At 71.1% G+C, this 55,236-nt stretch carries 56 protein-coding genes and 4 tRNA genes; 21 read left to right on the top strand and 39 right to left on the bottom strand.

Going from position 1 to position 55,236, the window contains the following annotated elements; genetic code table 11:
* Positions 1-77 precede the first annotated feature (77 nt).
* From KY5_RS24315 to KY5_RS24285, 7 genes are all read right to left on the bottom strand, one after another.
* Positions 78-932, bottom strand: coding sequence for an LppX_LprAFG lipoprotein (locus KY5_RS24315; RefSeq protein ID WP_098244235.1), 855 nt, complete (start codon positions 930-932; stop codon positions 78-80).
* Positions 933-1,047: 115 nt separating this feature from the next.
* Positions 1,048-1,950 carry a hypothetical protein gene (locus KY5_RS24310; protein ID WP_098244234.1) on the bottom strand — a complete coding sequence of 301 codons (903 nt, stop codon included), beginning with the start codon at positions 1,948-1,950 and terminating at the stop codon, positions 1,048-1,050.
* Between the two features lie 160 nt (positions 1,951-2,110).
* Positions 2,111-2,833: a 50S ribosomal protein L1 gene (gene rplA, locus KY5_RS24305; protein WP_098244233.1), complete on the bottom strand. Its 723-nt coding sequence runs from the start codon at positions 2,831-2,833 to the stop codon at positions 2,111-2,113.
* 87 nt (positions 2,834-2,920) lie between these two features.
* On the bottom strand, positions 2,921-3,355 hold the full coding sequence (gene rplK, locus KY5_RS24300) for a 50S ribosomal protein L11 (protein WP_055547825.1): 435 nt from the start codon (positions 3,353-3,355) through the stop codon (positions 2,921-2,923).
* A gap of 176 nt (positions 3,356-3,531) precedes the next feature.
* A complete protein-coding gene (nusG, locus tag KY5_RS24295; protein ID WP_098244232.1) occupies positions 3,532-4,413 on the bottom strand; it encodes a transcription termination/antitermination protein NusG in 882 nt (293 codons plus the stop codon).
* Positions 4,414-4,490: 77 nt separating this feature from the next.
* Positions 4,491-4,778 (bottom strand): preprotein translocase subunit SecE, encoded by a 288-nt coding sequence (gene secE, locus KY5_RS24290; protein WP_098244231.1) that lies wholly within the window; start codon positions 4,776-4,778, stop codon positions 4,491-4,493.
* A gap of 108 nt (positions 4,779-4,886) precedes the next feature.
* Positions 4,887-4,959 (bottom strand) — tRNA-Trp (locus tag KY5_RS24285).
* A gap of 181 nt (positions 4,960-5,140) precedes the next feature.
* Between KY5_RS24285 and KY5_RS24280 the strand changes: the two genes are divergently transcribed.
* Together KY5_RS24280 and KY5_RS24275 are read left to right on the top strand one after the other, a co-directional pair.
* A complete protein-coding gene (locus KY5_RS24280; protein ID WP_098244230.1) occupies positions 5,141-6,367 on the top strand; it encodes a pyridoxal phosphate-dependent aminotransferase in 1,227 nt (408 codons plus the stop codon).
* Positions 6,368-6,491: 124 nt separating this feature from the next.
* The gene (locus KY5_RS24275) at positions 6,492-7,511 is read left to right on the top strand and encodes an adenosine deaminase (RefSeq protein WP_098244229.1); all 1,020 of its coding nucleotides are present in this window, start codon (positions 6,492-6,494) and stop codon (positions 7,509-7,511) included.
* Positions 7,512-7,517: 6 nt separating this feature from the next.
* Here the strand turns inward: KY5_RS24275 and KY5_RS24270 are convergent, their stop codons facing one another.
* The gene (locus tag KY5_RS24270; RefSeq protein ID WP_098244228.1) at positions 7,518-8,117 is read right to left on the bottom strand and encodes a TetR/AcrR family transcriptional regulator; all 600 of its coding nucleotides are present in this window, start codon (positions 8,115-8,117) and stop codon (positions 7,518-7,520) included.
* Between the two features lie 87 nt (positions 8,118-8,204).
* Here KY5_RS24270 and KY5_RS24265 point away from each other — a divergent pair, with 87 nt between their 5' ends.
* A complete protein-coding gene (locus KY5_RS24265; protein WP_098244227.1) occupies positions 8,205-8,837 on the top strand; it encodes an NAD(P)-dependent oxidoreductase in 633 nt (210 codons plus the stop codon).
* A 35-nt stretch (positions 8,838-8,872) separates the two neighbouring features.
* Here the strand turns inward: KY5_RS24265 and KY5_RS24260 are convergent, their stop codons facing one another.
* The 8 genes from KY5_RS24260 to KY5_RS24225 form a co-directional block, all read right to left on the bottom strand.
* Positions 8,873-10,000 (bottom strand): UDP-N-acetylmuramate dehydrogenase, encoded by a 1,128-nt coding sequence (locus tag KY5_RS24260; protein ID WP_098244226.1) that lies wholly within the window; start codon positions 9,998-10,000, stop codon positions 8,873-8,875.
* Positions 10,001-10,065: 65 nt separating this feature from the next.
* Positions 10,066-11,493: a DHA2 family efflux MFS transporter permease subunit gene (locus tag KY5_RS24255; RefSeq protein ID WP_098244225.1), complete on the bottom strand. Its 1,428-nt coding sequence runs from the start codon at positions 11,491-11,493 to the stop codon at positions 10,066-10,068.
* A gap of 121 nt (positions 11,494-11,614) precedes the next feature.
* Complete coding sequence (locus KY5_RS24250) at positions 11,615-12,187, bottom strand: TetR/AcrR family transcriptional regulator (RefSeq protein ID WP_098244224.1); 573 nt, start codon at positions 12,185-12,187, stop codon at positions 11,615-11,617.
* Between the two features lie 91 nt (positions 12,188-12,278).
* The gene (locus tag KY5_RS24245) at positions 12,279-12,707 is read right to left on the bottom strand and encodes a MaoC family dehydratase (protein ID WP_098244223.1); all 429 of its coding nucleotides are present in this window, start codon (positions 12,705-12,707) and stop codon (positions 12,279-12,281) included.
* Between the two features lie 4 nt (positions 12,708-12,711).
* Positions 12,712-13,164: a MaoC family dehydratase N-terminal domain-containing protein gene (locus KY5_RS24240; RefSeq protein WP_098244222.1), complete on the bottom strand. Its 453-nt coding sequence runs from the start codon at positions 13,162-13,164 to the stop codon at positions 12,712-12,714.
* 86 nt (positions 13,165-13,250) lie between these two features.
* On the bottom strand, positions 13,251-13,415 hold the full coding sequence (gene rpmG, locus KY5_RS24235) for a 50S ribosomal protein L33 (protein WP_004571794.1): 165 nt from the start codon (positions 13,413-13,415) through the stop codon (positions 13,251-13,253).
* Between the two features lie 88 nt (positions 13,416-13,503).
* Positions 13,504-13,576: transfer RNA gene (locus tag KY5_RS24230), tRNA-Met, on the bottom strand.
* Between the two features lie 47 nt (positions 13,577-13,623).
* Positions 13,624-13,696: transfer RNA gene (locus KY5_RS24225), tRNA-Thr, on the bottom strand.
* A 243-nt stretch (positions 13,697-13,939) separates the two neighbouring features.
* On the opposite strand from KY5_RS24225, the gene KY5_RS24220 reads away from it, so the two are divergent.
* Together KY5_RS24220 and KY5_RS24215 are read left to right on the top strand one after the other, a co-directional pair.
* Positions 13,940-15,226 carry an amidohydrolase family protein gene (locus tag KY5_RS24220; RefSeq protein WP_098244221.1) on the top strand — a complete coding sequence of 429 codons (1,287 nt, stop codon included), beginning with the start codon at positions 13,940-13,942 and terminating at the stop codon, positions 15,224-15,226.
* A gap of 153 nt (positions 15,227-15,379) precedes the next feature.
* The gene (locus KY5_RS24215; RefSeq protein ID WP_098244220.1) at positions 15,380-16,036 is read left to right on the top strand and encodes an SDR family oxidoreductase; all 657 of its coding nucleotides are present in this window, start codon (positions 15,380-15,382) and stop codon (positions 16,034-16,036) included.
* Positions 16,037-16,115: 79 nt separating this feature from the next.
* On the opposite strand, the gene KY5_RS24210 is transcribed toward KY5_RS24215, so the two are convergent.
* The gene (locus KY5_RS24210; RefSeq protein ID WP_055547851.1) at positions 16,116-16,328 is read right to left on the bottom strand and encodes a hypothetical protein; all 213 of its coding nucleotides are present in this window, start codon (positions 16,326-16,328) and stop codon (positions 16,116-16,118) included.
* Between the two features lie 291 nt (positions 16,329-16,619).
* Positions 16,620-16,701 (bottom strand) — tRNA-Tyr (locus KY5_RS24205).
* 196 nt (positions 16,702-16,897) lie between these two features.
* Here KY5_RS24205 and KY5_RS24200 point away from each other — a divergent pair.
* Positions 16,898-17,386, top strand: coding sequence for a YajQ family cyclic di-GMP-binding protein (locus KY5_RS24200; protein WP_055547853.1), 489 nt, complete (start codon positions 16,898-16,900; stop codon positions 17,384-17,386).
* A 116-nt stretch (positions 17,387-17,502) separates the two neighbouring features.
* On the opposite strand, the gene KY5_RS24195 is transcribed toward KY5_RS24200, so the two are convergent.
* Positions 17,503-17,769 carry a GlsB/YeaQ/YmgE family stress response membrane protein gene (locus KY5_RS24195; RefSeq protein ID WP_098244219.1) on the bottom strand — a complete coding sequence of 89 codons (267 nt, stop codon included), beginning with the start codon at positions 17,767-17,769 and terminating at the stop codon, positions 17,503-17,505.
* Positions 17,770-17,900: 131 nt separating this feature from the next.
* Between KY5_RS24195 and KY5_RS24190 the strand changes: the two genes are divergently transcribed.
* Positions 17,901-19,142: an APC family permease gene (locus tag KY5_RS24190; RefSeq protein WP_098244218.1), complete on the top strand. Its 1,242-nt coding sequence runs from the start codon at positions 17,901-17,903 to the stop codon at positions 19,140-19,142.
* 396 nt (positions 19,143-19,538) lie between these two features.
* Here KY5_RS24190 and KY5_RS24180 read toward each other — a convergent pair whose 3' ends face one another.
* From KY5_RS24180 to KY5_RS24120, 13 genes are all read right to left on the bottom strand, one after another.
* A complete protein-coding gene (locus KY5_RS24180) occupies positions 19,539-20,342 on the bottom strand; it encodes a barstar family protein (RefSeq protein ID WP_098244217.1) in 804 nt (267 codons plus the stop codon).
* A gap of 15 nt (positions 20,343-20,357) precedes the next feature.
* On the bottom strand, positions 20,358-20,753 hold the full coding sequence (locus KY5_RS24175; protein WP_098244216.1) for a YccF domain-containing protein: 396 nt from the start codon (positions 20,751-20,753) through the stop codon (positions 20,358-20,360).
* Positions 20,750-21,613 carry a zinc metalloprotease HtpX gene (htpX, locus tag KY5_RS24170; RefSeq protein ID WP_098244215.1) on the bottom strand — a complete coding sequence of 288 codons (864 nt, stop codon included), beginning with the start codon at positions 21,611-21,613 and terminating at the stop codon, positions 20,750-20,752. Before htpX ends, KY5_RS24175 begins: the two co-directional genes overlap by 4 nt.
* Positions 21,614-21,786: 173 nt before the next feature.
* Positions 21,787-23,319 carry an NADH-quinone oxidoreductase subunit N gene (locus KY5_RS24165; protein WP_234362843.1) on the bottom strand — a complete coding sequence of 511 codons (1,533 nt, stop codon included), beginning with the start codon at positions 23,317-23,319 and terminating at the stop codon, positions 21,787-21,789.
* Positions 23,316-24,941, bottom strand: coding sequence for an NADH-quinone oxidoreductase subunit M (locus KY5_RS24160; RefSeq protein ID WP_098244214.1), 1,626 nt, complete (start codon positions 24,939-24,941; stop codon positions 23,316-23,318). The genes KY5_RS24165 and KY5_RS24160 overlap by 4 nt, the downstream gene beginning before the upstream one ends.
* Before the next feature lie 6 nt (positions 24,942-24,947).
* Entirely contained in the window at positions 24,948-26,957 is a 2,010-nt protein-coding gene (locus KY5_RS24155) for an NADH-quinone oxidoreductase subunit L (RefSeq protein ID WP_098244213.1), read from the bottom strand.
* Positions 26,954-27,373, bottom strand: a complete 420-nt coding sequence (gene nuoK / locus KY5_RS24150) for an NADH-quinone oxidoreductase subunit NuoK (protein WP_098244212.1) — start codon at positions 27,371-27,373, stop codon at positions 26,954-26,956. Before nuoK ends, KY5_RS24155 begins: the two co-directional genes overlap by 4 nt.
* On the bottom strand, positions 27,373-27,978 hold the full coding sequence (locus KY5_RS24145; protein WP_098247449.1) for an NADH-quinone oxidoreductase subunit J: 606 nt from the start codon (positions 27,976-27,978) through the stop codon (positions 27,373-27,375). Before KY5_RS24145 ends, nuoK begins: the two co-directional genes overlap by 1 nt.
* Before the next feature lie 2 nt (positions 27,979-27,980).
* Positions 27,981-28,550 carry a NuoI/complex I 23 kDa subunit family protein gene (locus tag KY5_RS24140; RefSeq protein ID WP_098244211.1) on the bottom strand — a complete coding sequence of 190 codons (570 nt, stop codon included), beginning with the start codon at positions 28,548-28,550 and terminating at the stop codon, positions 27,981-27,983.
* On the bottom strand, positions 28,550-29,518 hold the full coding sequence (locus tag KY5_RS24135; protein WP_098244210.1) for a complex I subunit 1/NuoH family protein: 969 nt from the start codon (positions 29,516-29,518) through the stop codon (positions 28,550-28,552). Before KY5_RS24135 ends, KY5_RS24140 begins: the two co-directional genes overlap by 1 nt.
* Entirely contained in the window at positions 29,515-30,552 is a 1,038-nt protein-coding gene (locus KY5_RS24130; protein ID WP_098244209.1) for an NADH-quinone oxidoreductase subunit C, read from the bottom strand. The genes KY5_RS24135 and KY5_RS24130 overlap by 4 nt, the downstream gene beginning before the upstream one ends.
* Entirely contained in the window at positions 30,549-31,151 is a 603-nt protein-coding gene (locus KY5_RS24125) for an NADH-quinone oxidoreductase subunit B (RefSeq protein WP_098244208.1), read from the bottom strand. Before KY5_RS24125 ends, KY5_RS24130 begins: the two co-directional genes overlap by 4 nt.
* The gene (locus KY5_RS24120) at positions 31,142-31,531 is read right to left on the bottom strand and encodes an NADH-quinone oxidoreductase subunit A (RefSeq protein ID WP_055547887.1); all 390 of its coding nucleotides are present in this window, start codon (positions 31,529-31,531) and stop codon (positions 31,142-31,144) included. Before KY5_RS24120 ends, KY5_RS24125 begins: the two co-directional genes overlap by 10 nt.
* Before the next feature lie 195 nt (positions 31,532-31,726).
* Here KY5_RS24120 and KY5_RS24115 point away from each other — a divergent pair, with 195 nt between their 5' ends.
* The 6 genes from KY5_RS24115 (at position 31,727) to KY5_RS24090 (ending at position 40,038) form a co-directional block, all read left to right on the top strand.
* Positions 31,727-32,929, top strand: a complete 1,203-nt coding sequence (locus tag KY5_RS24115; protein WP_098244207.1) for a sensor histidine kinase — start codon at positions 31,727-31,729, stop codon at positions 32,927-32,929.
* A gap of 100 nt (positions 32,930-33,029) precedes the next feature.
* Positions 33,030-34,388, top strand: coding sequence for a sensor histidine kinase (locus KY5_RS24110; protein WP_098244206.1), 1,359 nt, complete (start codon positions 33,030-33,032; stop codon positions 34,386-34,388).
* 103 nt (positions 34,389-34,491) lie between these two features.
* On the top strand, positions 34,492-35,958 hold the full coding sequence (locus KY5_RS24105) for a hypothetical protein (RefSeq protein WP_098244205.1): 1,467 nt from the start codon (positions 34,492-34,494) through the stop codon (positions 35,956-35,958).
* 79 nt (positions 35,959-36,037) lie between these two features.
* On the top strand, positions 36,038-36,697 hold the full coding sequence (locus tag KY5_RS24100) for a response regulator transcription factor (protein ID WP_276204652.1): 660 nt from the start codon (positions 36,038-36,040) through the stop codon (positions 36,695-36,697).
* Between the two features lie 328 nt (positions 36,698-37,025).
* On the top strand, positions 37,026-38,954 hold the full coding sequence (locus KY5_RS24095; RefSeq protein WP_098244204.1) for a 2-oxoacid:acceptor oxidoreductase subunit alpha: 1,929 nt from the start codon (positions 37,026-37,028) through the stop codon (positions 38,952-38,954).
* Positions 38,947-40,038: a 2-oxoacid:ferredoxin oxidoreductase subunit beta gene (locus tag KY5_RS24090; RefSeq protein ID WP_098244203.1), complete on the top strand. Its 1,092-nt coding sequence runs from the start codon at positions 38,947-38,949 to the stop codon at positions 40,036-40,038. Before KY5_RS24095 ends, KY5_RS24090 begins: the two co-directional genes overlap by 8 nt.
* Before the next feature lie 37 nt (positions 40,039-40,075).
* Here KY5_RS24090 and KY5_RS24085 read toward each other — a convergent pair whose 3' ends face one another.
* On the bottom strand, positions 40,076-40,456 hold the full coding sequence (locus tag KY5_RS24085; protein WP_098244202.1) for a winged helix-turn-helix transcriptional regulator: 381 nt from the start codon (positions 40,454-40,456) through the stop codon (positions 40,076-40,078).
* A gap of 122 nt (positions 40,457-40,578) precedes the next feature.
* Between KY5_RS24085 and KY5_RS24080 the strand changes: the two genes are divergently transcribed.
* Positions 40,579-41,439, top strand: a complete 861-nt coding sequence (locus KY5_RS24080; RefSeq protein WP_098244201.1) for an NAD(P)H-binding protein — start codon at positions 40,579-40,581, stop codon at positions 41,437-41,439.
* Positions 41,440-41,575: 136 nt separating this feature from the next.
* Positions 41,576-42,565 (top strand): EamA family transporter RarD, encoded by a 990-nt coding sequence (rarD, locus tag KY5_RS24075; protein ID WP_234362842.1) that lies wholly within the window; start codon positions 41,576-41,578, stop codon positions 42,563-42,565.
* Positions 42,566-42,635: 70 nt separating this feature from the next.
* On the opposite strand, the gene KY5_RS24070 is transcribed toward rarD, so the two are convergent.
* Positions 42,636-43,517: an NAD(P)H-binding protein gene (locus tag KY5_RS24070; protein ID WP_098244200.1), complete on the bottom strand. Its 882-nt coding sequence runs from the start codon at positions 43,515-43,517 to the stop codon at positions 42,636-42,638.
* A gap of 80 nt (positions 43,518-43,597) precedes the next feature.
* Here KY5_RS24070 and KY5_RS24065 point away from each other — a divergent pair, with 80 nt between their 5' ends.
* Positions 43,598-44,512: an AraC family transcriptional regulator gene (locus tag KY5_RS24065; protein WP_098244199.1), complete on the top strand. Its 915-nt coding sequence runs from the start codon at positions 43,598-43,600 to the stop codon at positions 44,510-44,512.
* Here the strand turns inward: KY5_RS24065 and KY5_RS24060 are convergent.
* On the bottom strand, positions 44,452-45,948 hold the full coding sequence (locus KY5_RS24060; RefSeq protein WP_098244198.1) for an MFS transporter: 1,497 nt from the start codon (positions 45,946-45,948) through the stop codon (positions 44,452-44,454). The two genes, KY5_RS24065 and KY5_RS24060, sit on opposite strands and share 61 nt — an antisense overlap.
* A 91-nt stretch (positions 45,949-46,039) precedes the next feature.
* Between KY5_RS24060 and KY5_RS24055 the strand changes: the two genes are divergently transcribed.
* The 5 genes from KY5_RS24055 to KY5_RS24035 all read left to right on the top strand — a co-directional run bounded on the left by KY5_RS24055 (position 46,040) and on the right by KY5_RS24035 (position 50,496).
* On the top strand, positions 46,040-46,516 hold the full coding sequence (locus KY5_RS24055) for a winged helix-turn-helix transcriptional regulator (RefSeq protein ID WP_098244197.1): 477 nt from the start codon (positions 46,040-46,042) through the stop codon (positions 46,514-46,516).
* A gap of 70 nt (positions 46,517-46,586) precedes the next feature.
* A complete protein-coding gene (locus KY5_RS24050) occupies positions 46,587-47,039 on the top strand; it encodes a VOC family protein (RefSeq protein ID WP_098244196.1) in 453 nt (150 codons plus the stop codon).
* Between the two features lie 124 nt (positions 47,040-47,163).
* Entirely contained in the window at positions 47,164-48,624 is a 1,461-nt protein-coding gene (locus KY5_RS24045) for a hypothetical protein (protein ID WP_234362841.1), read from the top strand.
* A gap of 181 nt (positions 48,625-48,805) precedes the next feature.
* The gene (locus tag KY5_RS24040; RefSeq protein WP_098244195.1) at positions 48,806-49,771 is read left to right on the top strand and encodes a M28 family metallopeptidase; all 966 of its coding nucleotides are present in this window, start codon (positions 48,806-48,808) and stop codon (positions 49,769-49,771) included.
* Between the two features lie 128 nt (positions 49,772-49,899).
* Positions 49,900-50,496 (top strand): flavodoxin family protein, encoded by a 597-nt coding sequence (locus KY5_RS24035; RefSeq protein WP_098244194.1) that lies wholly within the window; start codon positions 49,900-49,902, stop codon positions 50,494-50,496.
* An 18-nt stretch (positions 50,497-50,514) separates the two neighbouring features.
* On the opposite strand, the gene KY5_RS24030 is transcribed toward KY5_RS24035, so the two are convergent.
* From KY5_RS24030 to KY5_RS24015, 4 genes are all read right to left on the bottom strand, one after another.
* Entirely contained in the window at positions 50,515-51,402 is an 888-nt protein-coding gene (locus tag KY5_RS24030) for an ABC transporter permease (protein WP_098244193.1), read from the bottom strand.
* The gene (locus KY5_RS24025; protein WP_098244192.1) at positions 51,389-52,333 is read right to left on the bottom strand and encodes an ABC transporter ATP-binding protein; all 945 of its coding nucleotides are present in this window, start codon (positions 52,331-52,333) and stop codon (positions 51,389-51,391) included. Before KY5_RS24025 ends, KY5_RS24030 begins: the two co-directional genes overlap by 14 nt.
* Before the next feature lie 153 nt (positions 52,334-52,486).
* Entirely contained in the window at positions 52,487-53,743 is a 1,257-nt protein-coding gene (locus KY5_RS24020) for a LolA family protein (RefSeq protein WP_098244191.1), read from the bottom strand.
* 239 nt (positions 53,744-53,982) lie between these two features.
* A complete protein-coding gene (locus tag KY5_RS24015; RefSeq protein WP_098244190.1) occupies positions 53,983-54,993 on the bottom strand; it encodes a polyprenyl synthetase family protein in 1,011 nt (336 codons plus the stop codon).
* Positions 54,994-55,236: the final 243 nt, after the last annotated feature.

The following is a 55,236-nucleotide window of genomic DNA, read 5'->3' as shown; positions in this document are numbered from 1 at the left end:
CGAGCACACGGCAACGACCAGCGGTCTTTGGCTTCTGTGGAAGCGTACGCGAACGGGTCCGCGTCAGGCAAATCGGGTCAGCCCTGGAGGCCCTTCATCTCCGCGCCGAGGTCCATGACCAGCTTCTTCGGCGGGGCCTCGACGTGCACCGGCTTGTTGTAGTCGAGGAAGGTGAAGGTCATGTCGAGCGCGCCCTTGTCGGCCTTGCCGCGGGCGCGGAACTGCTTGGTGTGGTCCTCGCCGTCGACCCACATGTCCATCGTGAGCTTCTTGATGCCCATGTCCTCGTACTGCTTGATGCTCTTCTCGCGGCGCTTCTTGGTGCCCGCGTCCTCGTCCTTGAGGAGCTTGTGCAGCTGGTCCATCGTGACCGTGCCGGAGTAGTGCGTGGTCTCGACGCCGCCGACGGACTCGCTGCCGACCTTCTTGAGGTCCTTGGAGCCGGTCAGGAACGCGGACTGGTCGGCCGGGTTGTTGTCGGCCTGCCCGGAGAGCGAGCTGGCGGCGGGCTTGCCGCCCTGCTCGGCCAGGGTCTTGGCGTCGAACTTGATCCAGCTCTTGCCGTCCATCTCCTTGGCGGCCGCCGCGCCACCGCCGAGGTAGAGCGCGCCACCGACGTACCGCAGCTCGACCTTGTCCGGGCCCTGGTCGGGCGCGGACATCTTCATCTGCATGGCGAGCGGCTCGGTGCTCATCGAGGCGTCGGCCTGGACCCGGCCGTCCCCCGGGACGCTGCCCTTCATCCGGAACGTGAACGAGGTGAGGTCCTCGGTCTTGGCCGCGGCCTTCTTCACGGCCGCCACGGGCGCCATGTCCGCCCCCGCCTTGTCGGACTTCTCCGACCCGCAGCTGACCGCGCCGCCACCCAGCAGCACGGCCGCCAGCGCGACGCCCGCGGTTCTCTTGCGTCCCCCGCGTACAGAAATACTCATGACCCCACCCCTAGGAACATTTGATCCAATTGCTGCGGTGGAGATTACCTGAAGGAAAGCCGTGATTCCTCCCGGTTGTCCCGTGGTGGGGTCCGAGACCGGCGGCAGCCGCGTACTACGCCGCGGGCTGCTGCTTGTTCATGAGGTCCTTGAAGCTCACGGTGTCCGAGGACGCGGGCTTCTCCACCGACAGCGGCGTGCCGTAGTCGGTGTAGTAGGCGGTCTGCCGGAAGGGGCCGTTCTTCGTCTCGGCCTTCTCGATCTTCTTGACCAGCAGATCGTCGCCGTCGACCCAGATGTCGATCTGCTCGGTGCTCATCCCGGCCTGCTCGAACTGCTTCTTCAGCTCCGCCGTCTTCGCGTCGTCGAGGTTCGCGCTCTTCTTCGTGAGGTCCGTGACGTCGACCGTCCCCGAGTAGTGGGTGGCCTTCGTCCCGCGGACCGTCTCCTCGCCCACGCGCTTCACGTCGCCCGAGGCAAGGAGCATCTTCACCGACTGGTTGGGCGTCGCGTTCTGCATCTGGTCCTTGAAGACCTCACCGGCCGCGCCGCTCATCTGGGCCAGGGTGTCGTAGTCGTACTCCACCCAGTGCTTGCCGCCGCCCGCCTGGGCCGCGAACTTGGGCCCCATGTTCGCGTAGAAGCCGTTCTTCAGATAGCGGTAGTTGATCTTCGACTGGCCGAGCTGCTCCATCTGCTGGGCCTGCGTACCGCCGGTGAAGGTCACCGTGACGTCACCCGTGATGCCGTCGGACCAGCCCATGACGCCGTCCATGTCCATGGTCGACTGGGTGCCCATGGTGGTCGTGCCGTCGACCTTGGCGGTGTCGGCCTTGTCCGTGGAGGTCTCGACGCTCTTCAGGGCGGCTATCGGGCTGACCTTGATGCCGCCCTCCTTGGCGCCGCCCTCCGCCTTGTCGGAGCCCTTGGAATCACCCGAACCGCAGGCCGCGAGCCCGGTCAGGGCGGCGGCCACCGCTATCGAGAGACCGGCGCGTCGCATGGTCGTGCTGTTCATCTAGTCCCACCCCTTGGCATTCGTGGCGAGCCTGCACGCTAGCGCAGGCCCCTGACAGGCGTTACTACGAGGACTCACGGGAACGAGGACGGGCCCCGCACCTCGAAAGGTTGCGGGGCCCGTCCAACAGAACGCGTGCGCGACGCGGCTGCCGTCAATGTCAGACGGCGGCCGGGTCCTCCTCGACGAGGAGGTTGCGCGTGCGGTTCGAGTCCAGCGGAACGCCGGGGCCCATCGTCGTGGCGATGGCGGCCTTCTTGATGTAGCGACCCTTGGCGGCCGACGGCTTCAGACGGAGGATCTCCTCCAGGGCCGCCGCGTAGTTCTCCACCAGCTTGGTGTCGTCGAAGGACACCTTGCCGATGATGAAGTGCAGGTTCGAGTGCTTGTCGACGCGGAACTCGATCTTGCCGCCCTTGATGTCGTTGACAGCCTTGGCGACATCGGGGGTCACGGTGCCGGTCTTCGGGTTCGGCATCAGACCACGCGGACCGAGCACGCGGCCGAGGCGGCCGACCTTGCCCATGAGGTCCGGGGTGGCGACGACGGCGTCGAAGTCCAGGCGACCCTTGGCGACCTCGTCGATGAGCTCGTCGGCGCCGACGATGTCGGCCCCAGCGGCTTCCGCGGCCGCAGCACGGTCACCGGTCGCGAAGACCAGGACCCGGGCGGTCTTGCCGGTGCCGTGCGGGAGGTTCACGGTGCCGCGGACCATCTGGTCGGCCTTGCGCGGGTCGACACCCAGACGCATGGCGACCTCGACGGTGCCGTCGAACTTGGTCGAGGAGGTCTCCTTGGCGAGACGGACGGCCTCGAGCGGGGCGTACAGCTTCTCCCGGTCGATCTTGGCGTCCGCAGCGCGGAGAGTCTTGCTGCGCTTCACTTCTGCTCCTGTGGGTTCAGGTATGGAGTCGTGGTGCGGGCCAGCGCGTGGCCCTGCCACTGAGAAAGGTCAGACGGAGGGGAGTTCTCAGCCCTCGACCGTGATGCCCATGGAACGGGCGGTGCCGGCGATGATCTTCGACGCGGCGTCCAGGTCGTTGGCGTTGAGGTCTTCCATCTTGGTCGTCGCGATCTCGCGGATCTGCGCCTCGGTGACCTTGGCGACCTTGGTCTTGTGGGGCTCGCCGGAGCCCTTCTCGACACCAGCGGCCTTCAGGATCATCTTGGCGGCCGGCGGCGTCTTGGTGATGAAGGTGAAGGAGCGGTCTTCGTAGACCGTGATCTCCACCGGGATCACCCAGCCACGCTGCGACTCGGTCGCGGCGTTGTAGGCCTTGCAGAACTCCATGATGTTGACGCCGTGCTGGCCCAGCGCGGGGCCGACCGGCGGGGCCGGGTTGGCGGCACCAGCCTGGATCTGGAGCTTGATAAGCCCCGTGACCTTCTTCTTCTTGGGAGGCATTGCTCTCTCCGGGTCCTAGTGAGAGTTTTCAGCCGACCATCCGGTCATCCGGATGGAGGCATACCGCACAACGATAACGGGTATAGTCGTGCAGCTAAAAACCGAGCAGGTCAGACCGGCTTTGGCAGCCCGTCTGACCTGGTCGGAAGTAGGTGTTCCAGAGGTAGCCGCGGAGGCTAGTTCTTCTGGATCTGGTCGAAGCTGAGCTCGACCGGGGTCTCGCGGCCGAAGATCTCGACGAGGCCCTTGACCTTCTTCGAGTCGGCGTTGATCTCGTTGATCGTCGCCTGCAGCGTCGCGAACGGGCCGTCGGTGACGGTGACCGAGTCGCCGACCTCGAAGTCCAGGACCTGGACCTCGACCTTGCGCTGCGGAGCGGGCTTGCCCTCGGCCTCGGCGGCCTCGCGGGCGGCCTTCTCCTCGGCCTCGGGGGCGAGCATCTTGACGATCTCGTCCAGGGTCAGCGGGTACGGGTCGTAGGCGTTGCCCACGAAGCCGGTGACGCCGGGGGTGTTGCGGACGACGCCCCAGGACTCGTTCGTCAGGTCCATGCGCACCAGGACGTATCCGGGGAGCTTGTTCTGACGGATCGTCTTGCGCTCGCCGTTCTTGATCTGGGCGACCTCTTCCTGCGGCACCTCGGCCTGGAAGATGAAGTCCTCGACGTTGAGCGAGACGGCGCGCTGCTCGAGGTTGGTCTTCACGCGGTTCTCGTAACCCGCGTACGTGTGGATGACGTACCACTCACCGGGGAGGGTGCGGAGCTCTTCGCGCAGGGCGACGATCGGGTCGACCGGCTCGGCCTCCTCGACGGGCTCGTCCTCGACGGACTCCTCGTCGGCGACCTCGGCGACAGCGGCCTCGTCCTCTTCGGACTCGGCGACCGCCTCGGCGTCGCCCTCCAGGTGCATGGCAGCCTCTTCGGCGGGCTCGCCCGCGGCAGCGTCGGCGGCCTCGGCCTGATCCGGCGCCTCGGCGTCCGCCGCCTCGACGATGTCGAGCTGGTCCTCCACGGACTCCGCCGACTCGATGGCGTCGTTCAGGTTCGGGTCAGACACGGTGGCTGCTTCTTCCTGGATACAGAGGGGTGGAACGCGCGAAATGGGCGCCGGGAACGGCGCCCTTCGCTCTCGGCTCAGCCGAAGATGTACTTGACAGCGTGGCTGAAGCCATAGTCAATCACGGTCACAAGACCGATCATGATGACGACGAAGACGATCACCACTGTGGTGTAGGTCGTCAGCTGACTGCGCGTCGGCCAGACAACCTTACGGAGCTCCGCGATGATCTGGCGGTAGAAGAGCGCGAGACGGCCGAAGGGGCCCTTCTTGCCGCGCTTGCCGCCCTTGCGGGCTTTCCTCTTCGACTCCTGCGCCTCGTCCTGGGCATCAGGCATGTCGATGGAGCCCACGGCGTCCGTCACTCGTCCTCACCTGATTCCGGGTCGTGGCCGTGCCGCGCCCGGTATGAGCCGCACGGCGGTGCAATGCAGTACGTACATGCGCACACATCCTGGCGAAGGAGTGTGTAGCAGGGCCGGAGGGACTTGAACCCCCAACCGCTGGTTTTGGAGACCAGTGCTCTACCAATTGAGCTACGACCCTTTGATTTCCCCCAACCTACCGCATCCGCTCAGGTGCACGGAGTGCTGTTGAGAGGAGCGGCCGGTGAGGGCCAACGAGCAGTGAGTGTACGTGGTCCGCGGCCCCCCGTCGAACAGCTTCGGATCAAAGGCTCCGGGAAACCCGTGTGCCGGGGGTCTTCGGGGTCTGGAACGATGGGGTGATGAGCGCTGCAACTTCTCCGACCGAGCGCCGGGTTTCCGCCCGCATCGGTGCGATCTCCGAGTCCGCGACCCTCGCCGTCGACGCCAAGGCCAAGGCACTCAAGGCCGCCGGCCGTCCGGTGATCGGGTTCGGCGCGGGTGAGCCCGACTTCCCGACCCCGGACTACATCGTCGAAGCGGCCGTCGAGGCCTGCAAGAACCCGAAGTTCCACCGCTACACCCCGGCCGGGGGGCTCCCCGAGCTCAAGGCCGCGATCGCCGCGAAGACGCTGCGCGACTCGGGCTACGAGGTCGACGCCTCGCAGGTCCTGGTGACCAACGGCGGCAAGCAGGCCATCTACGAGGCGTTCGCCGCGATCCTCGACCCGGGCGACGAGGTCATCGTCCCCGCTCCGTACTGGACGACCTACCCGGAGTCGATCCGTCTCGCCGGCGGTGTCCCGGTCGAGGTCGTCGCCGACGAGACCACCGGCTACCGCGTCTCCGTGGAGCAGCTGGAGGCCGCGCGCACGGAGCGTACGAAGGTCGTGCTCTTCGTCTCCCCGTCCAACCCCACGGGCGCCGTCTACAGCGAGGCCGACGCGGAGGCCATCGGCCGCTGGGCCCTGGAGCACGGTCTGTGGGTCCTCACCGACGAGATCTACGAGCACCTCGTCTACGGAGACGCGAAGTTCACCTCGCTCCCCGCGATCCTGCCCGAGCTGCGCGACAAGTGCATCGTGGTCAACGGCGTCGCCAAGACGTACGCGATGACCGGCTGGCGGGTCGGCTGGATCGTCGGCCCGAAGGACGTCGTGAAGGCCGCGACGAACCTCCAGTCGCACGCCACGTCCAACGTCTCCAACGTCGCGCAGGCCGCCGCGCTCGCGGCCGTCTCCGGTGACCTGGTCGCCGTCGCGAAGATGCGCGAGGCCTTCGACCGGCGCCGCAGGACCATCGTGCGGATGCTCAACGAGATCGAGGGCGTGCTCTGCCCCGAGCCCGAGGGCGCGTTCTACGTGTACCCCTCGGTGAAGGCCCTCATCGGCAAGGAGATCCGCGGCAAGCGTCCGCAGAACAGCGTCGAGCTCGCCGCGCTGATCCTGGAGGAGGCCGAGGTCGCGGTGGTGCCCGGCGAGGCCTTCGGCACGTCCGGCTACCTGCGCCTGTCCTACGCGCTCGGTGACGAGGATCTCGTCGAGGGCATCTCGCGGCTCCAGAAGCTGCTCGCCGAGGCTCGCGACTGACGTTCCACGCGTGCGTGCGGGCCGTCCTCCCCTCCGGGAGGGCGGCCCGTTTCTTCGTTCGGAGGAGACCACGAAGGGGGAAAGCCGCTACCGGGACGCCGGGTGCGTACGGCAAGATCCTGGAATGGAGCGCGTACGAGACATAAGAGAGCTGCCCAAGGCCCATCTGCACCTGCACTTCACCGGGTCCATGCGGCCCGCCACGCTGCTCGACCTCGCCGACAAGTACGGGGTGCGGCTCCCCGACGCGCTGACCGGCGCCGAGCCGCCGAAGCTGCGCGCGACCGACGAGCGCGGCTGGTTCCGCTTCCAGCGGCTCTACGACGCGGCGCGCTCCTGTCTGCGCGAGCCCGAGGACATCCAGCGCCTGGTGCGCGAGGCCGCGGAGGAGGATCTGCGGGACGGGTCGGGGTGGCTGGAGATCCAGGTCGACCCGACGTCGTACGCGCCGCGCCTGGGTGGGCTCATCCCGGCCCTGGAAATCATCCTGGACGCCGTCGAGAGCGCCTCGCGGGAGACCGGCCTCGGCATGCGCGTGCTCGTCGCCGCGAACCGCATGAAGCACCCTCTGGACGCCCGCACGCTGGCCAGGCTCGCGGTGCGGTACGCGGACCGGGGCATCGTCGGCTTCGGGCTCTCCAACGACGAACGGCGCGGCATGGCGCGGGACTTCGACCGCGCCTTCGCGATCGCCCGTGACGGCGGGCTGCTCGCGGCGCCGCACGGCGGCGAGCTGACCGGGCCCGCCTCGGTGCGGGACTGCCTGGACGACCTGGACGCCTCGCGGATCGGGCACGGCGTGCGCGCGGCCGAGGATCCCCGGCTCCTGAAGCGGCTCGCGGACCGCGGCGTGACGTGCGAGGTGTGTCCGGCGTCCAACGTCGCCCTCGGCGTCTACGAGAAGCCGGAGGACGTGCCGCTGCGCACGCTCTTCGACGCCGGGGTGCCGATGGCGCTCGGCGCCGACGACCCGCTGCTCTTCGGCTCCCGCCTTGCCGCGCAGTACGACATCGCGCGCGTGCACCACGGTTTCACCGATGCCGAACTGGCCGAGCTGGCACGGCAGTCGGTGCGCGGCTCGGCCGCCCCCCTCGACGTACAGGACAAGCTGCTGGCCGGAGTGGACCGGTGGCTGGTCAGCTGACGCCCTTCAGGAACCTATGCCCTTGAGGAGGGTGCGGGCCAGGGCCGCGGCGAACTCCTCGACGGGCTGAGGGGGCTGCTTGCCGACCGTGGCGTCGTAGGCGAAGGCACGCTGCGCGCAGGCGCCCATGAGCAGCGAGGCGGCGGCGAAGGTGTCGGCGTCGGGGGCGATGCGTCCCGCGTCGCGCTCGGTGCGCAGATAGGCGTCCAGGGCCTCGATGGGCATGTGGGGGCCGGTTCCCAGCGCCCGCATGGAGTCCTCGTGGCGGCGCTTGAGCTTGGTCTCCGCGTACAAGGAGGCGGCGATCGGGAAGCTCTCCGCGTAGAAGTCGCTGGCCAGCCGGGCGATCTCGACGAGGTTCTCCTCCACGGAACGCTCCCCCGGCTCCTCGATGAGCTGGCGCAGCCTCGGGTTGAGCCTGGGCAGCCGCTCCTGGAGGACGCTCACGAACAGCTCCTCCTTGCTCTCGAAGTGCTTGTAGAGCGCGGCCTCGGAGCAGCCCGCCGTCTTGGCGATCTCCTTGGTGGTGGCGCGGGCGAGGCCGAGGGTGAACATGAGCTCATGGGCCGCGTCGAGGATGCGGGCCCGGGTGGGCTTCTGCTGCATGTGTCGTCCAACCAGGCTTGACGGGTGGGTGAGTGCTTACTCATCCTAGAGGTGAGTGAATACTTACCCACCTTGGGAGGGTGCGCGATGAAGCTCACGGTGTTCGGTGCGACAGGCGGCATCGGCAAGGAGATCGTCCGACAGGCGCTGACGGCGGGACACGAGGTGACGGCCGTCGTACGCGATCCCGCGCGCCTGGAGGTGACCGGCGAGCGCCTGGAGGTCTTCCGGGCCGACGTGCGCGACGCGGAGGCGCTGCGGCCCGCGGTCGCGGGCCGGGACGCGGTCCTCTCCGGACTCGGCGCCCGCAAGCGCGCCGACGCGGGCATCGCCACGGAGCTGACGCGTTCGGTGCTGCGGGCGATGGACGCGGAGGGGGTGCGGCGCCTGCTGGTGGTGAGCGCGGCCCCGGTGGGCCCCGAGCCCGCGGAGAACCCGCTCGTCGACCGGGTAGTGCTGGCCGTGATCGGCCGGGTCCTGAAGGACGTGTACACCGACCTGACCGCGCTGGAGGCCGACCTCGCCGCCAGCGCGACGGACTGGACGTCGGTGCGGCCGCCGCGGCTCCTGAACAAGCCCCTCACGGGCTCCTACCGCACGGTCGTGGGCGGCTTCCCGCGCGCGGGGCGCACGATCGCGCGCGCCGACGTGGCGCACGCGATGCTGGCCATGGTCGACGACCGCGCCACCGTGAAGCAGGGCGTGGGCGTGGCCTACTGACCGGGCCCTACAGGCCGGGCCCGACCGGCCGGGCCCTACAGGCTGACGCCCACCGTCACCGGCTCGTTGACGAGGGTGATCCCGAAGGCTTCACGCACGCCCGCGACGACCTCGCGGGCGAGGTCCAGAAGGTCCTCCGTGGTCGCGCCGCCGCGGTTGGTGAGCGCGAGGGTGTGCTTGGTGGAGATGCGGGCCCTGCCCTCTCCGTAGCCCTTGGTGAAGCCCGCCTTGTCGATGAGCCAGGCCGCGGAGGTCTTCACGTGTCCTTCGCCCGAGGGGAAGCCGGGCGGGGTGACGTCCGGGCCGAGCCGGTCCACCACGCGCGCGTGGAAGGCCGCGAACTCCTCGTCCGTGAGGATCGGGTTGGTGAAGAAGGACCCCGCCGACCAGCTGTCGTGGTCCTCGGGGTCGAGCACCATGCCCTTGCCCGCGCGGAGCTTCAGGACGGTCTCCCTGGCGATCGCCGCGGGGACCCTCTCCCCCGCCTCCACGCCGAGCGTGCGCGCCGTCTCCGGGTACTTGAGCGGGGCGCTCATCCCCTGCGCGTCCTCCAGCGCGAACCGCACGCGCAGGACCACGAAGCGATCGGGATCGGCCTTGAAGCGGCTGTGCCGGTACGAGAAGTCGCACTCGGCGTTCGCAAGGGTGACCGTCTCGTGGGTCTTCCTGTCGTACGCGACCACTTCGGTGATCGTCGACGAGACCTCCTGGCCGTACGCCCCCACGTTCTGGATCGGCGTCGCGCCCGCGGAGCCGGGGATCCCGGCGAGGCACTCGATGCCCGCGAGACCGGCCTCGACGGTGCGGGCGACCGCGTCGGTCCAGACCTCTCCGGCCGCGAGCTCCAGCTCGGTGCCGTCGAGCGCGAAGCCCTTCGTGGCGATGCGCAGGGCGGTGCCGTCGAAGCCCTTGTCGCCGATGACCAGGTTCGATCCACCGCCGATGAGCAGCAGCGGAGTCCCGGTGTCATCGGCCTCCCGGACGGCGGCGATCACCTCGGCATCGGTCACCGCGGTGATCAGACGGGTCGCGGGACCCCCGAGGCGGAAGGTGGTCAGCGGGGCGAGCGGGGCATCGTGGAGTTCCTGCACGTGCTCAAGAGTACGAGAACGGCCCCGCCGGTCAGGGCGGGGCCGTTCTCGTCGGGACTTGTCCCTCGTCACATCCGGTGCGGCAGGGGCGCGCGGGCGGTGCGGCAAGGACACGCGCCCGGTGCGATCGTCGCGGCTCAGGCCGCGATCAGCTCCTTGTCCGGCTCCGGAGCGACCGGCTCGGGCGTCGCGCGGCGCGAGGGGATGAACAGCGCCGCCACGGCCCCGAGCGCCACCACCGCGGCGCCCACCCACAGCGCGGGCTCCAGTCCGTCCACGAAGGTCTCGGCACTCCCGTAGCCGCCCCGCGCGGAGAAGATCGAGGACATCACGGCGATGCCGAGCGCGCCGCCGACCTCGCGCAGCGCGTTGTTGGCGCCGGACGCGATGCCCTGCTCGTGCGGCCGGACGCTGGACATGACCAGGTTGGCGGCCGGGGCGAAGTAGAGGGCCATGCCGACGCCGCTGATGACCAGGGCGGGAAGCTGCACTCCGTACGCCGCGTCGGGGCCCACCACCACGGCGTACCAGGCCAGGCCCAGGGCCTGGAGGAAGAGGCCGGTGGCGACGACAGGTCGGCCACCGATCCGGTCGGAGAGGTACCCGGCCAGGGGCGAGACGAGCATCGGCATGCCGGTCCAGGGCAGCATCCGCAGTCCGGCCTCGGTGGGCGAGTAGCCGAGGACCGTCTGCATGTACTGGCTGAGCAGGAAGATCGAGCCGAACATCCCGAGGAACATCAGCAGGCTCGCGGCGTTGATCCCGGAAAACGCACGACTACGGAAGAGGCGCATCGGCAGCATCGGCGCCTTGTTGCGGATGCCGTGGTGGATGAAGCCGCCGAGCAGCGCGACGCCCGCGATCAGGCTGGTGAGGACGGTGGCACTGGCCCAGCCGTCGAGCGGACCGCGCACCAGGGCGTACACGATGCCGAAGAGTCCCCCGCTGGCCAGCAGCGTGCCCGCGCTGTCCAGGCGCGCCCCGGAGGCGTACGACTCGGCGAGACGGAGCCGGGCGAGCGGCAGCAGGATCAAGCCGAGCGGGACGTTCAGCCAGAAGATCCACTGCCAGGACACGTGTTCGGTGAGGCTGCCGCCGATGAGCGGTCCGCTGGCGACCGCGAGGCCGTTGACGGCGCCCCAGATCCCGTACGCCATGCCGCGCTTGGCCACCGGCACGGCCGCCGTCAGGAGGGTCAGCGTCAGCGGCATCATGATCGCGGCACCTGCCCCCTGCACCGCGCGGGCGGTGACCAGGGCCCCGAGGCCGGGCGCGAGGGCCGCGGCGGCCGAAGCCCCGGTGAAGACCGTGAGACCCACCATGAAGAGCTTGCGCCGCCCGAACCGGTCCCCCAGGGCGGCGCCGAACATCAGCAGTACGGCGAACGTGAGGGTGTAGGCGCTCACGGTCCATTCGAGGTCGTGCAGCGCTCCCCCGAAGTCCTCGCGGATGGAGGGCAGGGCGGTGGTGACGACGAGGTTGTCGAGAGCCGCCATGAATCCGGCGACGCTGGTGACGACGAGGGCCCAGACGGCGCTCCCCCGACTCGGTTGCTGCTGTTCCATGACTCCCCCTGTGACATCTCAATGGTTAGTTATTGATGACTAACTTCGCGAGGCAGACGGAACCACGCCGACGACCGACGTGGGGTCCGCCCGGCGCGACGACCGGAACGGCGGTGCGGAACTAGTCCTTCCCGGGGTGATCCTTGACCCGGGCGGAGATGTAGAGCCCCTCCCAGACCGGGTGATCGGCCTTGAAGCCCATCGCGGCCAGGGCGTTGACGAGCATCCCGTAGGCGAGGAACGTCGTGGTCTCGTTCACGTCGGCACCCAGCGGCAGGTGCACCGTGTGCCACAGGTCCATCCAGGCCGTGCGGACCATCTCGCCGAACTCGTGGTCTCCGGAGGCTTCCGCCGCGGCCACGGCGACGTACGCCTGGAGCTGCATCTGCAGCTTGTCCGGGTCCTTGGCGATCACCTCGGTGTACGCCTCCGCCATGGCGTGCAGCGCCTCTTCGCCGTGCAGCCCCTCGGCCGCGGCTTCGAAGACCTTGCGGATGTCCTCCATGCAACGGGTCGTCGCCGCGAGGAACATCGCCTTCTTGCCGGGGAAGAGCCGGAAGAGATACGGCTGCGAGACGCCCACGCGCTTGGCGATCGCCTCGGTGGAGGTGCCGTAGTACCCGCCCCGGGCGAACTCCTTCATCGCCGCGCGGACGACGCTCTCGCGCCGCTCCTCTGCGCTCATCCTGACCATGCGGCTAAGTTAGTGGTCAATCACTACCTACGTCAAGCAGTAAGGGGCGCCCGCAATTGCGGGCGCCCCTTACTGCTGCGTACCGCCCCGCTCAGGCGAGCTGGACGACGGCCCGGGACATGCCCAGGACCTTCTGCCCCTCGCTCGTCGCGACGAGGTCCACCCGGACACGGCCGTCGTCGAGCTTGGCCCCGACCTTGGCCGCGACCTCGATGACCGCGCCCTTGTCGTCGTTCGGGACGACGACGGGCCGGGTGAAGCGCACGCCGTACTCGACGACGGCTCCCGGGTCGCCCGTCCAGTCGGTCACCACGCGGATCGCCTCGGCCATGGTGAACATGCCGTGCGCGATGACGTCGGGAAGACCGACCTCGACCGCGAACTTCTCGTTCCAGTGGATCGGGTTGAAGTCACCGGAGGCACCCGCGTACCGCACGAGTGTGGCGCGCGTCACCGGGAAGCTCTGGGCCGGCAGCTCGGTGCCGACCTCGACGTCGTCGTAGGAAATCTTCGCCGTCATCGCCTCAGGCCCCTTCCGCCGCGCGCGCCACGAGCTTGGTCCAGGCGGTCACGACGTGCTCACCGGCCTCGTCGTGGACCTCGCCCCGGATGTCCAGGATGTCGTTGCCCGCGAGCGACTTGATGGTCTCGATGGACGAGGTGACCGTCAGCCGGTCCCCCGCGCGCACCGGGCGCGTGTAGACGAATCGCTGGTCCCCGTGGACGACCCGGCTGTAGTCGAGTCCCAGCTGCGGGTCCTCGATGACCTGACCCGACGCCTTGAACGTGATCGCAAACACAAAAGTCGGCGGGGCGATCACATCGGAATGACCGAGCGCCTTGGCAGCCTCCGTGTCGGTGTACACGGGATTGGCGTCGCCCACGGCCTCGGCGAACTCGCGGATCTTCTCCCGGCCGACCTCATAGGGATCGGTGGGTGGATAGGACCGCCCCACGAAGGACTGGTCGAGCGCCATGGACTCGGCACCTCCTGCGATTGGTTTCATCAACGACGCGAGGCCGCCCCCAACAATCGGGGACGGCCTCGTGTACGAGCCTGTGTTTAGCGCGTTTCGCGGTGCGCAGTGTGCGCGTTGCAGCGCGGGCAGTGCTTCTTCATCTCAAGACGGTCCGGGTCGTTACGCCGGTTCTTCTTGGTGATGTAGTTCCGCTCCTTGCACTCCACGCAGGCCAGCGTGATCTTCGGGCGGACGTCGGTGGCAGCCACGTGAGTGCTCCTTGACGGACGGATGGACGGATGAACGCATAAAAGAGTAGCCGATCGAAGGACCGACCCCACAATCGGCTACCGTTAGTAGCGGTGACCGGACTTGAACCGGTGACACAGCGATTATGAGCCGCTTGCTCTACCGACTGAGCTACACCGCTGCGATGCCGGATCCCCTCGCCCGAAGGCGAGGATCACTCGACATCAGAGCCCCAATGCGGAATCGAACCGCAGACCTTCTCCTTACCATGGAGACGCTCTACCGACTGAGCTATTGGGGCGAGCGATGAAGACATTACACGGTCGGCCGCCGATCGCCCAAATCCGTTTCGCCAGGGCCCTCCGAGGGCATCGCGAAGGCCGCCTCAACCGCCTCTGAGCACCTCATCCGTGCCGTGGCACCACACCGGTACGACTATTTCGCTCCTCCTCGAAGCGGGCCTTTCGCCGTCCTAGGCTCGACTCACGCTGCGTGATCTTGACGCCCCGACCGACTGCAGCCGCCCCCGAGCCCCAGGAGCGCGATGCCCGACAGCCAGCCGCAGCAGCCGCACTCCTCCGGCTCCTCAGGCCCCGACCCCGCGGCCGAGTCCGGCGCGCTGCTGCTCTGCGGAGCGCGGCTCACCGACGGCAGGACCGTGGACGTCCGGCTCGGAGGCGGGCGCATCGAGGCGGTCGGCACGGCCGGCAGCCTGACCGCCCAGGCCACGCGCGTGGACCTCGGCGGCCACCTCCTGCTCCCGGCCGCCGCCGAGCCGCACACGCACGGTGACACGGCGCTCTCGGCCGAGGTCGAGGGACCCGTCTCGTACGACATCCCGGACGTGCAGCGCAGGGCCACGGAGTCGGCGCTGCTGCAACTCGGGCACGGGGCCACCGCGGTGCGCTCCCACGTACGGATCGGCGACGTCCAGGGGCTCGGCCCGATGGAGGCGGTGCTCCAGGCGCGGCGTTCGCTGCGGGGCCTTGTCGATCTGACGGTGGTCGCCGTGCCCCGGCTGCTGACCGGCGTCGCCGGGTCCGACGGGCTCGCGATGCTGCGGGACGCGATGAAGATGGGCGCCTCCGTAGTGGGCGGTTGTCCGGATCTCGACCCCGATCCGACGGGGTACGCGGAGGCCGTCCTCGAACTCGCCGCCGAGCACGGCTGCCCTGTCGACCTGCACACGGACGGCGCCGATCCGGCCAGGCTGGGACGGCTCGCGGCGATGGCGGGCGGGCTGCGCCCCGGGGTGACGATCGGCCCGTGCGGCGGGCTCGGGCGGCTGCCCGTGGAGGTGATCTCGCGTACGGCCGACCAACTCGCGGCGGCGGGCGTGACGGTCGTCTGCCTGCCCCAGGGCGGCTGCGGCAGCGCCGAGCGGCGCGGCGCCGCTCCCGTACGGCTGCTGCGGGCGGCCGGGGTACGGGTCGCCGCGGGCAGCGGCGCGATGCGGGACGTCTCCAACCCGGTCGGGCGCGGAGACCCCCTGGAGGCCGCCTACTTGCTGGCCTCCCAGTCCGGGCTGCGGCCCGACGACGCCTACGGAGCGGTCAGTACGTCCGCGCGGGCGGCCATGGGACTGCCCGAGGTGCGCGTCGAGGCGGGCTTCCCCGCGGAACTGCTCGCCGTACGGGGCGATCGGCTCGCGGGGGCGCTGTCGCTCGCGTACAGCCGCATCGTGGTGCACCGGGGGCGCGTGGTGGCGCGCACCAGCGCGGTGCGCGAGTACTGCGACTCGGCCGCCGCGGTGGCCCTCGATCTGCCGCGGCAGGGACGCGCCAAGGGGAACGAGCCGGGGCGGCCCAAGGGGGGCGGGACGGGTCCCTGAGAGCTGGTTCGTGCGACTGGTTCGTGCGACTGGTTTCTGAGGGGGCGTGGGCTGTCGGCCGACCGTCCCTGAGGCCCCAGATGCCCCGGCAGCCCCTGAAGGCGTCTCCTCCGCGTGGGGCGAACCCGCCCGCCCTGCCGTACGGTCGGAAACATGCGCATTGTCATCGCTGGAGGTCATGGTCAGATCGCGCTGCGGCTGGAGCGTCTGCTCGCCGCGCGCGGTGACGAGGTCGCCGGGCTGATCCGCGACGCCGGACAGGAAGCCGATCTGCGCGCGGCCGGTGCCGAACCGCTGCTGTGCGACCTGGAGTCGGCGTCCGTCGACGAGGTGGCCGGGCATCTGCGGGGCGCCGACGCCGTCGTGTTCGCGGCGGGCGCGGGACCCGGCAGCGGCGCCGACCGCAAGAGCACCGTGGACCGCGGCGCCGCCGTGCTGTTCGCGGACGCGGCGGAGCTGGCCGGGGTGCGGCGCTATGTCGTCGTGTCCTCGATGGGCGCCGATCCGGCGCACCAGGGCGACGAGATCTTCGACGCCTACCTGCGGGCCAAGGGCGAGGCCGACGCGTACGTACGTTCGCGCGACGCCCTCGACTGGACGGTGCTGCGGCCCGGCATGCTGACGAACGACGCGGGCACCGGTCTCGTACGCCTGGAGGCGGCGACGGGGCGCGGGCCGATTCCGCGCGACGACGTGGCCGCGGTGCTCGCCGAGCTCGTGGAGACGTCGGCGACGGCCGGATTGACGCTGGAGCTGATCAGCGGGTCCGTGCCGGTGCCCGTCGCGGTCAAGTCCGTTGCGGGGAACTGAGCTCGGCGCAGGTGAGGGACGGCGCCGAGAGCGGCTCCTGGCGGCGCTGAGGGCGGCTCCTGGCGGCGCCGAGGGCCGCTCAGAACAGCGGGAGCTGCCCCGGGACCGTCGGGACCACATAGCCGTCCAGAGCGGCCTGTACGGCGCCGAGCTGGGCGTGGCTGCGCGACCCCGGACAAGAGACCAGCTCTTCGCCGGCGCGCGGCCCCGGCGGGTCGTGACGGGCGAACCGGCCACCGACGACGGCGATCTCGCGGCGGCACTCCGGGCAGTTCCTGCGGCGGGATGACATGTGATCAGTGTGCCCATCGGGAGCGCGCGAGGCGCGTTGCCTCTGCGGCACGCCCCCCGAGCATCGGCCTCGGCACCCTGAAAAGGGTCCGCAGCCTGCTCACTCTCCGTGTCCCCGAAGAGGTCGCCCTCGCCGGCCCGGACCTGCTTCCGGAGTCCACAGCGATCGTACGAGGGGGGCTCGGCCCGGCCTGAACGGCGATCCGGGCCGGGTCGGGGCCGGGACCCCTCGCACACGAAGAAACCCCCTCCGTTCTACGTTTCCGCAGATCGGAGGGGGTTTACCTTCATGTGGCGGCGCCAGGATTCGAACCTGGGAAGGCTGAGCCGGCAGATTTACAGTCTGCTCCCTTTGGCCGCTCGGGCACACCGCCGGGGTCGCTGCCTGGTTCCGCTTGCGCGGCGCTCCGTGGCAACGACGTAAACGATACCTGATGGACAGGGGTGCTTCGCCACCCGATTGATCGGCACCCGGCACGGGGGCTGTGGCTAGGCTTTGCGGATGCGGCCGGCGGCATTGGGCCGCGTATCCGTTGAGTACGCACACCCCGATACAAGGAGCCACAGGACATGGCCGACTCCAGTTTCGACATCGTCTCGAAGGTCGAGCGGCAGGAGGTCGACAACGCCCTCAACCAGACCGCCAAGGAGATCTCGCAGCGCTACGACTTCAAGGGCACGGGCGCCTCGATCTCGTGGTCCGGCGAGAAGATCCTGATGGAGGCGAGCGGCGAGGAGCGGGTCAAGGCGATCCTCGATGTCTTCCAGTCCAAGCTGGTCAAGCGCGGCATCTCGCTGAAGTCGCTGGACGCGGGCGAGCCGCAGCTTTCCGGCAAGGAGTACAAGATCTTCGCCTCGATCGAGGAGGGCATCTCCCAGGAGAACGCGAAGAAGGTCGCCAAGATCATTCGTGACGAGGGCCCCAAGGGCGTCAAGGCGCAGGTCCAGGGCGACGAGCTGCGCGTCAGCTCGAAGAGCCGGGACGACCTGCAGACCGTGCAGGCGCTGCTCAAGGGGCAGGACTTCGAATTCGCGCTGCAGTTCGTGAACTACCGGTAGTCCCCCGTAGTTCCCGTACTTCCCGCGGTTGCACGACGCCGAGTACGACACCGAAGGGCGGGCACCCTGGCCGGGTGCCCGCCCTTGCTGCTGGCCGCAGTTCGGGGGAAGGGTGCTCAGCGGCGCGAGTGGCCGAAGAGGACGCGGTAGGCGATCAACAGGACGAGCGAGCCGCCGATGGCCGCCGCCCAGGTGGCCCCGTCGTAGAAGTCGTTGACGATGGGGCGGTCGAGGTAGCGGGCGGAGAGCCAGCCGCCGATGAAGGCGCCCGCGATGCCGATGACGGTCGTGCCGATGAATCCGCCCGGGTCGCGGCCGGGCAGCAGCAGTTTGGCGACGGCTCCGGCGAGCAGCCCCAGAACGATCCAGCTGATGACGCCCATGCGGTGACCTGACCTCTCTCGCGAACCCTTCTCGCGCGGTGGGCTTTTGTGCGGCGAGCTTTTGTGCGGTGTTGTCCTGAAGGACGTCTCTACGGAGTGACTCGGTTGCGGTGATCCGTAAGGTGCGGCGCATGACACAGCAACCGGAGCTCCGACGCACGCTCGGCGTCTTCGACGCGGTGGTGATCGGCCTGGGGTCGATGGTGGGCGCGGGCGTCTTCGTCGCGCTCGGACCCGCCGCCGGAGCCGCCGGATCGGGGCTCCTCGTCGGCCTCGCGCTCGCCGCCGTGGTCGCGTACTGCAACGCCACGTCGTCGGCGCGGCTCGCCGCCCGCTACCCCGCGTCGGGCGGGACCTACGTGTACGGGCGGGAGCGGCTCGGCCCGTTCTGGGGGTACGTGGCGGGCTGGGCGTTCGTCGTCGGCAAGACGGCGTCGTGCGCGGCCATGGCACTGACCGTCGGGGCGTACGCGTGGCCCGCGCAGGCGCACGCCGTGGCGGTCTGCGCCGTGGTGGTGCTGACCTGTGTGAACTACCTCGGCGTGCAGAAGTCGGCGTGGCTGACGCGGGCGATCGTGGCGGTGGTGCTCGGCGTGCTGGCGGCCGTCGTGACCGTCTGTCTGGGGTCGGGCGCGTCCGACGCGGGGCGCGTCGACATCGGGGTGTCGGGCGGGGGCGGCGGGGTGCTGGAGGCCGCCGGGCTGCTGTTCTTCGCCTTCGCCGGGTACGCGCGGATCGCGACGCTCGGCGAGGAGGTGCGGGATCCGGCGCGGACCATTCCGCGCGCGGTGCCCCTGGCGTTGGGCATCACGCTGTGCGTGTACGCGGCGGTGGCGGTGGCCGTCCTCTCCGTACTCGGCACCGAAGGGCTCGCCGACGCGACGGCGCCGCTGGCCGACGCGGTACGGGCGGCCGGTGCGCCGGGGCTCGTGCCGGTGGTGCGGGCGGGCGCGGCGGTGGCGGCCGCGGGATCGCTGCTCGCGCTGATCCTCGGCGTCTCGCGGACGACGCTCGCGATGGCCCGCGACGGGCATCTGCCGGGCCCTCTCGCGGCCGTGCACCCGCGCTTCCGGGTGCCGCACCGCGCGGAGGCCGCCGTCGGCCTGGTGGTCGCGGTGGCGGCAGCGACGGCGGACGTACGCGGGGCTATCGGCTTCTCCTCCTTCGGGGTGCTGGTGTACTACGCGATCGCCAACGCCTCGGCGTGGACGCTGGGTTCGTCGGTCACCGCGCGCGTGGTGCCCGCGGTGGGCGGCGTCGGGTGCGTGGTGCTCGCGTTCGCGCTGCCGGTGTCCTCGGTGGTGACGGGCGGGGCGGTGCTGGTGGTGGGGGCCGCGGCGTACGGAGTGCGGCGGATTCCCTGGCGGCGGTGAGAGGGCGAGGGCGAGGGGGCGAGGGATGGCTCAGGTCTGTCGCACGCGTGCGTGGCCGTCGTGCGCGTGCGTGGGGCCGTCGTGCCAACTCGGCAGGTCCATGCCGTCGTTGTCCTCCTGGTACCAGCCCGTGCCGTCGAGCCAGACCGTGAGCAGGCTCTCCAGGCTCGGGGAGTCGACGAACCACAGGGGACGCGGGTCGCCGCCGTCGGGCTCGTAGAGCAGGACCTGCGCCGGGCCGAATCCGCCGTCCCCGACGCGGGTGTAGAGCGCGGCGAGCAGCGGCGGCAGCCTGAAGCCGAGGGGCGGCCTCGGCGCGGGCCGGCAACTGCTCGGTGTCGGTCATGACTTCATGCTGGACCACGGCACTGACAACACGGCACTGACAACGGGGCCTCAGGCCAGGACGACCTCGACGCCCGCGCGAAGGACGAAGTCGAGCAGTTCCTCGAAGGACGGCGGGCGCCCGTCCGTGCGGGGCGTGACGCCCAGGCAGGTCCGCGCGATGTGCGCGTCGTGCCAGACGAGCGTGAAGGGCGCGAGCGCGCCGAAGCCGCCGCGCAGGCACTCGGACAGGGTCTCCAGGTCGCGTCCGAAGTAGCCCGCGGGGCCGTTCAGGGCCTCGCCGAGGGCGCAGTAGAAGGCGGGCTCGTCGGTGATGTGGCGGCCGTCCAGGTGGTACGAGACGCCGGGCCCCGCGTCCGGACTGCGCCGTCTGCCGTTGACCCGGGCGACGCCGAGCCAGTGCGCGCGACCGGCCGTCCCGTGCCGCGCCCAGCCGTTGCGTTCCTCGGGGCGGCCGCACCACCAGGTCTCCCAGACCTCGCGGGCGGCGCGCGGCGGGCGCACGGTCCACGGGTCGAGGGCGAGGTCGACGAGGCCGCGTCCGCGCGCGGACGGGATCCAGGCGACGACCTCGCCCTCCACGGCGTACTGGAGGGTCTGCCCCATGCTGCCGAGACGCAGCACCCTGCCGTGCCCGAGGTCGCTGCCGCCCGCGTCCAGGGCGTCCCGCAGGGCGCCGCGCGCCGAGCAGCCGATGAGGCGTACGGGCGGCTCCACGAGTTCATCGGGAGTGGCGCCCTCGTCCGGCAGTTGGTCGGCGAAGAGCTGTTCCGCGTCGGCGCAGAGCGCCCAGATGTCGTCGTACGGGGACCGCTCGGGGTCGTACGCCGCCAGTGCGTACCTCGGGAGTTGCACCGGAGTGCGCCCGCTCTAGTAGCGCGCGGCGAACGGCTGGTCGGTGCGGACGATCTCGCGGCCAAGGGGCAGCAGCGAGACCGGGATCAGCTTGAAGTTGGCGATGCCCAGGGGGATGCCGATGATCGTGACGCACAGCAGGAAGCCGGTGACGATGTGGCCGATGGTGAGCCACCAGCCCGCGAGGACCAGCCACAGGACGTTGCCCACGCAGGACGGGGCGCCCGCGTCGCGGCGCTCGACCGTCGTGTAGCCGAAGGGCCACAGGGCATAGCGGCCGATGCGGAAGCTGGCCAGGCCGAAGGGGATGCCGATGATCGTGATGCAGAGCAGCGCGCCTGCGACCAGGTAGGCCAGGAACATCCAGAAGCCGCAGAGGACGAGCCATATGACGTTCAGGATTGTCTTCACTGGTGGCGACCTGCCATCTGCTCGAGTCGGGCAATGCGCTCCGCCATCGGCGGATGCGTGGAGAACATCTTGGACATGCCCTGCCCCGGGCGGAAAGGGTTCGCAATCATCATGTGACTCGCCGTCTCGAGACGGGGCTCGGGCGGCAGCGGCAACTGCTTCGTCCCCGCGTCGAGTTTACGCAGGGCGCTCGCGAGAGCGAGAGGGTCTCCGGTCAGTTGCGCGCCGGACGCGTCGGCCTCGTACTCCCTGGAGCGGCTGATCGCGAGCTGGATGATGGAGGCCGCGAGGGGGCCGAGCAGCATGATCAGGAGCATGCCGAAGATGCCGGGTCCGTCGTTGTCGTTCGAGCGGCCGACCGGGATCAGCCAGGCGAAGTTGACCAGGAACATGATCACGGAGGCGAGGGCGCCCGCGACCGACGAGATCAGGATGTCGCGGTTGTAGACGTGGCTGAGCTCGTGACCGATGACACCGCGCAGTTCGCGCTCGTCCAGGATCCGCAGGATGCCGTCCGTGCAGCACACCGCCGCGTTGCGCGGGTTGCGGCCCGTGGCGAACGCGTTGGGCGCCTCCGTCGGTGAGATGTAGAGGCGGGGCATGGGCTGGCGGGCCTGGGTGGAGAGCTCGCGGACCATGCGGTACAGCTCGGGGGCCTCGAATTCGCTCACCGGACGGGCGCGCATCGCGCGCAGGGCGAGCTTGTCGCTGTTCCAGTACGCGTACGCGTTGGTGCCGAGCGCTACGAAGAGCGCGACGACCAGACCCGTACGCCCGAAGAAACTGCCGATGACAAGGATGAGCGCGGACAGTCCCCCGAGGAGTACGGCGGTCTTCAATCCGTTGTGCCGGCGGTGCACGGTACGCCCTCCTGGTGGTGCGTGGGGGAACCCTCTGCTGACTGGTGCTTCCACTGTTCAGTGGACCCTCCCGTACTGGTCAACGCCAGGCGGGGGGCACTAGTTCCCTTGTGCGCGCAGGAGCGGTGTAGGCCGCGTGGGTGACGGCCCGCGTGCTCGTCGTGGACGGGCCCTCAGAAGAGTCCCGTGTCGGCGAATCGCAGCACGAGCTGGGGCGCTCCGGAGAGCGCGACGCCGAGGATCGCGGTCAGGGCGATGGCCGCGGTGAGCGGGGCGGGGGCGCGGTGCTCGACGGGCTCTCCCCGGGGGGCACGGAAGAGCAGCGCGGTCCACTGGAGGTAGTAGAAGAGCGCGATCACGACGTTCACGGCCATCACCACGGCGAGCCAGCCCAGGCCCGCGTCGACCACCGCGGAGAAGACCGTGACCTTCGCGAAGAGGCCGATGATGCCGGGCGGCAGGCCCGCGAGGCAGAGCAGGAAGAAGCCGAGGACGAGGGCGGCCAGGGGGCTTCGCGCGTACAGGCCGCGGTAGTCGCTGACGCGGTTCAGGCGCTGGGAGCGGCCGACGAGGGCCGCCACGGCGAAGGCTCCGAGGTTCACGGCCGCGTACATCAGGGCGTACGCGACGGTGGAGCCGATGGCCTTCTGGGCGCCCGCGTCGTCGTCGGCGTATCCGGCGGCGGCGATCGGCACCAGGAGGTAGCCCGCCTGGCCGACCGAGGACCAGGCGAGCAGGCGGACCGCGCTGTACGCGCGCGTGGCCCGCTGTCGCAGCGCCGCGACGTTGCCCGCGGTCATGGTGAGGGCGGCGAGGACCGCGATCGCGGGGCCCCAGACGTCCGCGTACGAGGGGAAGGCGACGACGGTGACGAGGATCAGCCCGGTGAAGCCGACGGCCTTTCCTACGACGGAGAGGTACGCGGCGACGGGCAGGGGCGCGCCTACGTAGGTGTCGGGCACCCAGAAGTGGAAGGGCACGGCCGCCACCTTGAAGGCGAAGCCGACGAGGGTGAGGGCGACTCCGGCCTGGGCGAGCGTGTGCAGCTGCCCGTCGACGTCCTGGAGTTCGGTGGCGATCTCCGTGAGGTGCAGGGTGCCGGTCGCGGCGTACACGAAGCTGACGCCGAGGAGGCTCACCGCGGTCGCGGTGACCGAGGAGAGGAAGAACTTCAGGGCCGCTTCGGAGGAGCGCTTGTCGCCGCGCTTGAGGCCGACGAGCGCGAAGGCCGGGAGGGAGGCGACTTCGAGGGCGACGATGAGCGTCGCGAGGTCGCGCGACGCGGGCAGCAGGGCGGCGCCCGCCGCGGAGGAGAGCAGCAGGAACCAGTACTCCCCCGCGGGCAGTTCGTCCTGGGAGTCCTTGAGGGTGCTCATGGAGAGCAGGGCGGCGAGCAGGGCGCCGCCGAGGACCAGGAGCTGGATGACGAGGGTGAAGCGGTCGGCGGTGTAGCTGCACGCGTGCGTGCCGCCGCCGGTCAGGCAGAAGGTCGAGCGGTCGTCGTCCAGGAGGGGCAGCAGCGCGAGCGCGGCGGCGGCCAGGCCCGCCACGGAGATCCAGCCGAGGACCGCCTTCTTGCCGGCGCCGACGAAGAGGTCGGCGACCAGGACGACGAGGCCGACGACCGCCGCGATGGTCGGCGGTGCGATCGCGACCCAGTCGACGGACTGGACGAGGCTTGCGGCGCTTTCGGCGGCCACGGTCACGACTTGCCTCCTGTGAGGAGCTTCTGCACGGCCGGGTCGGTCAGGCCGAGGAGAGCCGCGGGCCAGAGTCCGGCGAGGACGGTGAGGGCGACGAGCGGGGTCCAGGCGGCGAATTCGTAGCCGTGGACGTCGGCGAGTCCCGTCGGCGCGGGCTCAACCGCAGGTTCGGCCGCGCGTTCGACCGCGACTTCGGCCGCGGGCTTCGGCATCGGGCCCATGCAGACGCGGCGTACGACGATGAGCATGTACGCGGCGGTGAGCAGGGTGCCGAAGGCCGCGATGGCCATGAAGGTGAGGAAGGCGGGGCGGCTCAGGTCGTCGGCAGGCTTGAACGCGCCGAACAGCGCGAGCATCTCGCCCCAGAACCCGGCGAGGCCCGGCAGCCCGAGCGAGGCGACGGCGCCGAAGGCGATCAGGCCGCCGAGGCGGGGCGCCTTGCCGTAGAGCGCGGCGCCGGACTCCTGCGCGAGGGAGTCGAGGTCGGTGGTGCCGGTGCGGTCCTTGAGCGCGCCGACGAGGAAGAACAGCAGGCCGGTGATGAGGCCGTGGGCGATGTTGGCGAACAGCGCGCCGTTCACGCCGGTCGGGCTCATCGTCGCGATGCCGAGCAGCACGAAGCCCATGTGGCCGACGGACGAGTACGCGATGAGGCGCTTGAGGTCGCCCTTCGCGCCCTGCCTGGCCAGCGCGAGGCAGGCCAGGGATCCGTAGATGATCCCGACGACCGCGAAGGCGGCGAGGTACGGCGCGAACTCCCGCATCCCGTCCGGCGCGACGGGCAGCAGGATGCGGACGAACCCGTACGTACCCATCTTCAGCATCACACCGGCCAGCAGGACCGAGCCGACGGTCGGCGCGGCGGTGTGGGCGTCCGGCAGCCAGCTGTGCAGCGGCCACATCGGCGTCTTGACCGCGAGCCCGATCCCGATCGCCAGAACGGCGATGACCTGCACGGACGTGGTCAGGCCCCGGCCGTTGTCAGTGGCGAGTGCCACCATGTCGAACGTGCCTGAGTTGAGCCCGATGAGCAGGAGGCCGAGCAGCATCACGACGGAGCCGAGCAGGGTGTAGAGGATGAACTTCCAAGCCGCCCGGGTCCGTTGCGCACCGCCCCAGCGGGCGATGAGGAAGTACATCGGGATGAGCACCATCTCGAACGCCAGGAAGAACAGCAGCAGATCGAGGACGGCGAAGGTCGCGAGGGTGCCGGACTCGAGCACGAGGATAAGTGCCACGAATGCCTTGGGGGACGGCCCGGCAGGCATTTTGAAGTAGCTGTAGAGCGCGCAGAGGAAGGTCAGCAGCGCCGTCAGGACCAGAAGGGGGAGCGAGATGCCGTCGATGCCGAGGTGGATGCGCACGTCGAGTGCGGGGATCCAGCTGATATCGGTCGTGGCCTGCATCTTCGACGGCTGGTCGTGGTCGAAGCCGAGCGCGAGGACGATCGCGGCGATGAGGATCGCGCCGGTCACGACCACGCCGTGGCGCAGCACGGCCTGGTCGGGCGACGTCCCCTTCAGTCCGGGCGGGGCGGGCAGGAGAGCGGCCACGGCGCCGATGAGCGGGCCGACGACGATCAACGCCAGAAGAAACTGCATCACGGACTCACTGATACCGATCACGGCTGCTCACGCTCCGGCGGTGGCGACGAGGACGGCGGCGACGGCCAGGACGACCGCGCCTGCGAGCAGCGCGCTCAGATAGGTCTGCACGTTGCCGGTCTGCGCCCGGCGGACGGCCGCGCCCAGCCAGCGGGGCGCCGCGCCCGCGCCGCGCACGTACGTCTCGACGACCTCGCGGTCGAGGAAGCGTACGAGCCGCGCGGCGGCCTGGACGGGGCGTACGAACAGGGCGGCGTAGACGGCGTCGAGGCGGAAGCCGACGGCGGCGTGGCGGTGCAGCGGGCCGAGCAGCAGGCGGCCGGGGTCGGCCGGGTCGGGCGCCGATGCCACGTCTCCGTACGCGGGGGCGTGGCTGGCGATGGCCTCCGCCTCGACGAGACCTCCGTCGCCTTCCGGGTTCGCGGCGACCGCGCCCAGCGGGACGCGGGCGGCGAGCGCCGTGGTGTGCCGCCACGCGCCGTAGGTGACGAGGGCGCCGACCAGGGCGAAGCCCGTACCCAGGACGGAGGTCGTGAGCGTCGGGGTGAGCGAGTGGCCGTCGAACCAGTCCGGCAGGACGCCGACGGAGAGTCCGAAGGCGAGGGAGGGGACGGCGAGCACCCAGAGCACGGCCGTCATGGTGACGGGCTGCTTTCCGTGGTCGGGGGCCTCCGCTCCCCTGCCGTGGAAGGCGAGGAGCCACAGACGCGTCGCGTACGCGGCGGTGAGGAGGGCGGTGAGCAGACCGGCGACGAGGACGATCCAGCCCGCCGCGGTGGGCACGGCATCGGCGTGGCCCGTGGCCGTGTGCTCGGCGGCACCGAGCACCGCCTCCTTGGAGAAGAAGCCGCTGAACGGCGGGATCGCGGCGAGCGCGAGGAGCGCCACGGTCATCGTCCAGTAGGCGTCGGGGACGCGGTCGCGCAGGCCCTTCATGCGGGACATGGCGGCGAGCGAATTGGTGCCCGCGGCGTGGATGATCACGCCCGCGGCGAGGAACAGGAGCGCCTTGAAGGCGCCGTGCGACAGGAGGTGGAAGACGGCGGCACCGCGGTCGCCGACGGCGAGGGCGCCGGTCATGTAGCCGAGCTGGCCGATCGTCGAGTACGCGAGGACGCGCTTGATGTCGTCCTGGGCGAGCGCGGCGAGGGCCGAGCCCGCCATCGTCACGGCGGCCATGACGGCAAGGACCACCAGGGCCGCCCCCGAGGCGGCGAAGACGGGGAGGAGCCGGGCCACGAAGTAGACACCGGCGGCGACCATCGTCGCGGCGTGGATCAGCGCGGAGACGGGCGTGGGGCCCGCCATCGCGTCGGGCAGCCAGGTGTGCAGCGGGAACTGCGCGGACTTGCCCGCCACGCCCGCCAGGAGCAGCAGGGCGATCAGCGTCGGGTGGTCGAGGCCGCCGTCCGCGACGGTCGCCAGGATCGTCGTGACGCGGAAGGAGCCGGTGTCCGCGGCGAGCGCGAACAGGCCGATCAGGAAGGGGACGTCGCCGAGCTTGGTGACCAGGAAGGCCTTCAGGGACGCGGCGCGCGCCTCGGGGGTCTCCCAGTAGTGGCCGACCAGGAAGTACGAGCAGATGCCCATGATCTCCCAGCCGACCAGGAGCACCATCAGGTCGCCGGAGTAGACGACGAGCAGCATCGCGGAGGTGAAGAGGGAGACGAGAGCGGCGTACGAGGGGTAGCGCGGGTCGTCGCGGAGGTAGCCCGTCGAGTAGATCTGCACGCAGGAGGCGACGACGCCGACCAGGACGGCGACGAGGGCGGCGAAGCCGTCGATGTGCAGGGCGAGTTCGATGGGGACCGAGCCGGTCGGGGTGAGCTCGGTGGCGGCGTCCAGGGCGGCCGTGCCGCCACCGGTGCCGCCGCCCTGCCGGACGGACACGAGCACGGCGAGGAGCAGGGCCGTCAGCGTGGGCAGGACGGCGAGGGGGCGTACGAGACCGGGGACCTTGCGGCCGAGCAGCAGGCCCGCGGCCGCGCCCAGGAACGGAAGGAGGGGGACGAGGACGGCGAGGGTGGTCGTGGTCACGCGGTGGCCTCAGCCTTCTGCGCCGGTGCGGCCTCGTCGCCGGTGGCGTCCCCGGTGTCGTCGAGGGCGTCGGCTTCGCCGGTGTCGTCGGAGTCGTCGTCCGGGCCCTCGGCGGTGTCGCGGAGATCGTCGACGGCGGAGCTGCCGCGGTTGCGGTAGACGGCGAGGACGATCGCGAGGCCGATGCCGATCTCGGCGGCGGCGATGGCGATGGTGAACAGGGTCAGGGCCTGGCCCGCGTGCAGGGCGTCGCGGAGCCAGACGTCGAAGGCGACCAGGTTGAGGTTGACGGCGTTGAGCATCAGCTCGACGGACATCAGGACCAGGATCGCGTTGCGGCGGGCGAGCACGCCGTACAGGCCGACGCAGAAGAGGAGGACGGCGAGGACGGCGGGATAGGCGAGGTGGAGGTGCATCAGCTGTTGTCCTCCTGGTCCTGGGCGGCTCTTCGGTCCTGGGCGGCGCTTCCGTCCTCGGCGGCCTTCTTGCGGGACAGGACGATCGCGCCGACGAGGGCGGCGAGGAGGAGGACCGAGAGGGCCTCGAAGGGCAGTACCCAGTGCCGGAAGAGGATCGATCCGGTCACGTCGGTGGAGCCCTGGGCGGCGCCGTCCAGGTCGATCACCGTGGTGCGGAACGCGTCCACGACGACCCAGACCAGGGCGGCCGCGGCGGCGAGCGCCACCGCGAGCGCGACCGGGCGGTTGCCCGAATCGGCGTCCGGTGAGCGGCCGATGGGGGCCCTGGTCAGCATCAGACCGAAGAGGAGGAGGACCACGACGGATCCGACGTAGATGAGGACCTGCACCCAGGCGATGAACTCCGCGGTGAGCAGGAGGTACTCGACGGCGAGTCCGCCGAGCGCGACCACCAGCCACAGCGCGGCGTGCACCAGCTGCTTGGTCGTGACCGTGATGACCGCGGCGCCGAGGGTGACGAGGCCGACGAGGAGGAAGGCGATCTCGACGCCGGTCGGGGACAGGAAGCTCTGGGTTTCGGCGGCGATCGTTCCGGCGGCGATGTTCACGACTCCTCGCCCTTCGCCTCGGCTGCGGCCGAGGCCGCGGCCGCGGCCTCGGCCAGCTTCTCGGCGGCCTTGCGGGCGGTGACGAGTTCCTTCGGGTCCTCGGCCGCCGGGTCGAGGGCGGGCGGCGCGGGGACCGTCCACATCCACTCGCGGAGCTTGTCGCGCTCGTGGGTGAGTTCGTGGATGTCGGTCTCGGCGTACTCGAACTCCGGGGACCAGAACAGCGCGTCGAAGGGGCAGACCTCGATGCAGATGCCGCAGTACATGCAGAGGGAGAAGTCGATGGCGAAGCGGTCGAGGACGTTGCGGCTGCGCTCGCGGCCGCCGGGGGCAGCGGGCGGGACCGTCTCCTTGTGGGAGTCGATGTAGATGCACCAGTCGGGGCACTCGCGGGCGCACAGCATGCAGACCGTGCAGTTCTCCTCGAACAGGCCGATGACGCCGCGGGTGCGCGGCGGGAGTTCGGGCTGGGCGTCGGGGTACTGCTCGGTGACGGTCTTCCTCGTCATCGTGCGGAGGGTGACGGCGAGGCCCTTGGCCAGGCCGGACCCGGGGAGCGGAGGCATTAGTTGATCGCCACCTTCACGATTCCGGTGAGCGCGATCTGCGCGAGGGCGAGCGGGACGAGGAAGGTCCAGGAGAGCTTCTGGAGCTGGTCCTCGCGGAGACGGGGGTAGGACACGCGCAGCCAGATGACCAGGAAGGCGAGGACGGCCGTCTTGAGCAGGGTCCAGACCCAGCCGAGTCCGTCCGCGCCCCACGGGCCGTGCCAGCCGCCCAGGAACAGGACGGTGGTCAGGCCGCACAGGACGACGATTCCGGCGTACTCGGCGAGGAGGAAGAGGGCGAAGCGCAGGCCGGTGTACTCGGTGTACGCGCCGAAGATGATCTCGGAGTCGGCGACCGGCATGTCGAACGGCGGGCGTTGCAGCTCGGCGAGGCCCGCCACGAAGAAGACCAGGGCGCCGACGATCTGCCAGGGCAGCCACCACCACGCGAAGGCGTCGACGATGCCGGGCAGCGAGACCGTGCCCGCCGCCATCGCGACCGAGGCGGCGGCGAGCAGCATCGGGAGTTCGTAGGCGAGGAGCTGGGCGGCGGTGCGCAGGCCGCCGAGGAGGGAGAACTTGTTGGCGCTCGCCCAGCCCGCCATCAGCGAGCCGAGCACGCCGACGCCCATCACCGCGAGCACGAAGAAGATGCCCGCGTCGACGACCTCGCCGACCGCGCCCTCGCCGGGGCCGATCGGGATGGCGATCAGGACGAGGAGGTAGGGCAGGAGGGCGACGGCGGGCGCGAGTTGGAAGACGCGGCGGTCGGCCTCGGCCGGGACGACGTCTTCCTTCTGGGCGAACTTCACGCCGTCGGCGACGAGTTGGGCCCAGCCGTGGAAGCCGCCCGCGTACATGGGGCCGAGGCGGCCCTGCATGTGGGCCATCACCTTGTGCTCGGTCTGGCCGATGACGAGGGGGAACACCAGGAACACCGCGAAGACGATGACGAGGCGCAGGGCGACGTCGAGGGCGTCGTTCACTCGGTGCCTCCTGTGCGTCCACCGTTGTCCGGGTTCTGGATGGGCTCGGGCTGCTCCGGCTCGGGCCGACCCGGCTCGGGCCGACCCGGCTCGGGCTGACCCGGCTCCGGCTGCTTCGCCTCGTCGAACGTCGGGCGGGCGTGGTGCCACGGGGCGTCCGAGCCGCTCGGCGCCGGTGGCTGTGCCGCCTCGGGCTCAGCCGCGCCCTCCGGGGCGGGAGTCGGCTCCGGAGCCGCTGCCGCCCGCTGGGACGCCGAGCCCTGGCTGACACTGCGCGAGCGCCTCGCGGGACGGGCGGGCGCCGCGCTCTCGGCCGCCCCCGCTTCCGCCGCTTCCGCCGCCCCCGCGGCCCCCGCGGCCCCCGCTTGGCTCGCCGACCCCTCCCCCGCCGTACGCGTCCTGCGCGCCGGACGCTCGCCGCCCGCCGCCGCGCGGCCCGCGCCGCGTGCCGGGCGGGACGGGGCCGGGGGGAGCTGGCCCTTCAGCGGGCCCCACTCGTTCGGGTCGGGCACGCCGGGCGGGAGCATCTGGCGGCGCTTGGGGCCGCCGTGCTCGGACTCGCCCGGCTCCTTGGCGCCCGGCCACGCCTTGGCGACGCGGGCGGCCAGGACGAAGTCCTTGCGGAGCGGGTGGCCCTCGAAGTTCTCGGGCAGCAGCAGCGGGACGAGGCCGGGGTGGCCCTCGAAGGTCACCCCGAACATCTCGTGCGTCTCGCGCTCGTGCCACGCGGCGCCCGCGTAGACGTCGACGGCGGAGGCCAGGACGGGGGCCTCGTGCGGGACGGTCGTACGGACGAGGAGTCGGCGGACCGGCGCGAGGGCCACGACGTGCGCCGAGACCAGGAAGCCGGTGCCCGGTTCGTCGACCGCGCTCAGCCAGTCGAAGTAGGTGCAGGAGAGCGTGGTGCGAGCCGTCTCCAGGGCGGTGGTCCAGGCGGCCGCGGGCACGTCGACGGTCAGGACGTCGTACGACTCCTCGGCCGTCGCCTCCGGGCCGAAGAGCTCCTCGACGGGGCTCGGCAGCCAGCCGGTCATGTGGTGGCCTCCCCCGGGGCGGGCGGTTTCACCAGGCCGCTGCGGAGCGCGGCCGTCGAGGGGCGGGCGCCGGACCCGTTGCCGTAGCGCTCGCCGAGCGACTCGCGCGCGATCTTCTCCTGGAGCTTGAGGATCCCCTGGAGGAGCGCCTCGGGGCGGGGCGGGCACCCGGGGACGTACACGTCGACGGGGATGATCTGGTCGACGCCCTTCGTCACGGAGTACGAATCCCAGTACGGGCCGCCGCAGTTCGAGCAGGCGCCGAACGAGATGACGTACTTCGGCTCGGGCATCTGCTCGTAGAGGCGCTTCACCGCGGGTGCCATCTTGTCCGTGACCGTGCCGGAGACGACCATCAGGTCGGCCTGGCGCGGGCCCGGCGCGAAGGGGATGACGCCGAGCCTGATGAAGTCGTGGCGCGCCATGGACGCGGCGATGAATTCGATGGCGCAGCAGGCGAGGCCGAAGTTGAAGACCCAGAGCGAGTACCGGCGGCCCCAGTTGAGGACCACCTTCATCGGCTCGGGGGCGAGGCGCGCGAGCGCGCCGAGGCGCTTGGGCTCCGGAAGCAGCACCGGCTCCGGGGGAGTCACGTCCACGTCAGGACGCCCTTCTTGTATGCGTACAGCAGGCCGACGGCGAGGAAGCCGAGGAAGATGAACATCTCCACGAGGGTCGTCGCGCCGTAGCCGGGCGCGGCGAAGACCGTCGCCCAGGGGAAGAGGAAGATCGAGTCGACGGCGAAGATCACGTAGAGGAACGCGTAGACGTAGTAGCGGACCTGGGTGTGGGCCCAGCCCTCGCCGACCGGGTCGACGCCGCACTCGTACGTCAGGAGTTTCTCGGGCGTCGGGACCACCGGTCGGAGCAGTCGTCCCGCGCCGAAGGCGACGGCGACGAACAGCACGCCCACGACGGCGAGCAGCCCGACGACGGAGTACGACTGGTAGTAGCTCGCCGCGACGTTCGTCACGTGCACGTCAGTCCCTCACTCCCTGACCGCCCTTGACCCTGACCCTGTTCGACGATCTGTACGCACGGGAGTCTAGGGCCTGCTAAAGCCTCGGTAAGCAGAGCGTCACGCTTCGGTCAGGGCGAGGTGGGGTTATCCCCCGCTCCTTCCGGGCGGCGGCCCGCATGGCTTTGCGGCGCCCGACCGGGCACTCTGGCGCGTATGACCGCTAGCACCACGCCACTTCACGACGACCGGCCGCCGCCCGTGCGCTTCGCGTACGACGCGCACACCTGGAAGGAGATCGCGCACCTCCTGGTGAATCTGCCCGTCGGCATGCTCGGTTTCGTCTACGCGGTGTCCGTGCTGGCCATCGGCGTCCCCCTGACGGTGACGGTCGTCGGCCTTCCGCTGCTCGCGGTGGGGCTGCTCGGTGCCCGCGTCCTCGGCAGGGCGGAGCGGGCGCGCGCGAGGAAGCTGCTCGGCGTGCAGGTCGACGAGCCGAGCCCGATGCCAGCGATCGCCTCGTCCGGCTTCTTCGGGCGGCTGTGGGCGAGCCTGAAGGACCCGGTGGGCTGGCGCACGATGCTCTACTCGTTCGTCCGGCTGCCCTGGGGCGTGCTCACCTTCGCGGTCATGGCGACCGGGCTCTTCGTGGCCTGGCCCGTGCTGCCGTTCATCGCACGCGGCCTGGCCAACGCCGACCGGGCGATGGTGCGCGGGCTGCTCTCGCCCTCCGACGAACTGGAGCGGCGCATCGCCGAGCTGGAGTCGGACCGCGGCGTGGTCGTGGACACCGCGGCCGCCGACCTGCGCCGCATCGAACGCGACCTGCACGACGGCGCACAGGCCCGCCTCGTCGCCCTCGCCATGGGCCTGGGCCTGGCCAAGGAGAAGCTCACCGAGGACCCCGAAGCCGCCGCACGCATGGTCGACGAAGCCCACGGCGAAGTGAAGGTCGCCCTCCAGGAACTCCGCGACCTCGCCCGCGGCATCCACCCCGCCGTCCTCACCGACCGCGGCCTGAACGCCGCGCTCTCCTCCCTCGCCGGGCGCTGCACCGTGCCGGTGAAGGTGACCGCCGACCTCCCGGCGCGCCCCGCGGCCGCCATCGAGGGCATCGCGTACTTCACGGTCTCCGAGCTCCTCCAGAACGTCAGCAAGCACAGCGGCGCGCGGTCCGCGCGCGTCGAGGTGTGGCGCGCGGACGACCGGCTCCTCATCCAGGTGGAGGACGACGGGCGCGGCGGCGCGCGGCTCGACGGGGGCACAGGCATGGCGGGGCTCGCGGACCGGCTCGGCGCGGTCGACGGGATCTTCGTGATCGACTCCCCCGAGGGCGGACCGACCACGATCACGGCGGAACTGCCCTGGCGCGACCGCGCCACGGACCCCGAGCCGCAGCGCGACGCCCGCCGGAGGTAGGGAAAACCCCCGGCCGAAGACGCCGACGCCCTCCATGGTCCGAGGCCGCGCGGGCGGCGAGTCTGGAGGCACGACAACCGAGCAGAAACGGACGACAGCGATGGCCACGGAATACGGACAGGGGTACACGCGGATGGACCGGCCGGACTTCCGGGCGACCGACGTCGAGGAACGGCGGCGCCACCGCGTCCCCGCCGGGCTGCGCGCCCCGATCGAGGCCCGCACCTGGCGGGAGCTCACCTACACCGTGCTGAGCCTGCCGATCGGCATCACCGCGTTCGTCTTCGCCGTCACGATGGTCTCGCTCGGCGCCGGGCTCCTGATCACCTTCATCGGCGTCCCGGTGCTCGCGGGGGCGCTGGCCGCCTGCCGAGGCATCGGCGCACTGGAGCGGACCAGGGCCCGGGTGCTGCTCCGGATGGACGTCGCCTCTCCCGAGCCGCTGCGGCCGCGCTCCAACGGCCTGATGTCGCACATCGGGGCCGTCCTCAAGAGCGGCACGTCCTGGCGGAACCTGCTCTACTGCCTGCTGCTCATGCCGTGGTCGCTGTTCTCGTTCGTCGTGGCGATCGTCTTCTGGACGTACGGCTGGATGATGCTGACGTACCCGCTGTGGTTCTGGCTCTTCCCGATGTACGGCGGTCAGGGCGGCATCCAGCTCTACAGCGACAACGGCCACCAGATCTTCCTCGACAACCCCTTCGAGATCGCCGTCACCGCGGCGACCGGCCTGCTGGTCACGCTGGCCACGCCGTGGATCCTGCGGGCCCTGACCACCGTGGACCGCCTGATGGTGCACGGCCTGCTCGGCCCCTCGCAGCTCGCGACCCGCGTCGTCGAGCTGGAGTCGGACCGGGGCGTGGTCGTGGACACCGCGGCCGCCGACCTGCGCCGCATCGAACGCGACCTGCACGACGGCGCACAGGCCCGCCTCGTCGCCCTCGCCATGGATCTGGGCCTGGCCAAGGAGAAGCTCACCGAGGACCCCGAAGCCGCCGCACGCATGGTCGACGAAGCCCACGGCGAAGTGAAGGTCGCCCTCCAGGAACTCCGCGACCTCGCCCGCGGCATCCACCCCGCCGTCCTCACCGACCGCGGCCTGAACGCGGCACTCTCCGCGCTCGCCGCCCGCTGCACCGTGCCGGTCCAAGTGGACGTGGACCTGTCGAGCCGTCCGGCGGCCGCCATCGAGGGCATCGCGTACTTCACGGTCTCCGAGCTCCTCCAGAACATCAGCAAACACAGCCGGGCGACCCAGGGCACGGTCGACGTCTGGCGGACCGAGGACCGGCTGATGCTCCAGGTCACCGACAACGGCGCGGGCGGCGCCGACGTCTCGGCGGGTTCGGGACTCGCCGGGCTCGCGGAGCGGCTCGACGCGGTCGACGGGATCCTGGTGGTCGTCTCGCCGCACGGCGGACCCACCACGATCACCGCGGAACTGCCCTGGCGCGCCTAGCACTTGGGCCACCCGCCCGGGCCGCGGGAACCGGCCCTTCGCCTCCCCCGGATTGGATACCTTCGCCCCCAGCGGTCGAGGACGTCCCGGGGGAGGCACCACCATGCAGAGGGTCCGGCCACGGCTGCGCGAGCGGCTCGCGCAGCGGCTGAACGGCACCGCCCCCGCACCGCCCCAGGACACGGGCGGCGGCGTCGCGGCCACGAACGGCCGGCCGTACGACTACCGGGTCCGGGTCCTCGTGGAGATCCACCGGGATCCGGACGAACTGGCGCTCGCCGAAGAGGTGTTGACCGGCCGGGGCTGGCCGGTGCGGGCGCCGAAGCCCGGCGAGTACGCGCCGGACGAGGTCACCGACGGCTACGTGCCCCGGATCGTGGAGGTCCGGCTGCTCGGCGCCCGCGAGGGCGCCGCCCAGCAGGCGCTGCACATGGTGATGGACCTGGCGCGCGCCACGGAACTCGCCCTGCACGTACGGGACGCGGCACTCATCCAGCACCGGCCCGATCCGCACATCACCTGGGAGGTCCACCCGAAGCGGGTGCCGGGACCGCGCGAGCGGATCCGGCGGTTCTGGACCGACGACGACACGGACGACGAGACCCCGCAGCCCCTGCGGGTGATCCGCATCCCCGAGCAGGCCCCGGAGTCGGACGCGCTCGCGGCGGCGGCCTCGCACTCACCGGCCTGGCCGCCGTTCGACGCGGCGGAGCACGGGGTGCGGCCCGCGCGGATCAACCGGGCGTCGCCCGCGTGGTGGGGCCAGGCGTTCCTGGCGGTGCTCACCGTCGGCGCGGCGATGCTGGCCATCCGCTTCCTGCACTTCCCCGACGAGCACGCGTCCGTCCTCGACTCCGCCCTGCTCTCCGTCGGCATCTCGGTGATGGGCCTGCTCACCGCGGTCTTCGGCGCGGGCGCCTGGTTCGCGCTGCGCCAGTCGAGCGCGCTGCGGCACGTCCTGCCCTGGGCGCTGCCGGTCGCGCTGCCCGCCGTGTTCGCCGCGGTTCCGCAGGTGGGGCAGCTGCTCCACACCTCGTACCTCTCGGCGTTCGACCTGTCGGGCGAGGTCGACGGCGGCGGCTGGGGCGACGCGCTCAGGGCCGGGCTCTTCCTGACGGTGGCGGCGCTGTACGGGCTGCTCATCGGGCTCGGCGCGGGCGGCTGGGTGTACCGGACCACGGCGCGCTCGGGCACGCTCCTCGGCATCACGCTGTTCATCGGCGTCTACGCGGGGCTCGCCGCCGGTCTCTTCCTCGCCACCACGGTTCTGGAGCGCGCGGGCGACTCCGGGGACGACGCCCGCGCGGCGGCGGCCGCCTACCGGGCGCCGGGCCCCTATTACGGCCTGGAGGCGGAGTTCGTCTGCGTACTCCCGAAGGACAAGGAGGCCCCGGTCTACGGGGGCCGGCTGCCCACCGGCCGCCCGCTGCTCACCTTCGGACCCAAGGGCGATCGCGTCTCGCTGTGGGATCCGAAGGCGGAGCGGGCGCTCGGCATGCGGCTCGAAGACGCCACTTTCGTCCCCGCCAAGAGCGAACACGGCAAAGCCATCTGTCCACGAACGCCATAAGGCCCCTCCGTCCGCGCGATACTGAAGGGGTTGGGGGCCGGAATTTCATACGCGGGGGGCCGTGGACGTGGAGGACAAAGTGCGGGTGGTCATCGCCGAGGACTCGGTGCTGCTCAGGGAGGGCCTGACCCGGTTGCTGACCGACCGCGGGCATGACGTGGTCGCTGGTGTGGGTGATGCCGACGCACTGATCAAGACGATCACCGAGCTGGCGGCGGAGAACGCCCTGCCGGACGTGGTCGTCGCCGACGTGCGGATGCCGCCGACCCACACCGACGAGGGGGTGCGCGCCGCGGTCTACCTGCGCGCCCAGCACCCCGGTCTCGGCGTCCTGGTCCTCTCGCAGTACGTCGAGGAGCAGTACGCGACCGAGCTGCTCGCCGGTTCGAGCAGGGGCGTGGGCTATCTGCTCAAGGACCGGGTCGCCGAGGTGCGGGAGTTCGTCGACGCGGTGGTGCGGGTGGCCGACGGGGGCACGGCGCTCGACCCCGAGGTCGTGGCGCAGCTGCTCGGCCGCAGCCGCAAGCAGGACGTGCTCGCGGGGCTTACTCCGCGTGAACGCGAGGTACTCGGCCTGATGGCCGAAGGACGGACGAACTCAGCGGTCGCCCGGCAGCTCGTGGTGAGCGACGGAGCCGTCGAGAAGCACGTGAGCAACATCTTCCTGAAGCTCGGCCTGTCCCAGAGTGACGGGGATCACCGCCGCGTGCTCGCGGTGCTCACCTACCTCAACTCATAGGGAACTGACACCCTGTCAGATGACGTCACGGGCGACCGCAGGTCGGACGCCCGCCGGATCGGCCGACAGGCAGTCGCAAGGGAGCCACTAGAGCGCCGCAAGGAAAGCCATAGAGAGTCCTAGAACCAAAGGATGAGCGGGAAGCGTCATCCAAGAAGGGCCGGGGGGCGAGGCAAACCATGACAAGTCGGTACGTAAGGGCGTCTCAAAAGCACGTCCACCATCCGAGCTACCCGAGGAAGGCGACCCTTACAGACGTAGGGTGGACCTTGGAGGCGTCAGCCGTCCTGGCGTTTCCGCTCAGCCGCCTCGAGGGAGGTCCAGTTCAGTGACCAGCCAGGTCAGTAGCCCAGCCGAGCACGCCGACGGGGCAGTCGTCGGAGAGCAGCGCAAGCACACGGGTGAGAAGGACGTACGCCGCCTGGATCGTGTGATCATCCGTTTCGCGGGTGACTCCGGTGACGGCATGCAGCTCACCGGCGACCGGTTCACTTCCGAGACCGCTTCTTTTGGCAACGACCTGTCGACGCTGCCGAACTTCCCCGCGGAGATCCGCGCACCCGCCGGAACGCTCCCGGGTGTCTCCTCCTTCCAACTCCACTTCGCCGACCACGACATCCTCACGCCGGGCGACGCGCCGAACGTCCTGGTGGCGATGAACCCGGCGGCCCTGAAGGCGAACATCGCCGACGTGCCGCGCGGCGCGGAGATCATCGTCAACACCGACGAGTTCTCCAAGCGGGCGATGCAGAAGGTCGGTTACGACGTCTCGCCCCTTGAGGACGGCTCCCTGGACGGCTACAGCGTGCACCCGGTGCCGCTGACCACGCTGACCGTGGAGGCGCTCAAGGACTTCGACCTCTCGCGCAAGGACGCGGGCCGCTCGAAGAACATGTTCGCGCTCGGCCTGCTCTCCTGGATGTACCACCGGCCGACCGAGGGCACCGAGAAGTTCCTGCGCACCAAGTTCGCCAAGAAGCCGGACATCGCCGAGGCCAACATCGCGGCGTTCCACGCGGGTTGGAACTTCGGCGAGACCACCGAGGACTTCGCCGTCTCCTACGAGGTCGCCCCGGCCTCGCAGGCGTTCCCGACCGGCACCTACCGCAACATCTCGGGGAACCTCGCCCTGTCGTACGGGTTGATCGCGGCGGGCCGGCAGGCCGATCTGCCGCTGTACCTGGGCAGTTACCCGATCACGCCCGCCTCGGACATCCTGCACGAGCTGTCCCGGCACAAGAACTTCGGCGTGCGCACCTTCCAGGCCGAGGACGAGATCGCGGGCATCGGCGCCGCGCTGGGGGCGGCCTTCGGCGGCTCGCTGGCGGTCACCACCACCTCCGGGCCCGGGGTGGCGCTGAAGTCGGAGACCATCGGCCTCGCCGTCTCCCTCGAACTGCCGCTGCTGATCGTGGACATCCAGCGCGGCGGCCCGAGCACGGGGCTGCCGACCAAGACCGAGCAGGCCGACCTGCTCCAGGCGATGTACGGGCGCAACGGCGAGGCCCCGGTGCCGATCGTGGCGCCGAAGACCCCCGCCGACTGTTTCGACGCGGCCCTGGAGGCGGCCCGGATCGCGGTGACCTACCGCACCCCGGTCTTCCTGCTCTCCGACGGCTACCTGGCCAACGGCTCGGAGCCGTGGCGCATCCCGGACGTCGACGAACTCCCGGACCTGCGCGTGCAGTTCGCCTCGGGCGCCAACCACACCGAGGACGACGGCACCGAGGTCTTCTGGCCCTACAAGCGCGACCCGCAGACCCTTGCCCGCCCGTGGGCGATTCCGGGCACGCCCGGTCTCGAACACCGCATCGGCGGCATCGAGAAGCAGGACGGCACGGGCAACATCTCCTACGACCCGGCCAACCACGACTTCATGGTCCGCACCCGGCAGGCCAAGATCGACGGCATCCAGGTCCCCGACCTGGAGGTCGACGACACGGGCGGCGCCACCACCCTGGTCCTGGGCTGGGGCTCGACGTACGGGCCGATCACCGCGGCGGTCCGCAGGCTGCGCGCGGCGGGCGTGCCCATCGCCCAGGCCCACCTGCGCCACCTCAACCCCTTCCCGCGGAATCTGGGCGAGGTGCTCGGGCGTTACGAGAAGGTGGTGATCCCCGAGATGAACCTCGGTCAGCTCGCCACCCTGGTACGCGCCCGGTTCCTGGTGGACGCGGTCTCGTACAACCAGGTGAACGGCATGCCGTTCAAGGCCGAGCAGCTCGCCACGGCTCTCAAGGAGGCCATCGATGGCTGACACGAAGACGGCCGGGTCGGAGGGGACCGGGAGCACGATCGAAGCGCTTTCCCTGGTGCCCAAGGCCGAGGCCAAGCAGTCCATGAAGGACTTCAAGTCCGACCAGGAGGTGCGCTGGTGCCCCGGCTGCGGTGACTACGCCGTCCTTGCCGCCGTGCAGGGCTTCATGCCCGAGCTCGGGCTCGCGAAGGAGAACATCGTCTTCGTGTCCGGGATCGGGTGCTCCTCCCGCTTCCCGTACTACATGAACACCTACGGGATGCACTCCATCCACGGCCGCGCCCCGGCCATCGCCACCGGACTCGCCTCCTCGCGGCGGGACTTGAGCGTCTGGGTGGTCACCGGCGACGGCGACGCGCTCTCCATCGGCGGCAACCACCTCATCCACGCCCTGCGCCGCAACGTGAACCTGAAGATCCTGCTCTTCAACAACCGGATCTACGGACTCACCAAGGGCCAGTACTCGCCGACCTCCGAGGTCGGCAAGATCACCAAGTCGACGCCGATGGGATCGCTCGACGCGCCCTTCAACCCGGTCTCGCTCGCGATCGGCGCCGAGGCGTCCTTCGTGGCCCGCACCGTCGACTCCGACCGCAAGCACCTCACCTCGGTGCTCCGCCAGGCGGCCGAGCACCCCGGCACGGCGCTCGTGGAGATCTACCAGAACTGCAACATCTTCAACGACGGCGCCTTCGAGGTCCTCAAGGACAAGCAGCAGGCCGAGGAGGCGGTGATCCGCCTGGAGCACGGGCAGCCGATCCGCTTCGGCGCAGACGGCACCAAGGGCGTGGTCCGCGACGCCCTGACCGGTGACCTGAAGGTCGTCGCGGTCACCCCGGAGAACGAGGGCGACATCCTCGTCCACGACGCGCACGCCACGTCGCCGACGACGGCCTTCGCGCTCTCCCGGCTCGCCGATCCCGACACCCTGCACCACACCCCGATCGGCGTCCTGCGCGACGTCGAGCGGCCGGTGTACGACACGCTCATGGCCGACCAGCTGGACAGCGCCATCGAGCAGAACGGCAAGGGCGACCTCGCCGCGCTGCTCGCGGGCGGCGACACCTGGACGGTCGTCGGCTAGTCCGAAGTCCCGTTCATCGAGGCCCGGTCCTGATCCATCAGGACCGGGCCTCGTCGTATGCCTCACGCGCCTTCTCGACGTCGCCCATGCGCCGCTTGGTCCAGGTCGCCAGGGTCCTGACCTGCGCGGCGGCCTCGCGCCCGAGGTCGGTCAGGGAGTAGTCGACGCGGGGTGGGATGACCGGCTTGGCGTCGCGGTGCACCAGGCCGTCGCGCTCCAGGGTCTGCAGGGTCTGGGTCAGCGACTTCTCGCTGACGGTACTGATCTCACTGATGGCGCGCCGCAGCTCGCTGAAGCGGTACGAGCGGTCTTCGAGCGCGATCAGGATCAGGACGCCCCAGCGGCTGGTGACGTGCTCCAGGACCAGACGGTAGGGGCACATCGCCTCGACGAGGGACTTCCGGTTGCTTACGGCCATGCAAGTACCTTACTTCAAGGTGGGTACTTACGGATAGTTAGTGCCACCGCTAGGGTGAGTGGCAGACAGTACGCAAGTAGCCGGAAGCACACTGAAGCGTTACTCACCAGGAGATTGCAGACATGAGCATCGTCGTCACCGGAGCCACCGGACACCTCGGCCGTCTCGTCGTCGAGGGGCTGCTCGCCGCCCGGGTCCCGGCCGGGGAGATCGCGGCCGTCGTCCGCGACAAGGACAAGGCCGCCGACCTCGCCGAGCGCGGCGTCGAGCTGCGGGTCGCCGACTACAGCGCCCCCGAGACCCTGCGCGGCGCCTTCGCCGAGGGCGACCGCGTCCTGCTGATCTCCGGCAGCGAGGTCGGCCGCCGGGTGCCGCAGCACCGCGCCGTGGTCGAGGCCGCGCGGGCGGCGGGCGTCGCGCTCCTCGCGTACACGGGGATACTCGGCGGCCCCGACGCCGACTTCGACCTCGCGGCCGAGCACAAGGAGACCGAGCGGATCATCCTGGACTCCGGTCTGCCGCACGTCTTCCTGCGCAACGGCTGGTACCACGAGAACTACACCGAGCACCTCGCCCCGGTCCTGGCCCACGGCGCCGTCGTCGGCTCGGCGGGCGACGGACGCATCGCCTCCGCCTCGCGCGCCGACTACGCCGCGGCCGCCGTCGCCGTCCTGACCGGCGAGGGCCACGAGGGCAAGACCTACGAGCTGAGCGGCGACGTGGCGTGGAGCCTCGCCGAGTACGCCGCCGAGGTCGCCGCGCGCAGCGGCAAGGACATCTCGTACGCGAACGTCCCCGCCGAGGAGCACCTCGCGGCCCTGACCGGCGCCTGGGTTCCGGAGCCGATGGCGGCGATGCTCGTCGACGTGGACGCGGCCATCGGGCGCGGGCGCCTGGCCGGGACGAGCGGTGACCTGGCGCGGCTGATCGGGCGGCCGACCACGCCGCTCGCCGACGCCGTCGAGGCGGCGCTCAAGGGCTGACACCGGGACGGGCCCGCCGTCCGCGGCGGGCCCGTGCGTGTCATGAGCGTCTCCCTTTTACGGGCATGACAGTCGGGGGTTCCCGGCGCTACCTTCTTGAGTGCAGCGTGGGGCTGCCGTGCGCGAGGGAGGGCCCGTGGACAGCGAAGCAGCCGGACAGTCGAGAAGTGAGCAGCGGATCGGGCTCCTGAACGGCTTCGCGGCGTACGGGATGTGGGGTCTGGTCCCCCTTTTCTGGCCCCTGCTCAAACCGGCCGGTGCCGTCGAGATCCTCGCCCACCGGATGGCCTGGTCCCTCGTCGCGGTCGGCATCGCGCTGCTCTTCGTACGGCGCTGGGCCTGGGCGGGCGAGCTGATCCGGCAGCCGCGCAGGCTCGGCCTGGTGGCGATCGCCGCGGCGGTCATCACTGTGAACTGGGGCCTCTACATCTGGTCGGTGAACACCGGCCACGTGGTGGAGGCCTCGCTCGGCTACTTCATCAACCCCCTCGTCACCATCGCCATGGGCGTCCTGCTGCTCGGCGAGCGGCTGCGGCCCGTGCAGTGGGCGGCGGTCGGCGTCGGCCTCGCCGCGGTGCTCGTGCTCGCGTTCGGGTACGGCAGGCCGCCGTGGATCTCCCTCGTCCTCGCCTTCTCCTTCGCGACGTACGGCCTGGTGAAGAAGAAGGTCAACCTCAGCGGCCTGGAGTCGCTCACCGCCGAGACCGCCGTGCAGTTCCTGCCCGCGGTCGGCTACCTGGTGTGGCTCGGCGCGCAGGGCGACGCCACGTTCACCTCCGAGGGGCCCGGGCACGCGGCGCTGCTCGCCGCGACCGGTGTGGTGACCGCCATCCCCCTGGTCTGCTTCGGGGCCGCGGCGATCCGGGTGCCGCTCTCCACGCTGGGGCTGCTCCAGTACCTCGCGCCCGTCTTCCAGTTCCTGCTCGGGATCCTGTACTTCCATGAGGCGATGCCGCCCGAGCGGTGGGCGGGGTTCGCGCTGGTGTGGCTCGCGCTGTCGTTGCTGACGTGGGACGCGTTGCGCACCGCGCGGCGGGCGGCTGCCGCCAGGGAAGCGGTGGCCTTGGCGGGTGCCTCGGTTCCGGCCGGCCCGAAGGGGCGTGAGGCTCGGGAGACGGTCGTCTGAGCCGGTGGGCCTCCGCGGGTTCGCTGTGGCTGGGCGCGCAGTTCCTCGCGCCCCTTACGGGGCGCCCCGGTTACGGGGTCCAAGCGCCCGCCTCCGCACGTTCCTTCACGTACTCGGAGAAGTCGCGCGGCTCGCGGCCCAGGACGTCCCTGACGGCTGAGGTGGGCGCCGCGTTGTGGCCCTCGGCGAGGAAGACGAAGACGCGGGCGAGGGGGCGGGCCGCCTCCTCGGGGACGCCGTCCGCCAGGAGTTCGCTCACGTACCGCTCCTCCGTGACGTGCTCGAAGCGCAGCGGCCGCCCCGACGCCGCGGCGATCTCCGCGACCGCATCGCCGAAGGAGAGCGCGCGCGGGCCCGTGAGCTCGTAGACGCGGTGCGTGTGGCCCTCCTCGGTGAGCAGGGCTGCCGCCACGTCCGCGATGTCCCGCACGTCGACGAACGGCTCCGGCGCGTCCCCGGTGGGCAGCGCGAGGCGACCGGCGAGCAGGGGCGCGTGGAAGAGGTCCTCGTCGAAGTTCTGCGCGAAGTTGTTGGGCCGGATCACGGTCCAGTCGACCTGGGCGTCACGGACCACCTGCTCCGCCTCCGCCATGCCCGGCTCGAACGAGTGGCCGTACGACTCGACCCCGCGGCCCGAGAGGACCACGAAGCGCCGCACGCCCGCCGCCTCGGCCTGCGCGACGAAGTCGGCGATCGGCTCGGGCTCGGCCGGGACGACCAGGTAGATCGCCCGGACGCCCGCGAGGGCGGGGGCCCAGGTGGCGCGGTCGGTCCAGTCGAAGCGGGTCGGGGAGGTCCGCGACGCGGCGCGGACGGCGTGTCCAGCCGCGCGCAGCCGGGCCACCACGTGGCGTCCCGTCTTGCCGGTGGCGCCGAGTACGAGGATGGGACCGGGGGAGGAAGCGGAGGCGGGAGCGGTGGGCTGGGGCGTCTGCTGCTCGGTCTCTGTCATGGGGCAAGCCAACTCCCCTCACGGGGCCGGTGACATGGGCGTCCGTCTCGCAGGGATCGGTGTCCGTCTACCGTGGGGGCATGGATGCTCTGGGGGATCTGCTGCGCGGGGTACGGGCGGACGGCGCGCGGTTCGACCGTGCGGTCCTGACGGGGCCCTGGGAGGTGACGTGCGCCGAGGGCGCCGCCCTCGAACTGATCACCGTGGTGCGCGGCTCGGCGCTGCTCACCGCGGAGTCGGGCGCGCCGCGGACCCTGCACGAGGGAGACACCGCCGTCATCTCCACGACCGCGCCCTACACGGCGTCGAGCGCGGGCGGCTCGGGCTCCGGGTCCGGCTCCGGCTCCGGGTCAGACGCGGGCTCCGGCTTCGACGGGTGCGAACTGGTCGCCGGTGCCTACCAGTTCGACGGCTCCGTCGGCCGACGGCTGATCAGCGCGCTGCCGCCGCTGCTCGTCGTGCCGGGCGGCGCGGAGTGCCTGCCCATCATCGAGCTGATCGCCGCCGAGGTGTCCGCCGACCGCCCGGGCCGCCAGTACGTGATGGACCGGATGCTCGACTGGATGCTGGCCTGCACCCTGCGCGACTGGTTCGACCTGCCGGGCTCCCAGCCGCCCGCCTGGTACCGCGCGCTCGGCGACGACGTGGTCGGCCCCGCCCTGTGCGCCATGCACGACGAGCCCGCCCGGTCCTGGACGGTGGCGGCGCTCGCCGCGCGCTCCCAGGTCTCGCGCGCGGCCTTCGCCCGCAGCTTCACCGAACTGGTCGGCAGGCCCCCGATGGCGTACCTCACCGAGTGGCGCATGACGCTCGCCGCCGAACTGCTCGCCGAGCCCGGGGCGACGGTCGCCGCGGTGGCGGGGCGGGTCGGGTACGCCGACGGGTTCGGGTTCAGCGACGCCTTCAAGCGGATCAGGGGCATCGCGCCGAGCGGCTACCGCGCGTCGCTGACCGGCAGCCGGAGGGCCTCCGACGCGCTCGGAGCGGCGGTCTGACCGCCACCCGCGACGGCCGCCCCGCTCCCGCCCTCTCCCCCGCGCCTGCTCCTGCGTACGCCGACCGTCGCGACGACCACGCCGAGGGCCGCCATGACCACCGGGACGACGAGCGCCACCCGGAACGCCGACAGGTCAGCGCCGTCCGCCCCGCCCGCGTGTCCCGTGTGACCGCCGGAAGCGGCGAGTCCGTAGACCGCGGTCACGGCGGAGATGCCGATCGCCGCGCCGAACTGCGTGGCGGTCTGCAACAGCCCGCTCGCCAGGCCCTGTTCCTTCGCGGCCACGCCGTCCGTCGCCGCGATCATCTGCGGGCCGAGCGTGAGCGCGAAGCCGGTGCCCGCGAGGAGCAGCGTCGGGAACATCGCCAGGTACGACCAGTCGGCGCCGACCGGCAGGAACAGCACGTACGCCGCGAAGGCCATCAGGAAGCCGCCGAGGATCACGCGGGTGTTGCCGTACCGCCTGACCAGGCGCGGGGTGAGCGTCGGTGACAGGAGGACGTCGCAGCCCAGCACCAGCATCGCGACGGCGGTCTGCCAGGACGGCCAGCCGCGCAGCTCCTGGAGGTAGAGCGTCAGGACGAACTGGAAGCCCATGAACGCCCCCAGGTAGAGCAGCGACCCGAGCCCGGCCCGCACCACGGACCCCGTGCGGAAGATCCCGAGCCGCACCAGCGGGTCCGCCGTACGCCGCTCGATCCCCACGAACGCGGCGACGAGCAGCAGCCCAGCGAACGCCGCGGCGACCGTCAACGGCCAGTCGGCGAGGCCGTGTTCGAGCCGGACGATGCCGTACGCGAGCAGGAGCATGGCCCCGGCGGCCGCCGCGGCCCCCGGCAGGTCGAACCGCCGGGACGGCTTGGTGCCGGTGCGCGCCGCCTCGGCGGGGACGAGCCGCAGCGCCGCGGCGAGGATCGCGGCCGCGAAGAACACCGGCGTGAAGAACACCCACTGCCAGCCGAGTTCGGTGAGCAGCCCGCCCACGACGAGGCCGAGCGAGAAGCCGCCCGCGGATGTCCCCGCGAAGACGAGCAGCGCCTTGTTCCGCTCGGGGCCCTCCTCGTACGAGGTGGTGATGATCGACATCGCGGCGGGCGTCATGAACGCCGCGGCGACACCGGTGACGAACCGCGCGACGACCAGCATCCACCCCTCGGTCGCGAAGCCGCCGAGGCCCGAGAAGACCAGGAAGACCCCTAACCAGACGAGGAACATCCGCCGCCTGCCGAGCAGATCGGCAGCGCGGCCGCCGAGCAGCGTGAAGCCCGCGTACCCGAGGACGTAGGCGCTGACCACCCACGCCGCCGTGCCGGTCGAAAGGCCCAGGTCGGACCGGATCGAGGGGATCGCGATCGCGACCATGGCGATGTCGATGCCCTCCAGGAAGACCGTCCCGCAGAGGACGAGCAGCAGCGCCCAGGCGCGTGCACCCATGGTGGAACTCCTTCGGAGGCAGGGGCGGTTACTCGGCCGAGGGTCGGTTCCCTCTTGTAACCACTGGCATCCTGCGGCAGCATCCGGGGGCATGGAAGAAGGCACTTTGAAGTCACCGAGTAACCGCGAGGGCACCGTGGACCACGAGGTCACCGTGGACCACGGGGGCTCCGTGGATTACGGGGAGGCCGACCCCTTCCAGTGGGACACCCGCGAGGACTGCCAGGTGCGGCAGATCCTCGACCGGGTCGCCGACAAGTGGTCGCTCCTCGTCATCGCGCTCCTGGACCGCCGCCGGCTGCGCTTCACCGAGCTGCGGCGCGAGATCGACGGGATCAGCCAGCGCATGCTCACGGTCACGCTGCGGCAGCTGGAGCGCGACGGCCTGGTGAAGCGCACCGTGCATCCGGTCGTGCCGCCCCGCGTCGAGTACGAACTCACCCCGCTCGGCGGCACCTTGCACCACACCATCCAGACCCTGGTCTCCTGGACGGAGGAGCACCAGAACGAGATCGCGGCGGCCCGCGCCGACTACGACGCACGCGCCGCCGCGGAGGAATCACCCTGATCCGCCCCTCAACGAGCCTCAGGGCGCATGGAGTTCACCAACCCCTCGGTAACCGATATAACTGGTTACCATGACAACCCTGCACTGGAAGCTCGTCATCGACGCCAACGACCCGCACGCCCAGGCGTCCTTCTGGGGCGAGACGCTCGGCTACGAGGTCGAGGACAACAGCGCCCTGATCGCACGGCTCCTCGACCTCGGCGCGGCACCCGAAGCCGCGACCCTCGACTTCCGCGGCCGCCGCGCCTGGCGCGACCTCATCGCCGTCCGGCACCCCGACGACCCCTACGACGAGGCCAGCGGCACCGGCCTGGGCCGCAGGATCCTCTTCCAGCGCGTGCCCGAGACGAAGAACGGCAAGAACAGGCTGCACCTCGACGTGCACTCCGAGCCGGGCCACCGCGACGACGAAGTGGCACGCCTGCAAGGGCTCGGTGCCTCGGTGGACCGGCACGTCAAGGAGCCCGGCGGCGAATGGGTGATCATGAAGGATCCGGAGGGGAACGAGTTCTGCGTGCACTGACGGGAGCGGCACCCAGGCGCAGGCGGCCTCGCCCCTCGGCGGGTGACAGGTGAGCGGCGGGCGGCCTCCGCTCGTCCCGCGGTGAGAGGCTTACCGTGACGCCCCGTCAGCGAGGGAGCCCGGCATGCCCCCGAGACGCACCGCACCGCCCCCCGGCGGAGCCCGCCCCCTCCTGGCCGTCTGCGCCGCCTTCGCCCTGCTCTCCCTCGCCCTGGTCCCGCCCTCCCTGCCCCTCGGCTGGGACGAACTCGTCTACGCGAGCCGGTTCTCCCCGCACGCGCCCGCCACCCCGTTCAGCGCGCCCCGCACCCGTGGCGTCCCTGTCCTCATCGCGCCCGTCGCCTCCTGGAGCGACTCGGTCGTGCTGCTCAGGCTCTGGCTGACCCTGCTCTCGTCGACCGCGCTCTACCTCGGGTTCCGCCCCTGGCTGCGCGCGTCGCACCGGCCTTCGGCGGCGGCCGTCGCGGCCGCGCTCTACGGCTGTCTGTGGGTCGCGCTGTTCTACGCGAGCGCCGCGATGCCCAACCACTACACGGCGATGGGCGCCGTCGGGGCGGTCGGCCTCTTCCTGCGGGCGCGACCAACCCCCGCCACGTACACGGGGATCGCGGCCTGGCTCGCCCTCGCCACCCTGATGCGGCCCAACGACGGCGCCGCGCTCGCCGTGCCGCTCCTGCTCGCCGCCCTGCTCGTACCGGCCCTGCGGGGCCGGGGCCGCTTCCTGGCCGTGCTCGGCGGGCTCGCGGCGGGTGTGCTGCCCTGGCTCGTCGAGGCGTACGTCCGGTTCGGCGGGGTCCGCGAGCGGCTCGCGCGGGCCAGCGAAGTCCAGGGCGATCTGCGCCCCTTGCTCTCCTTCGCGCACCACCTCACGGTTCTCGACGGCCCGTTGCTCTGCCGCCCCTGCGACAGCGACGGCATCCGGCTCGTGGCGGCGGAGTGGTGGGTCCTGCTGCCGCTCCTCGTGGCCGCCGGGCTCCTGACCCTGCGCCGCCACGCCCCCGGCGCGCTGCCCGGCCACGTCCTGGCCGCCCTCACGGCCCTCTCCGCCACCCTCCCCTACCTCCTCTTCGTCCCCTACGCCGCGCCCCGGTTCCTCCTGCCCGCCCACGCCCTGCTCGCCCCCACGGCGGCGGCGGGACTGCTCGCGTCGGCCGGGCTCGTGCGCACGGCGGTACGGCGGCGGCGCGGGGCGGGTGCCGCGCGCCCCCTCGCCCTCTCCGTCGCCCTCGCGGCCGTCCTCGCCTTCGCCCTCGTCGGCCACGCGGTGGTCCAACTCCTGCTCGTCCACGGCAACTCCAGGATCCAGGCGGGCGCCCGAGGCGACTGGGCGCGGGTCGCCGAGGTACTGAACGCGCGGGGCGTCGGCGGTGACGGCGGCGACGGCGCGCCCTCCCGCTGCGTCCTGCGCGGGAACACCTCCGTGATCCCCCTCGCGTACGCCACGGGATGCGCCCCCGACGGACCCCTTCGGCCCACCGCCCTCGTGCTCCGCGACGCGGCGCCCCCGCGCTGGGCCCGCGACTGGCCGCGCCACACCGTGCCGGGCACCTACGCGCCCGGCTGGGTCGTCCACGTACGCCCCTGAGGCCACCACCGCCCGATATCCGTAACTCCCTGCCCGTTTTGCGCTCTTGACGTCACCGCAGCCCCACCCGCACCATCAGGCGCATTCGAACTCGTACGCCATACGAGCGCGTCACCCACACGCAAGAACGATTCACCCCCCACAAAAACGGAATACGGAACACGGAAACCGGAGCCCCCACATGAAACTCTCCGTTCCCGGACGTACCGCCGCGGCCGCAGTCATAGCCGTCGCCGGACTCCTGACCACGAGCGCGATATCCAGCGCGGCCCCGACCTCGGCGTCCCCCACGGCGTCCCGCGAGGCGGCCGCCGCACCCGACATCCCGGTCGCCAACGTCAAGGCGCACCTGTCCGAACTGCAGTCCATCGCGAGCGCCAACGGCGGCAACCGCGCCCACGGCAGCGCCGGTTACAAGGCGTCCATCGACTACCTGAAGGGCAAGCTGGACGAGGCCGGATTCACCACCTCCGTGCAGGAGTTCACGGCGGGCGGCGACACCGGCTACAACCTGATCGCCGACTGGCCGGGCGGCGACGAGGGCAAGGTCGTGATGGCCGGAGCGCACCTCGACAGCGTCACCGAGGGCCCCGGCATCAACGACAACGGGTCGGGCTCCGCCGCCGTCCTGGAGACCGCGCTGACCGTGGCCCGCGAGCAGTACAAGCCCACCAAGCACCTGCGGTTCGCCTGGTGGGGCGCCGAGGAGATCGGCCTGGTCGGCTCCTCGCACTACGTCGAGAAGCTGCCCGAGGCCGACCGCTCGAAGATCAGCGGCTATCTGAACTTCGACATGATCGCCTCCCCGAACACGGGCTACTTCGTCTACGACGACGACCCCACGATCGAGAAGACGTTCAAGGACTACTACGCGGGCCAGAACATCACCACGGAGGCGGACGACGAGGGCGACGGCCGCTCCGACCACGCCCCGTTCCAGCAGGCGGGCGTCCCGGTCGGCGGCATCTTCAGCGGCGCCGAGACCACCAAGTCGGCGGCCCAGGCGGAGAAGTGGGGCGGCACGGCGGGCGAAGCGTTCGACAAGTGCTACCACTCGTCGTGCGACGACGAGTCGAACCTCGACGCGACCGCGCTCGACCGCAACAGCGACGCGGTGGCGTACGCGGTGTGGGGCCTCTCGGCGTAGGCACCCCTGGAGCGCGCCCCTGGAGCGTGACCCTGGACGGGATTGCTTGCGCGTGCATATAGTGCGCGTGCAAGTAATCGCCGCCCCGGTCGCCCGCGCCGCGACCGGCCGCACCCAGGGGGATTCCCATGACCCGCTCGTTCCTCTTCGTCACCGGCAGCGCCCGCACCGGAGGCAACTCCGAGCTCCTGGCCCGCAAGGCCGCCGAGCAGCTGCCCCCGGACGTCGAACAGCGCTGGCTGCACCTGGCGGACCTGCCGCTGCCCGACTTCGAGGATCTGCGCCACGAGGAGAACGGCGCCCGGGCCCGCCCCCGCCCCGTCGGCACCAACGAGGCCGTCCTCCTGGACGCCACCCTGGCGGCCACGGACATCGTGATCGTCTCGCCCCTGTACTGGTACTCGCTCTCCGCCAACGTCAAGCGCTACCTGGACTACTGGGACGCGTGGCTGGAGACCCCCGAGGCCGCGTTCAAGGACACCCTGGCGGGCCGCACCCTGTGGGGCGTGACGGCGCTCGCGCACACCGAGGAGGAGGTGGCCGAGCCGCTGATCGGCACCCTGAACCACACCGCCGCCTTCTTCCCCATGCGCTTCGGCGGCGTCCTGCTCGGCAACGGCACCAGGCCGGGACACGTGCTCAACGACGACGAGGCCCTGGCGCGCGCCAAGACCTTCTTCGCGCAGGAGCCGCCGGTGGCCCGCTACCCCTACGACCGGGCGTAGCCACTACGACGGGCGCGGCTACGCCAGCACGTCCTTCGCCCCGAACCGCGCCCATGCCGCGGAGCCGAAGACGGCCGCGTACAGGCCCTGCATCTGCAGGTTCTTGATCAGGTCGTCCCAGTAGACCGGCTCGCGCATCAGGTCCGCGAAGGACAGCCAGTAGTGCGAGAAGAAGTACGGGTGAAGGCCGTGCAGCTGGGGGATCTGGTCGAGGATCTGGACCGTGATCAACAGGCCGACCGTGGTCGCCATCGCCGCGATGCCGCTGCTGGTGAGCGTCGAGACGAAGAGGCCGAGCGCGGCCACGCCGATCAGTGAGGCGGCGACGACGAGCGCGATGAGCAGGGCCCGCAGCAGCCCTTCCCCGAAGCCCATCCGGGTGCCGGAGATCGTGGTGACGTCGCCGAGCGGGAAGAGCAGCGCGCCCGTCGCGAGCGCGGAGGTGGCCACCACCAGGGTCGCGGCCAGGCAGAACGTCAGCGTGGTCGCGTACTTCACGAGCAGCAGCCGGGTGCGCCCCGCGGGCGCGACGAGCAGATAGCGCAGCGTTCCCGCGTTCGCCTCGCCCGCGATCGCGTCGCCCGCGACGACGCCGATCGCCATCGGCAGGAAGAACGGCAGGGTCGCGGCGAGCGCGGTGAAGACCAGGAACAGGCCGTTGTTGGTGATCTGCGCGATGAACGCGGGGCCACCGCCCTCGCCGCCTCCGCCGATCGTCGAGCCGTCGCTCGTCTCGATCTTGACCGCGACGCCGACGAGGATCGGCACGGCGGCCAGCACGGCGAGCAGCGCGATCGTCCGCCAGCGGCGGAAGGTGATCGCGAGTTCGCTGCGGAAGAGGCCGAGGGTCCACAGCGGCCGCGGCTCCCTGTTCCCGCCCACCGTCATCACGTCAGCCCGCGACATCGAATCCCTCTCCCGTCAGAGCCACGAACACGTCTTCCAGGGAGGCCCGTTCGAGCCCGAAGCCACGGACGCGTACGCCCGCGCCGACCAGCGCGGCGTTCAGGTCGGACAGCTCCGCGTCCTGGCCCGGCGGCTCGCACGTCACGCGGTCCTCCGTCACGACGAGGTCCGTCGCGCCCCGCTCCTTGAGGACGCGGGCCGCGTCGCCCGGGTCCGGTGTCGTCACCACGAGCCGCCCGCGCGCGCCCGCCGCGAGCTCGGCGACCGGGCCCTGCGTGATCAGGCGGCCCCGGGTCATCACCGCCGCGTGCGTACAGACCTGCTCGATCTCGTCGAGGAGGTGCGAGGAGAGGAAGACGGTGGTGCCCTCCGCCGCCAGCTCCCGCACCAGCGTGCGGATCTCGCGCATGCCCTGCGGGTCGAGTCCGTTGGTCGGCTCGTCGAGCACGAGCAGCTTGCGCGGCTGCAACAGCGCGGCCGCGAGCCCCAGGCGCTGCTTCATGCCCAGGGAGTACGCCTTGGCCTTCTTGCCCGCCGCAGCGGTGAGCCCGACCCGGTCGAGCGCCGCGTCGGCCCGCGCACGGCGCGTGCGCGGATCGGCGGCGGGGTCCGCGGAGTCGTACCGCAGGAGGTTGTCGCGGCCGGACAGGAAGCCGTACAGCGCGGGGCCCTCGATCAGCGCGCCCACGTGCGGCAGCACGGTGCGCGTGGCGCGCGGCATGGGGCGGCCGAGGACCTCGGCACGTCCTGACGTCGGCTCGATGAGGCCCATCAGCATGCGGATGGTGGTCGTCTTGCCCGAGCCGTTCGGCCCGAGGAAGCCGAAGACGCTGCCTTCGGGGACGGTGAGGTCGAGCCGGTCGACGGCCAGGTGCTTGCCGTAGCGCTTGCTGAGCGCGTGCGTCTCGATGACGCTGGGCGTCTCGAACACGCCGGACGGCTCTGTCGCTCTGGACGGCTCTGCCGCGCTGGACGGCCCGATGGTGCCCGACACCGTTTTCCTCCCACTCCCCCGCGGCCTGCGCCCCGATCAGCGAGCGGACCGGGGGTGCCCGCACCCCCGGTCCGCCGGTCCCGCCCGCCTCTAGCGGTTCGCCGCCTTCACGAGCGCGTCCTTGGTGACCGCGCCCACGTAGACCTTGCCGTCGTCCGTGACGAGGGCGTTGATCAGGCGGGTCGAGAAGACCGTGCCCGAACCGAACTTGCCGCTGACCTGGTCGCCGAGCGAGTCGAGCAGCTTCTGCGCGTCCGGCGGGACATCGCCCGAACCGGTCGTCGGCAGGCCCTGGCCGCCCGGGATCTTCAGCTCGGCGACGGCGTTCCAGCCCTCGCCGATGACCCGGAGACCGTTCAGGTCGCCCTTGTCGAACTCCTTGCCGAGCTGGTCCTTGCCCTTGAAGTCGCCGCCCCGGTCGGCATGTTCGTCGGCCTCGGTGACCTTCGCGCCCTTGGGCGGCGTGAAGTCGAACGTGGACGCGGAAGGCTTGCCGAAGTCGACCTTGGTGAAGCCCGCGTCGACGACGGCCGCGCCGCCGGAGGCCGGGGTCAGGGTGAACTTGAGCGGCGTACCGGTCTCGGCGTCCACCGCGACGGTGATCTGGCCGATCGTGGAGCCCGACTGCTTCGGCTTGACCACCAGGCGGTACGCGTCGCGGCCCGCGACCTGCGCGGTCCCGTCGACCTCCACGGACGTCGTGCCGTCGACGGCCTTCAGGGCCTGCTCGGCGAAGTCCTTGGGGGTGGCGGGCACGTCCTTGGGAAGGTCCTTGCCCTTGCCTCCGCCCTTGCCCTCGTCCTTGCCCGCCCCGGCGTCCTTCGCGTGGTACGCCTCGTTCGACGCGCTGTCGTACGCCCACACGTCGTCGCCGTTGTGGATCAGGCTGTACTCGGCGGCGTCCTCCAGGACGGACACCTTCTGCTTGTCCTGGCCGTCGGCCGCGACGCGCAGGGTGTGCGTGCCCGACGCCAGCTCCATCAGCTTCGACTTGGGGTCGGCGGCCGAGCCCTTGCCCTGCTCGCCGCCGTCCGCGCCGGATCCGCCGCCACCACCGGCGAAGCCGCCCGCGAGGCCGCCCATCGACGGCAGGCCGAGATCGGTGCTGATCTTGACGTTGCCGGAGAGCTGCTGCGTGTCCGAAGCGGCGATCTTCTCGATGAGTTTCTGCGCGGAGATCTTCGGCAGATCGGGGTCGCCCGAGGTGGCGAGCGCCGGGACGAGCCCGATGGTCGCCGCGGCCACCCCCGCCACCGCGATCGGGACGACGTAGCGCGCCGCCTTGCGGCGGCCCACGCGCAGCTCCCCCGTCTCGCTGGTGTCCTGTTCCGGTTCGTACGGTGCCATGTGTGCCCTACCTCCGTGGTCGGCGGCGACCTGACCCGTGACGTGCCTCGTCCACCCCGCGCCGCCATTCTCACCCGAATTGGTCAGGAGTGGTGGTCCTTGTTGCTTTCCATCCGACCAAATCGGCCGTCGAGAAGCGTCAGACCCCGGGCGCAACTCCACGTACTTCCCTGGGATGACATGGAGCGCCCTCGCCTCCCCCGACCCGTAGGGGGTGGCGCGCCGAGACCGGCCCGGCCTCAGCCCGCCCGGTGCACCACGAGGTCGCACAGCTCGATCAGGGACGCCTTCGCGTCGCACTCCGGCAGCGGCGCCAGCGCGGCCCGCGCCTCCTCCGCGTACCGCACGGTGTCCCTGCGGGCCTGTTCGAGCGCCGGGTGGGCCCGCAGCCTGGTGAGCGCCTCCGCGTGCCGCGCGTCGTCGGTGAGGTCCGAGTCGAGCAGCTCGCTCAGGGCGATGTCCTCGGCGAGCCCGAGCCGCGCCACGCGCTCGCGCAGCCGCAGGACCGGGAGCGTGGGGATGCCCTCGCGCAGGTCGGTGCCCGGCGTCTTGCCCGACTCGTGCGAGTCGGACGCGATGTCGAGGACGTCGTCGGCGAGCTGGAAGGCGACGCCGAGCCGCTCGCCGTACTGCGTGAGGACGTCGACGACGGTCTCGTCCGCGCCGGACATCATCGCGCCGAACCGGCACGCCACGGCGACGAGCGAGCCCGTCTTGCCGCCGAGCACGTCGAGGTAGTGGTCGACCGGGTCGCGTCCCTCGGTCGGCCCCGCCGTCTCCAGGATCTGTCCGGTGACCAGGCGCTCGAAGGCCTCCGCCTGGATCCGGACGGCCTCGGGACCGAGGTCGGCCAGGATGTAGGAGGCGCGGGCGAAGAGGAAGTCGCCGGTCAGGACGGCGACGGAGTTGCCCCAGCGCTGGTTGGCGCTGTCGACGCCGCGGCGCACGTCCGCCTCGTCCATCACGTCGTCGTGGTAGAGCGTCGCGAGGTGGGTGAGCTCGACGACCACCGCGGAGGGCACGACGCCCGGCGCGTAGGGGTCGCCGAACTGGGAGGCGAGCATGACGAGGAGGGGGCGGAAGCGCTTCCCCCCGGCGCGGACGAGGTGCTGAGCGGCCTCCGTGATGAACGGGACCTCACTCTTGGTGGCCTCGAGCAGGCCCTCCTCGACAGCCGTCAACCCGGCCTGGACATCGGCTTCGAGAGCCTGGTCCCGCACGCTAAGACCGAACGGCCCGACGACGGTCACGAGAGGTTCTCCTGTCTGCTGACGATCACATGGCGAACTCGGTCGATCATTGGATCTCGGTCGATGACACGGTTTGTCGATGTGTCGCTGCCATCACTCAAGTCAGCGTATCCGGTCGACTTTCGATCACAGCGAGCACCTGCCCGCACAACGGCGGCCGGGCGGAGTGCAATCTCCCCCGGTATGTTCTTGATCAGCCCATACGACCGAGAAGACGAGTCCGCACCACAAGAACCGTAACGA

The sequence above is a fragment of the Streptomyces formicae genome (assembly GCF_002556545.1).
Classification (GTDB): Bacteria; Actinomycetota; Actinomycetes; order Streptomycetales; family Streptomycetaceae; genus Streptomyces; species Streptomyces formicae_A.
This window is presented reverse-complemented; position numbering and strand designations above follow the sequence as displayed.

What these genes read in the sequence shown, in the direction of transcription:
- nuoK (WP_098244212.1), bottom strand. Translation starts at nt 27,373, where the DNA reads ATGCACCTCCACCTCGCCTATCCCGCCGTCCTCGCCGTCCTCCTCTTC.
- KY5_RS24105 (WP_098244205.1), top strand. Translation starts at nt 34,492, where the DNA reads ATGCAGAGGGTCCGGCCACGGCTGCGCGAGCGGCTCGCGCAGCGGCTG.
- KY5_RS24070 (WP_098244200.1), bottom strand. Translation starts at nt 43,517, where the DNA reads ATGACAGAGACCGAGCAGCAGACGCCCCAGCCCACCGCTCCCGCCTCC.
- KY5_RS24080 (WP_098244201.1), top strand. Translation starts at nt 40,579, where the DNA reads ATGAGCATCGTCGTCACCGGAGCCACCGGACACCTCGGCCGTCTCGTC.
- KY5_RS24250 (WP_098244224.1), bottom strand. Translation starts at nt 12,187, where the DNA reads ATGGTCAGGATGAGCGCAGAGGAGCGGCGCGAGAGCGTCGTCCGCGCG.
- KY5_RS24035 (WP_098244194.1), top strand. Translation starts at nt 49,900, where the DNA reads ATGACCCGCTCGTTCCTCTTCGTCACCGGCAGCGCCCGCACCGGAGGC.
- KY5_RS24190 (WP_098244218.1), top strand. Translation starts at nt 17,901, where the DNA reads ATGACACAGCAACCGGAGCTCCGACGCACGCTCGGCGTCTTCGACGCG.
- KY5_RS24055 (WP_098244197.1), top strand. Translation starts at nt 46,040, where the DNA reads ATGGAAGAAGGCACTTTGAAGTCACCGAGTAACCGCGAGGGCACCGTG.
- KY5_RS24240 (WP_098244222.1), bottom strand. Translation starts at nt 13,164, where the DNA reads ATGGCGCTCGACCAGTCCTTCGTGGGGCGGTCCTATCCACCCACCGAT.
- KY5_RS24220 (WP_098244221.1), top strand. Translation starts at nt 13,940, where the DNA reads ATGCCCGACAGCCAGCCGCAGCAGCCGCACTCCTCCGGCTCCTCAGGC.
- KY5_RS24215 (WP_098244220.1), top strand. Translation starts at nt 15,380, where the DNA reads ATGCGCATTGTCATCGCTGGAGGTCATGGTCAGATCGCGCTGCGGCTG.
- KY5_RS24195 (WP_098244219.1), bottom strand. Translation starts at nt 17,769, where the DNA reads ATGGGCGTCATCAGCTGGATCGTTCTGGGGCTGCTCGCCGGAGCCGTC.
- KY5_RS24020 (WP_098244191.1), bottom strand. Translation starts at nt 53,743, where the DNA reads ATGGCACCGTACGAACCGGAACAGGACACCAGCGAGACGGGGGAGCTG.
- KY5_RS24140 (WP_098244211.1), bottom strand. Translation starts at nt 28,550, where the DNA reads ATGCCTCCGCTCCCCGGGTCCGGCCTGGCCAAGGGCCTCGCCGTCACC.
- KY5_RS24265 (WP_098244227.1), top strand. Translation starts at nt 8,205, where the DNA reads ATGAAGCTCACGGTGTTCGGTGCGACAGGCGGCATCGGCAAGGAGATC.
- KY5_RS24065 (WP_098244199.1), top strand. Translation starts at nt 43,598, where the DNA reads ATGGATGCTCTGGGGGATCTGCTGCGCGGGGTACGGGCGGACGGCGCG.
- KY5_RS24255 (WP_098244225.1), bottom strand. Translation starts at nt 11,493, where the DNA reads ATGGAACAGCAGCAACCGAGTCGGGGGAGCGCCGTCTGGGCCCTCGTC.
- KY5_RS24115 (WP_098244207.1), top strand. Translation starts at nt 31,727, where the DNA reads ATGACCGCTAGCACCACGCCACTTCACGACGACCGGCCGCCGCCCGTG.
- KY5_RS24245 (WP_098244223.1), bottom strand. Translation starts at nt 12,707, where the DNA reads ATGACGGCGAAGATTTCCTACGACGACGTCGAGGTCGGCACCGAGCTG.
- KY5_RS24090 (WP_098244203.1), top strand. Translation starts at nt 38,947, where the DNA reads ATGGCTGACACGAAGACGGCCGGGTCGGAGGGGACCGGGAGCACGATC.
- KY5_RS24085 (WP_098244202.1), bottom strand. Translation starts at nt 40,456, where the DNA reads ATGGCCGTAAGCAACCGGAAGTCCCTCGTCGAGGCGATGTGCCCCTAC.
- KY5_RS24060 (WP_098244198.1), bottom strand. Translation starts at nt 45,948, where the DNA reads ATGGGTGCACGCGCCTGGGCGCTGCTGCTCGTCCTCTGCGGGACGGTC.
- KY5_RS24310 (WP_098244234.1), bottom strand. Translation starts at nt 1,950, where the DNA reads ATGAACAGCACGACCATGCGACGCGCCGGTCTCTCGATAGCGGTGGCC.
- KY5_RS24050 (WP_098244196.1), top strand. Translation starts at nt 46,587, where the DNA reads ATGACAACCCTGCACTGGAAGCTCGTCATCGACGCCAACGACCCGCAC.
- KY5_RS24110 (WP_098244206.1), top strand. Translation starts at nt 33,030, where the DNA reads ATGGCCACGGAATACGGACAGGGGTACACGCGGATGGACCGGCCGGAC.
- KY5_RS24045 (WP_234362841.1), top strand. Translation starts at nt 47,164, where the DNA reads ATGCCCCCGAGACGCACCGCACCGCCCCCCGGCGGAGCCCGCCCCCTC.
- KY5_RS24040 (WP_098244195.1), top strand. Translation starts at nt 48,806, where the DNA reads ATGAAACTCTCCGTTCCCGGACGTACCGCCGCGGCCGCAGTCATAGCC.
- KY5_RS24315 (WP_098244235.1), bottom strand. Translation starts at nt 932, where the DNA reads ATGAGTATTTCTGTACGCGGGGGACGCAAGAGAACCGCGGGCGTCGCG.
- KY5_RS24200 (WP_055547853.1), top strand. Translation starts at nt 16,898, where the DNA reads ATGGCCGACTCCAGTTTCGACATCGTCTCGAAGGTCGAGCGGCAGGAG.
- KY5_RS24275 (WP_098244229.1), top strand. Translation starts at nt 6,492, where the DNA reads ATGGAGCGCGTACGAGACATAAGAGAGCTGCCCAAGGCCCATCTGCAC.
- rplK (WP_055547825.1), bottom strand. Translation starts at nt 3,355, where the DNA reads ATGCCTCCCAAGAAGAAGAAGGTCACGGGGCTTATCAAGCTCCAGATC.
- KY5_RS24210 (WP_055547851.1), bottom strand. Translation starts at nt 16,328, where the DNA reads ATGTCATCCCGCCGCAGGAACTGCCCGGAGTGCCGCCGCGAGATCGCC.
- KY5_RS24030 (WP_098244193.1), bottom strand. Translation starts at nt 51,402, where the DNA reads ATGTCGCGGGCTGACGTGATGACGGTGGGCGGGAACAGGGAGCCGCGG.
- KY5_RS24280 (WP_098244230.1), top strand. Translation starts at nt 5,141, where the DNA reads ATGAGCGCTGCAACTTCTCCGACCGAGCGCCGGGTTTCCGCCCGCATC.
- KY5_RS24270 (WP_098244228.1), bottom strand. Translation starts at nt 8,117, where the DNA reads ATGCAGCAGAAGCCCACCCGGGCCCGCATCCTCGACGCGGCCCATGAG.
- KY5_RS24130 (WP_098244209.1), bottom strand. Translation starts at nt 30,552, where the DNA reads ATGACCGGCTGGCTGCCGAGCCCCGTCGAGGAGCTCTTCGGCCCGGAG.